General features: G+C 73.2%; 51 protein-coding genes (2 of these 51 cut by a window edge). 19 read left to right on the top strand and 32 right to left on the bottom strand.

Features of this window, described 5'->3' with window-relative positions; translation table 11 throughout:
- The 6 genes from ACIQGQ_RS26155 to ACIQGQ_RS26130 all read right to left on the bottom strand — a co-directional run.
- A protein-coding gene (locus ACIQGQ_RS26155; RefSeq protein ID WP_402399590.1) for a hypothetical protein crosses the window boundary here: on the bottom strand, positions 1 to 375 show its 5' portion. 36 nt of this gene lie to the left of the window's left edge; the window shows 375 of its 411 coding nt (coding positions 1-375); it begins with the start codon at positions 373 to 375; its stop codon lies beyond the left edge, outside the window.
- Entirely contained in the window at positions 372 to 893 is a 522-nt protein-coding gene (locus ACIQGQ_RS26150; RefSeq protein WP_402399588.1) for a hypothetical protein, read from the bottom strand. The genes ACIQGQ_RS26155 and ACIQGQ_RS26150 overlap by 4 nt, the downstream gene beginning before the upstream one ends.
- A 122-nt stretch (positions 894 to 1,015) precedes the next feature.
- A complete protein-coding gene (locus ACIQGQ_RS26145; RefSeq protein ID WP_402399585.1) occupies positions 1,016 to 1,894 on the bottom strand; it encodes a hypothetical protein in 879 nt (292 codons plus the stop codon).
- Between the two features lie 324 nt (positions 1,895 to 2,218).
- Positions 2,219 to 3,409 (bottom strand): acyl-CoA dehydrogenase family protein, encoded by a 1,191-nt coding sequence (locus ACIQGQ_RS26140; RefSeq protein ID WP_402399582.1) that lies wholly within the window; start codon positions 3,407 to 3,409, stop codon positions 2,219 to 2,221.
- 102 nt (positions 3,410 to 3,511) lie between these two features.
- Positions 3,512 to 4,669, bottom strand: a complete 1,158-nt coding sequence (locus ACIQGQ_RS26135) for a methyltransferase (RefSeq protein ID WP_402399579.1) — start codon at positions 4,667 to 4,669, stop codon at positions 3,512 to 3,514.
- 88 nt (positions 4,670 to 4,757) lie between these two features.
- Positions 4,758 to 4,958: a hypothetical protein gene (locus ACIQGQ_RS26130; RefSeq protein ID WP_352278008.1), complete on the bottom strand. Its 201-nt coding sequence runs from the start codon at positions 4,956 to 4,958 to the stop codon at positions 4,758 to 4,760.
- A gap of 256 nt (positions 4,959 to 5,214) precedes the next feature.
- Here ACIQGQ_RS26130 and ACIQGQ_RS26125 point away from each other — a divergent pair, with 256 nt between their 5' ends.
- Entirely contained in the window at positions 5,215 to 6,075 is an 861-nt protein-coding gene (locus ACIQGQ_RS26125; protein ID WP_402399576.1) for an endonuclease I family protein, read from the top strand.
- Positions 6,076 to 6,115: 40 nt separating this feature from the next.
- Here ACIQGQ_RS26125 and glsA read toward each other — a convergent pair whose 3' ends face one another.
- Entirely contained in the window at positions 6,116 to 7,450 is a 1,335-nt protein-coding gene (glsA, locus tag ACIQGQ_RS26120) for a glutaminase A (RefSeq protein WP_402399573.1), read from the bottom strand.
- Between the two features lie 95 nt (positions 7,451 to 7,545).
- Here glsA and ACIQGQ_RS26115 point away from each other — a divergent pair, with 95 nt between their 5' ends.
- Complete coding sequence (locus ACIQGQ_RS26115; protein ID WP_402399570.1) at positions 7,546 to 8,658, top strand: chemotaxis protein; 1,113 nt, start codon at positions 7,546 to 7,548, stop codon at positions 8,656 to 8,658.
- Positions 8,659 to 8,771: 113 nt separating this feature from the next.
- Positions 8,772 to 9,095: a plasmid stabilization protein gene (locus ACIQGQ_RS26110; RefSeq protein WP_402399567.1), complete on the top strand. Its 324-nt coding sequence runs from the start codon at positions 8,772 to 8,774 to the stop codon at positions 9,093 to 9,095.
- A 62-nt stretch (positions 9,096 to 9,157) separates the two neighbouring features.
- Here the strand turns inward: ACIQGQ_RS26110 and ACIQGQ_RS26105 are convergent, their stop codons facing one another.
- The 6 genes from ACIQGQ_RS26105 to ACIQGQ_RS26080 all read right to left on the bottom strand — a co-directional run bounded on the left by ACIQGQ_RS26105 (position 9,158) and on the right by ACIQGQ_RS26080 (position 17,533).
- The gene (locus tag ACIQGQ_RS26105) at positions 9,158 to 11,530 is read right to left on the bottom strand and encodes a phosphoketolase (protein WP_402399565.1); all 2,373 of its coding nucleotides are present in this window, start codon (positions 11,528 to 11,530) and stop codon (positions 9,158 to 9,160) included.
- A 70-nt stretch (positions 11,531 to 11,600) separates the two neighbouring features.
- Positions 11,601 to 13,004, bottom strand: a complete 1,404-nt coding sequence (locus ACIQGQ_RS26100; protein WP_402399562.1) for an NADP-dependent succinic semialdehyde dehydrogenase — start codon at positions 13,002 to 13,004, stop codon at positions 11,601 to 11,603.
- A gap of 111 nt (positions 13,005 to 13,115) precedes the next feature.
- Positions 13,116 to 13,616, bottom strand: coding sequence for an ATP-binding protein (locus tag ACIQGQ_RS26095; protein ID WP_402399559.1), 501 nt, complete (start codon positions 13,614 to 13,616; stop codon positions 13,116 to 13,118).
- Between the two features lie 148 nt (positions 13,617 to 13,764).
- Entirely contained in the window at positions 13,765 to 15,864 is a 2,100-nt protein-coding gene (locus ACIQGQ_RS26090; protein ID WP_402399556.1) for a xanthine dehydrogenase family protein molybdopterin-binding subunit, read from the bottom strand.
- Between the two features lie 34 nt (positions 15,865 to 15,898).
- Positions 15,899 to 16,885, bottom strand: coding sequence for an FAD binding domain-containing protein (locus tag ACIQGQ_RS26085; protein ID WP_402399553.1), 987 nt, complete (start codon positions 16,883 to 16,885; stop codon positions 15,899 to 15,901).
- A 246-nt stretch (positions 16,886 to 17,131) separates the two neighbouring features.
- Positions 17,132 to 17,533, bottom strand: coding sequence for a hypothetical protein (locus tag ACIQGQ_RS26080; protein WP_402399550.1), 402 nt, complete (start codon positions 17,531 to 17,533; stop codon positions 17,132 to 17,134).
- 225 nt (positions 17,534 to 17,758) lie between these two features.
- Here ACIQGQ_RS26080 and ACIQGQ_RS26075 point away from each other — a divergent pair, with 225 nt between their 5' ends.
- The 3 genes from ACIQGQ_RS26075 (at position 17,759) to ACIQGQ_RS26065 (ending at position 19,527) form a co-directional block, all read left to right on the top strand.
- A complete protein-coding gene (locus ACIQGQ_RS26075; protein WP_402399547.1) occupies positions 17,759 to 18,091 on the top strand; it encodes a DUF6479 family protein in 333 nt (110 codons plus the stop codon).
- An 87-nt stretch (positions 18,092 to 18,178) separates the two neighbouring features.
- Positions 18,179 to 19,006 (top strand): VOC family protein, encoded by an 828-nt coding sequence (locus ACIQGQ_RS26070; protein WP_402399544.1) that lies wholly within the window; start codon positions 18,179 to 18,181, stop codon positions 19,004 to 19,006.
- Between the two features lie 131 nt (positions 19,007 to 19,137).
- A complete protein-coding gene (locus ACIQGQ_RS26065; RefSeq protein ID WP_402399541.1) occupies positions 19,138 to 19,527 on the top strand; it encodes a VOC family protein in 390 nt (129 codons plus the stop codon).
- A 119-nt stretch (positions 19,528 to 19,646) separates the two neighbouring features.
- Here the strand turns inward: ACIQGQ_RS26065 and ACIQGQ_RS26060 are convergent, their stop codons facing one another.
- From ACIQGQ_RS26060 to ACIQGQ_RS26045, 4 genes are all read right to left on the bottom strand, one after another.
- Entirely contained in the window at positions 19,647 to 20,138 is a 492-nt protein-coding gene (locus ACIQGQ_RS26060) for a GNAT family N-acetyltransferase (RefSeq protein WP_402399538.1), read from the bottom strand.
- Positions 20,139 to 20,195: 57 nt separating this feature from the next.
- Positions 20,196 to 20,600: a DUF1992 domain-containing protein gene (locus ACIQGQ_RS26055; RefSeq protein WP_402399535.1), complete on the bottom strand. Its 405-nt coding sequence runs from the start codon at positions 20,598 to 20,600 to the stop codon at positions 20,196 to 20,198.
- Between the two features lie 66 nt (positions 20,601 to 20,666).
- Positions 20,667 to 21,611: a hypothetical protein gene (locus ACIQGQ_RS26050; RefSeq protein WP_402399532.1), complete on the bottom strand. Its 945-nt coding sequence runs from the start codon at positions 21,609 to 21,611 to the stop codon at positions 20,667 to 20,669.
- Positions 21,612 to 21,892: 281 nt separating this feature from the next.
- On the bottom strand, positions 21,893 to 22,696 hold the full coding sequence (locus tag ACIQGQ_RS26045; RefSeq protein WP_402399529.1) for a tyrosine-protein phosphatase: 804 nt from the start codon (positions 22,694 to 22,696) through the stop codon (positions 21,893 to 21,895).
- A gap of 496 nt (positions 22,697 to 23,192) precedes the next feature.
- Between ACIQGQ_RS26045 and mutA the strand changes: the two genes are divergently transcribed.
- From mutA to meaB, 3 genes are read left to right on the top strand one after another with little or no spacing between them, the layout of a single operon-like run.
- Entirely contained in the window at positions 23,193 to 25,052 is a 1,860-nt protein-coding gene (gene mutA, locus ACIQGQ_RS26040; protein WP_402399526.1) for a methylmalonyl-CoA mutase small subunit, read from the top strand.
- Positions 25,052 to 27,253 (top strand): methylmalonyl-CoA mutase, encoded by a 2,202-nt coding sequence (scpA, locus tag ACIQGQ_RS26035; RefSeq protein ID WP_402399523.1) that lies wholly within the window; start codon positions 25,052 to 25,054, stop codon positions 27,251 to 27,253. The genes mutA and scpA overlap by 1 nt, the downstream gene beginning before the upstream one ends.
- A gap of 12 nt (positions 27,254 to 27,265) precedes the next feature.
- A complete protein-coding gene (gene meaB, locus ACIQGQ_RS26030; RefSeq protein WP_402399520.1) occupies positions 27,266 to 28,255 on the top strand; it encodes a methylmalonyl Co-A mutase-associated GTPase MeaB in 990 nt (329 codons plus the stop codon).
- Between the two features lie 50 nt (positions 28,256 to 28,305).
- Here the strand turns inward: meaB and ACIQGQ_RS26025 are convergent, their stop codons facing one another.
- Positions 28,306 to 29,196 (bottom strand): GNAT family N-acetyltransferase, encoded by an 891-nt coding sequence (locus ACIQGQ_RS26025; RefSeq protein WP_402399518.1) that lies wholly within the window; start codon positions 29,194 to 29,196, stop codon positions 28,306 to 28,308.
- Between the two features lie 375 nt (positions 29,197 to 29,571).
- Between ACIQGQ_RS26025 and rho the strand changes: the two genes are divergently transcribed.
- The gene (rho, locus tag ACIQGQ_RS26020) at positions 29,572 to 30,714 is read left to right on the top strand and encodes a transcription termination factor Rho (RefSeq protein ID WP_402399515.1); all 1,143 of its coding nucleotides are present in this window, start codon (positions 29,572 to 29,574) and stop codon (positions 30,712 to 30,714) included.
- 106 nt (positions 30,715 to 30,820) lie between these two features.
- Positions 30,821 to 31,807 (top strand): aldo/keto reductase family protein, encoded by a 987-nt coding sequence (locus ACIQGQ_RS26015; protein ID WP_402399513.1) that lies wholly within the window; start codon positions 30,821 to 30,823, stop codon positions 31,805 to 31,807.
- 53 nt (positions 31,808 to 31,860) lie between these two features.
- On the opposite strand, the gene ACIQGQ_RS26010 is transcribed toward ACIQGQ_RS26015, so the two are convergent.
- The 3 genes from ACIQGQ_RS26010 to ACIQGQ_RS26000 form a co-directional block, all read right to left on the bottom strand.
- The gene (locus ACIQGQ_RS26010) at positions 31,861 to 33,222 is read right to left on the bottom strand and encodes an NAD(P)/FAD-dependent oxidoreductase (protein WP_402399510.1); all 1,362 of its coding nucleotides are present in this window, start codon (positions 33,220 to 33,222) and stop codon (positions 31,861 to 31,863) included.
- Positions 33,223 to 33,552: 330 nt separating this feature from the next.
- A complete protein-coding gene (ctaD, locus tag ACIQGQ_RS26005; protein WP_402399507.1) occupies positions 33,553 to 35,283 on the bottom strand; it encodes a cytochrome c oxidase subunit I in 1,731 nt (576 codons plus the stop codon).
- Positions 35,284 to 35,601: 318 nt separating this feature from the next.
- On the bottom strand, positions 35,602 to 37,824 hold the full coding sequence (locus tag ACIQGQ_RS26000) for an NADP-dependent isocitrate dehydrogenase (RefSeq protein WP_402399504.1): 2,223 nt from the start codon (positions 37,822 to 37,824) through the stop codon (positions 35,602 to 35,604).
- Positions 37,825 to 38,055: 231 nt separating this feature from the next.
- Between ACIQGQ_RS26000 and ACIQGQ_RS25995 the strand changes: the two genes are divergently transcribed.
- A complete protein-coding gene (locus ACIQGQ_RS25995; protein ID WP_402399501.1) occupies positions 38,056 to 38,985 on the top strand; it encodes an LLM class F420-dependent oxidoreductase in 930 nt (309 codons plus the stop codon).
- A 22-nt stretch (positions 38,986 to 39,007) separates the two neighbouring features.
- On the opposite strand, the gene ACIQGQ_RS25990 is transcribed toward ACIQGQ_RS25995, so the two are convergent.
- On the bottom strand, positions 39,008 to 40,372 hold the full coding sequence (locus ACIQGQ_RS25990) for an ATP-binding protein (RefSeq protein WP_402399499.1): 1,365 nt from the start codon (positions 40,370 to 40,372) through the stop codon (positions 39,008 to 39,010).
- Positions 40,369 to 41,061, bottom strand: a complete 693-nt coding sequence (locus tag ACIQGQ_RS25985; RefSeq protein ID WP_402399496.1) for a response regulator transcription factor — start codon at positions 41,059 to 41,061, stop codon at positions 40,369 to 40,371. The genes ACIQGQ_RS25990 and ACIQGQ_RS25985 overlap by 4 nt, the downstream gene beginning before the upstream one ends.
- A gap of 78 nt (positions 41,062 to 41,139) precedes the next feature.
- On the opposite strand from ACIQGQ_RS25985, the gene ACIQGQ_RS25980 reads away from it, so the two are divergent.
- From ACIQGQ_RS25980 to ACIQGQ_RS25965, 4 genes are all read left to right on the top strand, one after another.
- Positions 41,140 to 41,694, top strand: a complete 555-nt coding sequence (locus ACIQGQ_RS25980; protein WP_402399494.1) for a hypothetical protein — start codon at positions 41,140 to 41,142, stop codon at positions 41,692 to 41,694.
- A 145-nt stretch (positions 41,695 to 41,839) separates the two neighbouring features.
- Positions 41,840 to 42,832: a dihydroxyacetone kinase subunit DhaK gene (gene dhaK, locus ACIQGQ_RS25975; RefSeq protein ID WP_402399491.1), complete on the top strand. Its 993-nt coding sequence runs from the start codon at positions 41,840 to 41,842 to the stop codon at positions 42,830 to 42,832.
- A gap of 55 nt (positions 42,833 to 42,887) precedes the next feature.
- Positions 42,888 to 43,493: a dihydroxyacetone kinase subunit DhaL gene (gene dhaL / locus ACIQGQ_RS25970; RefSeq protein ID WP_402399488.1), complete on the top strand. Its 606-nt coding sequence runs from the start codon at positions 42,888 to 42,890 to the stop codon at positions 43,491 to 43,493.
- On the top strand, positions 43,490 to 43,900 hold the full coding sequence (locus ACIQGQ_RS25965) for a PTS fructose transporter subunit IIA (RefSeq protein WP_352277953.1): 411 nt from the start codon (positions 43,490 to 43,492) through the stop codon (positions 43,898 to 43,900). The genes dhaL and ACIQGQ_RS25965 overlap by 4 nt, the downstream gene beginning before the upstream one ends.
- 49 nt (positions 43,901 to 43,949) lie before the next feature.
- Here ACIQGQ_RS25965 and ACIQGQ_RS25960 read toward each other — a convergent pair whose 3' ends face one another.
- The gene (locus ACIQGQ_RS25960; protein ID WP_402399485.1) at positions 43,950 to 47,369 is read right to left on the bottom strand and encodes a phosphodiester glycosidase family protein; all 3,420 of its coding nucleotides are present in this window, start codon (positions 47,367 to 47,369) and stop codon (positions 43,950 to 43,952) included.
- A 325-nt stretch (positions 47,370 to 47,694) separates the two neighbouring features.
- Between ACIQGQ_RS25960 and ACIQGQ_RS25955 the strand changes: the two genes are divergently transcribed.
- The gene (locus tag ACIQGQ_RS25955) at positions 47,695 to 48,192 is read left to right on the top strand and encodes an NUDIX domain-containing protein (RefSeq protein ID WP_402399483.1); all 498 of its coding nucleotides are present in this window, start codon (positions 47,695 to 47,697) and stop codon (positions 48,190 to 48,192) included.
- A gap of 21 nt (positions 48,193 to 48,213) precedes the next feature.
- Here ACIQGQ_RS25955 and ACIQGQ_RS25950 read toward each other — a convergent pair whose 3' ends face one another.
- Positions 48,214 to 49,152 (bottom strand): M56 family metallopeptidase, encoded by a 939-nt coding sequence (locus tag ACIQGQ_RS25950; protein ID WP_402399481.1) that lies wholly within the window; start codon positions 49,150 to 49,152, stop codon positions 48,214 to 48,216.
- Positions 49,149 to 49,481 carry a BlaI/MecI/CopY family transcriptional regulator gene (locus tag ACIQGQ_RS25945; protein WP_366298135.1) on the bottom strand — a complete coding sequence of 111 codons (333 nt, stop codon included), beginning with the start codon at positions 49,479 to 49,481 and terminating at the stop codon, positions 49,149 to 49,151. Before ACIQGQ_RS25945 ends, ACIQGQ_RS25950 begins: the two co-directional genes overlap by 4 nt.
- Before the next feature lie 254 nt (positions 49,482 to 49,735).
- Here ACIQGQ_RS25945 and ACIQGQ_RS25940 point away from each other — a divergent pair, with 254 nt between their 5' ends.
- A complete protein-coding gene (locus tag ACIQGQ_RS25940; protein WP_402399478.1) occupies positions 49,736 to 50,410 on the top strand; it encodes a DedA family protein in 675 nt (224 codons plus the stop codon).
- Entirely contained in the window at positions 50,410 to 51,012 is a 603-nt protein-coding gene (locus ACIQGQ_RS25935; protein WP_402399476.1) for a phosphatase PAP2 family protein, read from the top strand. Before ACIQGQ_RS25940 ends, ACIQGQ_RS25935 begins: the two co-directional genes overlap by 1 nt.
- 36 nt (positions 51,013 to 51,048) lie before the next feature.
- Here the strand turns inward: ACIQGQ_RS25935 and ACIQGQ_RS25930 are convergent, their stop codons facing one another.
- The 6 genes from ACIQGQ_RS25930 to ACIQGQ_RS25905 form a co-directional block, all read right to left on the bottom strand.
- Entirely contained in the window at positions 51,049 to 52,089 is a 1,041-nt protein-coding gene (locus ACIQGQ_RS25930) for an NAD(P)-dependent alcohol dehydrogenase (RefSeq protein WP_402399473.1), read from the bottom strand.
- Between the two features lie 59 nt (positions 52,090 to 52,148).
- Positions 52,149 to 52,922 carry an SDR family NAD(P)-dependent oxidoreductase gene (locus ACIQGQ_RS25925; protein WP_402399470.1) on the bottom strand — a complete coding sequence of 258 codons (774 nt, stop codon included), beginning with the start codon at positions 52,920 to 52,922 and terminating at the stop codon, positions 52,149 to 52,151.
- A complete protein-coding gene (locus ACIQGQ_RS25920; RefSeq protein ID WP_402399467.1) occupies positions 52,919 to 53,590 on the bottom strand; it encodes a TetR family transcriptional regulator in 672 nt (223 codons plus the stop codon). Before ACIQGQ_RS25920 ends, ACIQGQ_RS25925 begins: the two co-directional genes overlap by 4 nt.
- 89 nt (positions 53,591 to 53,679) lie before the next feature.
- Positions 53,680 to 54,894: a PP2C family protein-serine/threonine phosphatase gene (locus ACIQGQ_RS25915; RefSeq protein WP_402399464.1), complete on the bottom strand. Its 1,215-nt coding sequence runs from the start codon at positions 54,892 to 54,894 to the stop codon at positions 53,680 to 53,682.
- 178 nt (positions 54,895 to 55,072) lie between these two features.
- Complete coding sequence (locus ACIQGQ_RS25910) at positions 55,073 to 55,822, bottom strand: GNAT family N-acetyltransferase (protein WP_402399461.1); 750 nt, start codon at positions 55,820 to 55,822, stop codon at positions 55,073 to 55,075.
- Positions 55,819 to 56,262, bottom strand: the 3' portion of a protein-coding gene (locus tag ACIQGQ_RS25905; RefSeq protein ID WP_402399458.1) for an NADP-dependent oxidoreductase. The gene runs 477 nt beyond the window's last position; only the last 444 of its 921 coding nucleotides appear in the window; the start codon falls outside the window, past its right edge; it ends in the stop codon at positions 55,819 to 55,821. Before ACIQGQ_RS25905 ends, ACIQGQ_RS25910 begins: the two co-directional genes overlap by 4 nt.

Raw genomic sequence — 56,262 nt, 5'->3', positions numbered from 1 at the left:
CAGCCGTGCCTTGAGGAACTCCATCTCCGCCAAGGTCCCCACCAGGCCGATGCGGCTCAGCTCCCCGGCCAGCTCACGAGCGCGCGACAACGAGACCGCCGAGACCTCCCGAAGGACCTTCAGAGCAGGGACGAGGCCGGGAACCGGGCCGACCAGCCGGAGCCTGACAGGTCCGTGCGCTGCGAGCAGGGCCTCCCGGACATCATCGGGCGCCGGTCCCCGACCGGCGTGTTCGCACATGCAGGTGCCACAGGCCCCGCAGAAGAACTCCGAGTCCCACCACAACTCACCGTTCAGGACGAACTGGTTGACCTCCCGCACCGCCGCGCTGCCGCACTCGCACCGCGCTGCGATCTTCGCCGTTCGCCCAGTCACCCGGACTCCCCCGCATTCCACTCCCGCGGCAGATCCTCGCCGCAGAAGACACAGACGAAGTCCTCCTCCCGCACGATGCTGAGCTCGCGGCAGGAGCGGCAGCGGCGGAAGACCACCTCGTGCGTGAACCCGGGTGGGTGACGGAGCCCGATCCGGTCCAGGGCCCCGGCCACGGCCGGCCAGGAGCCGACGTCCGGGCAGTACCCGGTCGACTGGTTGCTGACCTCCTCGACCGCCCATCGTCCGGACTCCTCACGAAAGCTCATCTCGCCGGCGCTCAGCACCTCTCCGCCGTCTGCGCACACCACGTGCTCACTGCGGCGCGGAGCAAGTCGCAGCACCCCGCCGCCATCGACGACGAACGTGAAGGGCTCGGCCAGCTCGTCCGAGGTCAGCGCGGAGACCCATACGCCGAAGTCCACTGAAGAGCGGATGCGCCGGCCCCCTTGACCCGCCTGGACGAGCTCCTTCAGCTCCGCCGGACCCACATACCGATAACTCCGCCCCCTCGTCCCCACGCACACGAATCCAGCGCCGTCACCGGAAACGATCACCGTGGTGTCCCGCGTACAGCCGGGCCAGGGCCGGGCCAGGCCCCGTGCGATGCCTGGCCAGTCGTCCGTGATCAGCCCTGCCGCGGTCATCCCGCCTGGGACCGAGCCGGGGTGGTCTGCAGACGGGTGGCCTGGGCGTGGTTGCGGGCCCGGAAGGACCGGCGCTCCCCGGCCTCGGCAAGCACCGCGGTTCTGGCTTCCTCTCGGGCGTCGAACACCGCCGGAGAGAAGCGGTCGCTGGCTCTGACGTGCCGTTCCCAGTCGTCCTGCCAGAAATCCACCGTCCAGCCCGGCCACAACTCCGGTACGTGGTAAGCCTGTGGCGAGGAGTAGAGGGACCACCAGCCCAGGTGGCGGCGTTCCGGGTCGAGGTGGATGCCGGAGTTGACGTGCAGGTGGCAGCCTCCGTGCCCGGGGGCGTCCGCCAGGCGGTCGAGCAGGGCGGCGCCCTCGCGGACAGGGTGGTCGAAGGCGTCAGAGGCGACGTGGCAGCGGGTGGTGCCGACCGTGATCACCACACCGCCTGGGTCGGGCCCGGCCAAGTCCTCGTCGCCGGGAGCGAGGAGCGGGGCCGGAGAGAGGTTCGAACCGCGGCAGCGGACGTACTCCGGGTCCAGCCCGACGTACTCACGCAGTTCGGCCGGGCCGTCGTACAGCCAGCGGACCTCCCAGCCCGGCCACGCGGCTCGGATCAGCTCGAACATGGCCGCGCGGTGGCGAAGCTCGGTGCTGGGCCCCTCCCAGGCGAAGAACAGGAGCACCTGCCGGCCGAGGTCGAGCAGTATCCCTCCCTGGGCCATGGTGTCGTCCAGCCACCAGCCGTCTTGACGGAGTCCGGGAAGCATGGCGAGAACCGGCGTCGGCCCTTCCAGAAGGTCGAGGTCGATTCCGACCGCCCAGCCGGTCCGGTACAGCTCATGGGTGCCGTTCTCGCGGACCACGATGACGTTGGCTCTGTCTCCCATCGGATCAGGATGACCGGGCGGGCGGCTGTAGGCCATCCGTTTTCGGCGGCTTCGAGGCTCCGGTGTCCAGAGAGTGACGGCGTGCCGACAGGGTGGGGCCGGGGTCGTGGTCATGCCTCTTGGACTAATTCAGTGATCATGTTTCAACGGCCATGCGGTGGGCGATGCCGACTCCGAATGCGTGATGCCCAGGAGCCGGTCCGCGTGGTCGGCGATGAACCACCTACGACCGAGACCTGGCCCTCCGCGGCTCCGTACACACGATCAGCAGGCAAGAGCCAACATCCCGCTGTTGTGTCGACCGAAAAGCCTCCTCGCAAGGGCTCAGCGGCGAACGCGGGGCATGCCCAGGCCGATCCAGGAGATGATCTCGCGCTGGATCTCGTTGTTGCCGCCGCCGAAGGTGAAGATGACGGCGGAGCGGTAGCCGCGTTCCAGTTCGCCGTGGAGGACGGTGCCCGCCGAGCCCTCCTTGAGGGGGCCCGCCGCGCCGACGATCTCCATCAGCCAGGCGTAGGCGTCGCGGCGGGCCTCGGAGCCGTAGACCTTGACGGCGGATGCGTCCTGGGGGGTGAGGGTGCCGTTCTGGACGGCGGAGACCATCTGCCAGTTGAGGAGCTTCATGGCGTCGAGCCGGGTGTGGGTGCGGGCCAGGAGGGTGCGGACCCAGCCGAGGTCGATCACGCGGCGGCCGTCGTCGAGCAGGGTGTCCGCCGCCCAGCGCTGGACGTCGTGGAGGGCACGGATCGCCATGGTGCCGTGGGCGGCGAGGGTGACGCGTTCGTGGTTGAGCTGGTTGGTGATGAGCCGCCAGCCCTTGTTCTCCTCGCCGACGCGGCGGGAGGCGGGGACGCGGACGTTCTCGTAGTAGCTGGCGGTGGTGTCGTGGGAGGCGAGGGTGTTGATCACGGTGCAGGAGTAGCCCGGGTCCGAGGTCGGGACGAGCAGCATGGTGATGCCCTTGTGCGGGGCCGCGTCCGGGTCGGTGCGGACGGCGAGCCAGACCCAGTCGGCGGTGTCGCCGTTGGTCGTCCAGATCTTCTGCCCGTCGACCGTGTAGTGGCCGGTGGTCTCGTCGCCCTCGCGTACCGCCCGGGTCTTGAGGGCGGCGAGGTCGGTGCCCGCGTCGGGCTCGCTGTAGCCGATCGCGAAATCGATCTCGCCGCTGAGGATCCTGGGCAGGAAGTACGCCTTCTGCTCGTCGGTGCCGTACCGCATGATCGTCGGGCCGACGGTGTTGAGGGCCATCAGCGGCAGCGGGACGTTGGCCTGCGCCGCTTCGTCGAAGAAGATGAACTGCTCCATCGGGGAGAGCCCGCGCCCGCCGTACTCCACCGGCCAGCCGACACCGAGCCAGCCGTCGGTCCCCAGGCGGCGGATCGTCTCCCGGTAGAAGCGCTTCTGGGCCTCGGGGGCGGCGTAGCGCGCATGGGCGTCGTCGGGGACCAGCGCGGCGAAGTACGCGCGCAGTTCGGTGCGCAGCTGCTGCTGTTCGGGCGTGTATTCGAGGTGCACGGCCCCTCCGGGAGTCTCGCGGTGGCGTCGTCCGTGTGCGGCGGCGCACACAGTAGAACGTGTTGCAAGAATCCGGAAGGGCCGGGACAGGGTCCGGTGGGGTCAGCGCTTGACGGCCCGCAGGACGACGAACTTCGGATCCCCGGCAACGGTCGCGCAGTTGCCGAAGATGCGGCGGAGCCGGGTGTGGTAGCCGAGGTGCCGGTTGGCGACGACCCAGAGTTCGCCGCCGGGCCGCAGCGCGGCGCGGGCCCCGCGGAACATGGCGCGGGCCGTGGCGTCGGTGACGGCCTGGTGGGAATGGAACGGCGGGTTGTTGAGGACCAGGTCCACGCTGTCGGGCGCCACGTCGGCCAGTCCGTCACCGACCAGGAACTCGGCCCTGGCGTCCGGTCCGGTGTTGGTCCGGAAGGTCTCCTCGGCGGAGGCGACCGCCTGGTACGACTCGTCGATGAAGGTGACCGTCGCCTCGGGGTTGGCGAGTGCGGCGCAGAGGCCGACGACGCCGTTGCCGCAGCCGAGGTCGACGACCCGCTCGGGACCGCTGCGCGCGGGCAGGTGGCCGAGGAAGAAGCGGGTGCCGATGTCGAGGCGCTCGGCGCAGAAGATCCCGGCGTGGTTGACGACGGTGCGGCCGGAGACGGGGCCGATCCCGCCGGGCAGCTCGTAGCGGTGCGGCCACGGGCTGGGCGTGCGGGCCGCCCCCGGGGCAAGGGTGCTGAAGACGAGCCGGGCCTTCTTGACGGCCAGGGAGGTACGGGTGGGGCCGATGATCCGCTCGAAGAGCCGGAGGGTGGAGGTGTGGATCTCCTTGACCATGCCGGTGCCGATGACGACGGTGTCCGCGTGGAGGGACGGCGCCAGCCGGTGCAGCTGGTCCTCCAGGAGCGCGAGGCTCTTCGGGACGCGCACCAGCAGGACGTCCACGCGTTCCGGCGGGGTGTCCCGGGCCGACAGGAGGCGCACGGCGTCCGCCGCCACGCCGTTGCGGTCCAGGTTCGCCCGGGTCGCGCGCTGCGCCAGGTAGGAGTCGGTGATCTGTACGGGGCGGTGCGCGGCCAGCGCCGTGCTCAGGGCGCCCCAGCGGTCGCCGACCACGGTCACCGCGCCCGACAGGTCCACCGGCTCCGTGCCGTCGGCCCCTTCCAGCCGCCGCAGCAGATACTCGTCGGCGGCATCCCAGGCACGGAACGGGTCGCGCGGGTCCTCGGGGTAGCGGGCGAGGTCGAACCCGGCCCCTGACGTCGTCAAACGGTTCATTGTGCACCCAGGCTAGCCGAGCCGCGGGGAACGCCCACACGCTCCCCGCGGCTCGGACCCGGGGCCGCCGGGCCCCGCCGGCCCCGGTTCAGGGCAGTGTCTTGTCGATCGCCGACCGCCCCTCCCGAGCGAGCCTGCGCTCGGCCCACTGGAGATTCTTCGGGGTGAGGTCCCGCCCGGAGGCGAGCACCAGGTCCTCCGCCGAGGGATCGTCGCTGCCACCGGTGTGCAAGAGGCTGTCGGGAGTCACACCCCGGGATACGGATACGGATTCGGGCTCTTCGCTCATGCCGCCTCCTCGTCCTTTCGGCCATTTTCACTCCGCGTCCGCCCCGCCGCATCCGAGGCCCGCGCCCCACTCCCGACGGCACACCCGAGCCCTCACTTGACCTGCACATGATAGGTACGCAGCGTTCACACCATGGTCACGGTGCGTGTGGAAGGCTCCCGCTACCACGTACCACACAACTGCGCCGCAGCGCCGCCCCCCACCTCGCGACGGTGCCGTGGCGCAGGCCCTTTCAGGACAGGAGAGGACACCCCACATGTCCCGTCGTCTTCCTCGCCACCGGCGCCCGCTGCTGGCGACCCTCGCCGCCTTCGCGGTGCTCGGTGCGACGGCCGCCGCCGCACCGGCCGCGACCCACCCGGCCCCGGCCACCGCCGCCACCGCCGCCACCGCCGCCACCGCCGCCACCGCCTCGTCGTCGCTCCAGGTGCTCGACGACACCTATTACAAGGACGCGCTCGGCAAGAGCGGCGCCCAGCTCAAGAGCGCCCTGCACACGATCATCAGCAGCCAGTCCAAGGTCTCATACAGCCAGGTCTGGGACGCCCTGAAGGACACCGACCAGGACCCGGCCAACAGCTCGAACGTGATCGAGCTCTACACCGGCCGGTCCCTGTCGAAGAGCGCCAACGGCGGCGCGGTCGGCAACTGGAACCGCGAGCACGTCTGGGCCAAGTCCCACGGCGACTTCGGCACCGCCACGGGGCCCGGCACCGACCTCCACCACCTGCGCCCGGAGGACGTCTCCGTCAACTCGATCCGCGGCAACAAGGACTTCGACAACGGCGGCAGCGCGGTCAGCGGCGCCCCGGGCAACTACACCGACAGCGACTCCTTCGAGCCGCGCGACGCGGTCAAGGGCGACGTGGCCCGGATGCTCCTCTACATGGCCGTCCGCTACGAGGGCGGCGACTCCTTCCCCGACCTGGAGCCCAACGACAAGGTCAACAACGGTTCCGCCCCGAACATGGGCCGGCTCTCCGTGCTGAAGACCTGGAGCCAGCAGGACCCGCCGGACGCCTTCGAGAAGCGCCGCAACGACGTCATCTACAACCAGTACCAGCACAACCGGAACCCGTTCATCGACCACCCCGAGTGGGTCACGTCGATCTGGTAGACCGGACACGACGAGCCCGGGCGGCCGCCACCGTCCGGGCTCAGCCCGGCCCGTCGCCCGTGCACCAGGCCAGGGCCCGTGCCCGGGTGGTGAAGCCCCGCGGCACGGCCGGCCCGCCCCGTTCCCCGGGTCCGGGCAGGGCCAGCCGGTCCGCCCGGTCGACGACGGCGGTACGCGCCCCGGCCGCGGCGATCCGGCCGAGCCCGCCGGACAGCATCGTGAAGGCCACCCGGTCGACGCCGGTCACCTCCGTCAGGTCCAGCACGACCGGCTCCGTGCCCCCGGGGCGCGCCTCGTCCAGGGCGTACAGCACGCGTTCGGCCGCCGTGAAGTCCAGGGACCCCTGGGCGGCCACCACGGCGACCCGCTCGCGCGGCACGCCCGCCCCGGCGGCGGGCGGCTCGTCGGGCGTGGCGATCAGGGTGACGGTGCTGCCGGCCAGCGCCGGGTTGTGCATCAGATGGAGCCCGAGCTCCTCGGACAGGGCACCGACCGCGGCCCGGCCGCGGACCGAGGTGCCGGTCGAATCCAGCCGGGGGCTGTAGGTCGCCAGCCCGAACCGTGCGGGGCTCGCCGCGATCAGCCCGCCGGACACCCCGCTCTTCGCGGGCAGCCCGACCCGCAGCAGCCAGTCGCCGGAGCCGTCGTACATGCCGCAGGTCGCCATCACCGCGAGCGTCTGCGCGGCCACCGGCCCCGGAACCACCGCTTCGCCGGTGAGCGGGTTGACTCCCCCGTGCGCCAGCGTCGCGGCCATCGCCGCGAGGTCCGTCGCGGTGGCCCGTACCGCGCACTGCCGGAAGTACGTGTCCACGGCGGCGACCGGGTCGACGGGCAGCGGACCGGTGCTCCGGATCAGATAGGCGAGGGCGCGGTTGCGGTCCCCGGTGGCGGCCTCGGAGGCGTAGACCCGCTCATCCACGTCCAGTTCCCGGCCGGCGAACCGGCTCAGGCAGTCGAGGACCCGCTCGAACCTCGGGGCGTCGGGGGTGTCCGGGATCAGCGCGGTGGTGATGATGGCGCCCGCGTTGACCATGGCGTTGTCGGGCCGCCCGGTGTCCGGCTCCAGACTGATCGCGTTGTACGCCTCGCCGCTGGGCTCGGCGTTGACCCAGCGGCCCACCTCGTCGAGGCCGAGGAGCGACAGGGCGAGCGCGTAGACGAACGGCTTCGACACGGACTGCAGGGTGAACGGGACGGTGGTGTCGCCCGCCCCGTAGCGGTGGCCGTCCATGCTGACCAGGGCCAGCCCGAAGGCGCCCGGATCGCTCCGCGCGAGCTGCGGGATGTACTCGGCGACACTGCCCTCCCCCAGCGGGGCGAACCGCGCGTGCAGTTCACGCAGGGCCTCGGTGACGGCTTCGGCGGCACTCATCTCGCCCATATTAGGTTCAAAAGGTATGAATTGACTCGCCGACGTCAACCGCTTCGCTCGGGAGCGGACACCACCCGAAGCCCTGGGAGAGAACGATGGATACGGACGACCTGACCGCCGAACTGCTGCGGGAACTGCGGACGGCCAAGCCCTATCCGGCCGTGTCCCTGACCCTGCCGACCCACCGGCGCACCCCGGACAACGCCCAGGACGCCGTACGGCTGCGCAACCTGGTCTCCGAGGCGATGAAGCGCCTGGAGGCCGACCCGGCGGTCGGTCGCGAGACACGGACCGCGATCGGGGAGCAGCTCGACCGGGCGGTCGCCGAGGTGGACCCGAGGCGGGCCCTCGACGCCCTGGTGCTGCTCGCCACCCCCGACGAGTACCAGATCTGGCAGCTCCCCCGTACCGCGCCCGAACGGGTGGTGCTGAGCGACAGCTATCTGACCCGCAACCTGGTGGCGGCGAAGGCCCAGGCCCGCCCGTTCTGGGTGGTCACCGTCTCGGCCGACCGCGCCGAGCTGTGGGGCGGCACGGTCGACGCGCTGCACGAGGCGCGCGCCGGCGGGTTCCCGATGACGGCTCCCCCGGTGGAGTCCGATCCGCAGCGCGAGGAGCGGATCGGTGACACGCCGAGCATCTTCAGCAGCCAGGAGACCCGCGCCTTCCTCCGGTCGGTCGACGAGGAGCTGCGGGCGGTGCTGGCCGCCGATCCGCGCCCGGTGTTCCTGGCCGGTTCCGCCCAGGCGCTCGCGGTGCTGGACGAGGTCGGCGAGAGCGCCCGTTCGGCGACGGGCCGGCTGGTCAAGGGGGTGCCGGCCGGGACAGCGCCGGGCGTGCTGCTGGAGGAGTTGCGCCCGGTGCTCGACGAGGCGCGGAAACGGTTCGCCGCGGCGGTCGAGGGCAGGCTCGACGAGGCACGCGGCCGGCGCGCCTTCTCCGGCGGGCTCGACGAGGTGTGGGCCGCGGTGCGGGAGGGCCGTGCCGGGCTGGTCGCGGTGGAGGAGGGCTTCCAGCGGACCGTGCGGGTGACCGACGAGCACCTGACGCCGGTGGGCGAGGACCCCGACCTCACGGACCCCACGGTCCGCGAGGACATCGTGGACGAGCTGGTGGAGCGGGCCCTGGACAGCGGCGGCGAGGTGGTCTTCCTCCCGGACGGTTCGCTCACGGAGCACGGAAGGATCGCGGCGGCCCTGCGCTACTGACCCGTCCCGACGCCGTCCGGGGCCCGCACGCCTGTCGCGTGCGGGCCCCCGGGCGCGCTGGGAGACTGGTGGGGAAGGCGTCCCAGGAGCTCCGGGAGAGGAGTGATCGGACCATGCCCCAAGGATTCGGACCCAGGCGGAACCGGCAGTACGAGCACATCAAGGAGAGCGCGCAGGAGCGCGGCGTCAGCGAGGAACGGGCCGAGGAGATCGCGGCCCGCACGGTCAACAAGGAACGCGCCCGCGCCGGGGAGTCCAGAACCGCGAGCCGCACCTCCGTCGAGGACATGTCCTCGATGCGGCGCGGCGGCCTGCACGCGCACAGCGGGGCGGCCGGACCGACCCGGGACCAGCTCTACGAAGAGGCGAAGAGGAAGAACGTGCACGGCCGTTCGGGCATGACCAAGGCCGAGCTGGCCCGGGCGCTGGGCCGCTGAGCCGCGTCCCGGGCTTCCGGGCTTCCGGGCTTCCGGGCTTCCGGGCTTCCGGGCTTCCGGCGTCAGCCGTTCCACGTCCAGTCGGCCACCTCGGGCAGGTCCGTGCCGTGTTCCCGGATCCAGGCGTGGTGGCGGGTGCGGGCGTCCGCCATCGCCTGGCGCACGGCCACCGCGCGGACACCGAGTCCGGGCACCCGGTCGATCACGTCCATGACCAGCCGGAAGCGGTCCAGGTCGTTGCGGACCACCATGTCGAAGGGGGTCGTGGTGGTGCCCTCCTCCTTGTAGCCCCGTACGTGGAGCTGGCCGTGGCCCGCGCGCCGGTAGGCGAGGCGGTGGATCAGCCAGGGATAGCCGTGATAGGCGAAGATCACGGGGACGTCCCGGGTGAACAGCGCGTCGTACTCGGAGTCCGGCATGCCGTGCGGGTGCTCCTCGCGGGGCAGCAGCCGGGCCATGTCGACCACGTTGACCACCCGGACCGCCAGTTCCGGCAGATGCCTGCGGAGCAGGTCGGCGGCGGCGAGCGTCTCCAGTGTGGGGACGTCCCCGGCGCAGGCGAGGACCACGTCCGGTTCCCGGCTGCCGTCCTCCGTGCCCGCCCAGTGCCACGCGCCGGCCCCGCGGGCGCAGTGCGCGCGGGCCTGGTCGAGGGTGAGCCAGTCGAAGGAGGGCTGTTTGCCGGCCACGATCACGTTGACGTAGTCGCGGCTGCGCAGTGCGTGGTCGGCGACGGAGAGCAGGGTGTTGGCGTCCGGCGGCAGGTAGACCCGTACGACCTCGGGGCTCTTGTTGAGGATGTGGTCGACGAATCCCGGGTCCTGGTGGGAGAAGCCGTTGTGGTCCTGGCGCCAGACGTGCGAGGTCAGCAGGTAGTTCAGTGAGGCGACGGGGCGGCGCCAGGGAAGCCGGCGGGAGGTCCGCAGCCATTTGATGTGCTGGTTGACCATCGAGTCGACGATGTGGGCGAACGCCTCGTAGCAGGAGAAGAGTCCGTGGCGGCCGGTGAGCAGATAGCCCTCCAGCCAGCCCTGGCAGAGGTGTTCGGAGAGCACCTCCATGACCCGCCCGTCGTGGGCGAGGTGCTCGTCGGTGGGCAGGAGGCGTTCCTGCCAGGCCTTGGCGGTGGCGCCGTAGAGGGCGTCGAGCCGGTTGGAGGCGGTCTCGTCGGGGCCGACGACGCGGAAGTCGCGGCGTTCGGCGGTGGCGGCCATGACGGCCTCCAGCAGCCCGCCGAGCACCCGGGTCGGCTCGTGCAGCACGGTCCCGGGCTTGTCGACCTCGACCGCGTATCCGTCGAGCGGCGGGACGGGCAGGTCGCGCAGGAGCAGGCCGCCGTTGGCGTACGGGGTCGAGCCGAGCCGGGCGTCGCCCTCGGGCACGCAGGCGAGCACCTGCGGGCGGGGCCGCCCTTCGGAGTCGAAGAGCTCCTCGGGGCGGTAGGAGCGCATCCACTCCTCCAGCTGGCGCAGGTGGGCCGGGTTGTCCCGGACCCCGGGCAGCGGGACCTGGTGGGCGCGCCAGGTGCCCTCGACGGGCACCCCGTCGACCTCGGCCGGGCCGGTCCAGCCCTTGGGGGTGCGCAGCACGATCATCGGCCAGTGCGGGCGGCCGGTCCCGCCGCCGGTGCGGGCGGCGCCCTGGATCTCCCGGACGCGGTCGACGGCGCGGTCCATCGCGGCGGCCATCGCCCGGTGGACGCTGAACGGGTCGTCGCCGCCGACGTAGAGCGGGTCGTGCCCGTAGCCGCGCAGCAGGGCGTCCAGTTCGGTCTCGGGGAGGCGGGCGAGGACCGTCGGGTTGGCGATCTTGTAGCCGTTGAGGTGGAGGACGGGGAGAACGGCTCCGTCGTGGACCGGGTCGAGGAACTTGTTGGAGTGCCAGGAGGCGGCGAGCGGTCCGGTCTCGGCCTCGCCGTCGCCGATGACGCAGGTGACGAGCAGATCGGGGTGGTCGAAGGCGGCCCCGTAGGCGTGGGTGAGGGCGTAGCCGAGTTCGCCGCCCTCGTGGATGGAGCCGGGGGTCTCGGGCGCCACGTGGCTGGGTACCCCGCCGGGGAAGGAGAACTGCTTGAAGAGCCGCCCCATCCCCTCGGCGTTCCGGGGGACGTCGGGGTAGGTCCGCGAGTAGCTGCCCTCCAGCCAGGAGTTGGCGAGGACGGCGGGTCCGCCGTGGCCGGGGCCCCAGACGCACAGGCCCTTCACGCCCCGGGACCTGATGACGCGGTTGAGGTGGGTGTGGACGAGGTTGAGCCCGGGTGAGGTGCCCCAGTGGCCGAGCAGCCTCGGTTTGACGTCCGTCCGCACCAGGGGCCGGGTCAGGAGCGGGTTGGCCATCAGGTAGATCTGGCCGACGGCGAGGTAGTTGGCGGCGCGCCAGTGGGCGTCGAGTGCCGCGATCTCCTCGTCGGTCGGGCCGGACGGGGCGTTGCTCATGGGGACTCCCAGGGCCTCTCGTCGAGGCGAAGGCTGAGGCTGAGGCTGAGGCGAAAGCTGGGGCGGAGGCTCAGGGGCCGTACCAGACCGTGGTCGTGTTGCAGAAGGCCCGGATGCCCTGGGCGGCGAGTTCGCGGCCGTAGCCGGAGCGTTTGACCCCGCCGAAGGGCAGGGCGGGGTGGGAGGCTGTCATGCCGTTGAAGAAGATCCCGCCGGCCTCCAGGTCGCGTACGCAGCGGCGGGCCTCCTCCGGGTCCCGGGTCCATACGTTGGAGCTGAGACCGAAGGGGCTGTCGTTGGCGAGGGCGACGGCTTCCGCCAGCCCGTCGACGCGGTAGAGCGAGGCGACGGGGCCGAAGGTCTCCTCGTGGTGGATCCGCATGGCGGGGGTGATCCCGGCGAGGACGGTGGGGGCGTAGAACCAGCCGTGCTCCAGCTCCGGGACGAGGCCCTCGGGCCGGCCTCCCCCGCACAGCACGTCGGCGCCCCGGCGCACCGCGTCGTCCACCAGTTCCGCGAGGTCGGTGCGGCCCTGTTCGGTGGCGAGCGGGCCGACGTCGGTGGACTCCAGCATCGGGTCGCCGACCGTCAGGTCCTTCATGCCGACGGTGAACCGCTCGGCGAACTCGTCGTACACGTCGGTGTGCACGATGAACCGTTTGGCGGCGATGCAGGACTGCCCGTTGTTCTGCACCCGCGCGGTCACGGCGGTACGGGCGGCCCGGGCGACGTCCGCCGAGGGCATGACGAGGTACGGGTCGCTGCCGCCCAGTTCGAGGACGGTGGGTTTCACCTCGTCCCCGGCGATCGACGCGACGGAGCGGCCGGCCGGTTCGCTGCCGGTCAGGGTGGCCGCGGCGATCCTGGGGTCGCGCAGGACCGCCTCGACCGCCGCCGAGCCCACCAGCAGCGACTGGAAGCAGCCCGCCGGGTATCCGGCCCGGCGGAACAGTCCCTCCAGGTACATCGCCGTCTGGGGCACGTTGGAGGCGTGCTTGAGCAGTCCGACGTTGCCGGCCATCAGCGCCGGGGCGGCGAAGCGCACGACCTGCCAGAGCGGGAAGTTCCACGGCATCACGGCGAGCACGGCGCCGAGCGGCCGGTAGTGGACGTGGGCCCGGGAGGCCCCGGAGTCGCGTACGTCCTCGGCGGAGGGCTGCTCGTCGGCGAGGAGTTCCTCCGCGTGGGCGGCGTACCAGCGCATGGCCCTGGCGCACTTGGCGGCTTCCGCGCGGGCCGCCCTGACGGGTTTGCCCATCTCGGTGGTCATGGTGCGCGCGATGTCCCGCCGGTCCTCGTCGAGCAGCGCGGCGGCCTGGTGGAGCAGGCGGGCCCGTTCGGTGAAGCCGGTGGTCCGGTACGCGGCGAACGCGGTGCGGGCGGTGGCGAGCCGCTGCTCGATGCCCGCCGCGTCCAGCGCTTCGAACGTCCTGAGGGTTTCGCCGTTCGCGGGGTTGACCGTCGCGATGGGCATGGCCGTGCCTCCTTGACTCGGTTCTTCGGCCGTGCCCCGCCGTGCGCCGTGCCGCACACGCGGGCCGCCGGGCGGACATCCGGCCGGCGGTCCCGTCGGGCCCGTCCCGGATCAGACGAGAGCGGGGTCGAACACCGCCACGGGTTCGGCGGGGGCGGGGGCCGTCGTCGGCGGGCTGCGGAACTCGCTGCCGTCGGGCAGCGGGGAGAGCGGCACCCGGTCGATGCCGCGCGGCTCCTCGGCGTACCGGGTGAACCAGACGACCTTGCCCTCGTCGGTGCGGCAGGTGCCCCAGCTGTCACTGAGCGCCATCACACGGCTGAGTCCGCCGCCGCCGGTGCCCAGCAGCCGCGGCATCCCGGCCCCCTCGTCGGCGACGGAGACCGTGAGGTGCCGCCCGGACCAGCGGAGTTCGACGGTGCACGTGTGGCCGTCGCCGACATGGCGGTGGACGTTGGTCAGCAGCTCCGCCATGCCCCGGCAGACCGGCCGGACGTGGAGTTCGAGATCCCAGTGGCGGAGGTGTGCGGCGACTATGCGCTGCAACTGGGACACCCGGTCCGCCGAGATCTGGAGTTCGACCAGGAAGTGCCGGTCGAGTGGAACGGTCATCGTCGAGGCTCCTCACATCGAGGCCCACTGGCATTCGCCCCGTTGAACAACGACCCCCGAACACGAAGAGTGAGCGGATATCTCTTCTGGGTCACTCCACAGCGTGGCCCGCCGCTCCCGGTCCCGCAACAGGGGGCGGCCGCCCGGGTCAGAGCAGGTACGGCAGGAGGGTGTCGGGGGTGATCGGGAGGTCGCGCACCCGTACGGCGGTGGCGTGCCGCACCGCGTTGGCGACCGCCGCCGCGGCGCCGACGATGCCGATCTCCCCGATGCCCTTGCTGCCCATCGGGTTGAGGTGCGGGTCGTCCTCGTCGATCCAGTGTGCCTCGATCCGGGGCACATCGGCACAGGCCGGTACGTGGTACGAGGCGAGGTCGCGCTCGGTGAAGTCGCCGAAGACCGGGTCCATGGTGCTCGCCTCGGTCAGCGCCATCCCCACGCCCATGGTCATGCCGCCGATGAACTGGGAGCGCGCGGTACGGGGGTTGAGGATGCGGCCGGCGGCGAAGACGCCGAGCATCCGGTGCAGCCGCACCTCCCCGGTCCGGGCGTGCACGGCGACCTCGGCGAAGTGCGCGCCGAACGCGTGGCGCGCGTACGGGGATTCCCGGCCGGTCTCCTCCCGGGTGTCGGTGGTGACGGTGAGCCCGTCGGCGGGGAGCGGGCCGGTGTGCTCGCGCAGCCGGTGCCGCAGCAGGACGCACGCCTTGTGCACGGCCCACCCCCAGGAGGCGGTGCCGGTCGAGCCGCCGGCCACCGGGGCGTCGGGGAGTCCGCTGCTGCCGATCTCGGTCCGGACGTTGTCCAGAGGGGTGGCCAGGGCGTCGGCCGCGATCTGGGCGAGCACGGTACGGGCACCGGTTCCGATGTCGGTGGCGTCGACCCCGACCCGGTACGAGCCGTCGGGGGCCGCGTGCGCGAAGGCACCGGAGGAGGTGATGTAGACGGGGTAGGTGGCGGCGGCGACGCCGGTGCCGACGAGGTGCTCCCCCTCCTCGCGGGCGGCGGGGCTCGGGTCGCGGCCGTACCAGCCGAAGCGGGCGGCTCCGGTCTCCAGACAGGCCGTCAGGGAGCGGCTGCTGAACGGGCGGCCGGAGTCCGGTTCGTGTGCCGGGTCGTTCTGGACGCGCAGCTCGACCGGGTCCATGCCGAGGGCGGAGGCGAGTTCGTCCATGGCGGATTCGAGGGCGTACATACCGGGGGTCTCGCCCGGGGCACGCATCCAGGAGGGGCTCGGAACGTCCAGGGCGACGACCTGGTGGGCGGTGCGTCCTGCGGCGGAGCCGTACATCACCCGGGCGGGGACGGCCGCCTGTTCGACGAATTCCTTGAGGGTGGAGGTGTGGGTGACGATCTCGTGGTCGACGACGGTGAGGGTGCCGTCGAGTTCGGCGCCGAGCCGGACGCGCTGGACGGTGGGGGCGCGGTGGCCGACCAGGGCGGCCATCTGGCGCCGGGACAGCACGACCTTGACCGGGTGCCCGGTGCGGAGGGCGGCCATGACGGCGAGGACGCACTGCGGGCGCGGGGTGCCCTTGCAGCCGAAGCCGCCGCCGACGTGCTCGGAGCGCACGGTGATCCGTCCGGGCGGGATGCCGAACGCCGCGGCGAGGCTGTCGCGGACCCGGGTGGCTCCCTGGCTGGAGTCGTGGACGGTGAGGTGCCCGTCACCGTCCCGCCACGCCGTGGTGGCGTGCGGCTCCATGGGGTGGTTGTGCAGCGCGCCGAGGGTGTAGGTGGAGTCGACCAGTACGGGGGCGGCGGCGAGGGCCCGGACCGTGTCGCCGCGTTCACGGACGGCGGGGTAGTCGCCGTTGACCGTGTCGGGGGTGTACAGGCCGGGGTGGTCCGGGGTCAGCCGGACGTCGTGCCGCTCGGCCTCGTACGCGACGTGCAGCGCCTCCACGCCCGCGTCGGCCGCCTCCGGTGTCTCGGCCACCACCAGCGCGACCGGCCAGCCCCGGTGCGGGACCCGGTCGTCCTGGAGCACGGCGAGGATCGGGTCGTCGGGCTGCTTCAGCCGGGGCGCGTCGTGGTGGGTGAGGACGGTGCGCACGCCGGGCAGGGCCAGGGCGTCGGCCGCGTCGACGGCCAGGACGCGGCCGCGGGCGACGGCGGCCGGGACGATCCGCCCGTACAGACAGCCCGGCGGGGTGTGCTCGGCGGCGTAGCGGGCGGCGCCGGTGACCTTGTCCCGGCCCTCGCGGCGGACGGCGGGGGTGCCCAGGGGCGGCGGGGCCTGGCTCATGGCGGTTCCTCCCGGCGGGTCGGCGTTGCTGCGGTCAGCGGGCGGCGGCGAGTTCGGCGAGGGCGCCGACGGCCAGATTGCGGGCGAGGGGCACCTTGAACGCGTTGTCCCGCAGAGGCCGGGCCGCGGCGAGTTCGGCGTCCACCGCGCGCTCGAAGGCCTCGTCGGTGGCCGGTGCGCCGTGGAGCAGCTCCTCGGCGGTCCGGGCCCGCCAGGGCCGGTGGGCGAGGCCGCCGAAGGCCAGCGCGGCGTACGTGATCCGGCCGTCGCGGACGGTGAGCACGGCGGCGACGGACGCGAGGGCGAAGGCGAAGGAGGCCCGGTCGCGGGCCTTGCGGTAGAGGGAGGCGGAGCCGTCGGGGGGCGGTGCCAGCACCACCTCGGTGATCAGCTCCCCGGGCCGGATCCCGGTGTCCCGGTCCGGAGTGTCCCCGGGCAGCCGGTGGAATCCGGTGACGGGCACGGTGCGCGCCCCGTCCGGTCCGGTCAGGTGGACCGTGGCGTCGAGGGCGCAGAGCGCCACGGCCAGGTCGGAGGGGTGGGTGGCGACGCACTGCGCGGAGTGGCCGAGCACGGCGAGGTCGCGCAGGCGGCTGTCGCGGGCGGGGCAGCCCGTACCGGGTTCCCGCTTGTTGCACGGCTTGGAGGTGTCCTGGAAGTACGGGCAGCGGGTGCGCTGGAGCAGGTTGCCGCCGGTCGTGGCGGCGTTGCGGAGCTGCCCGGAGGCGCCGGACAGCAGTGCCCGGGAGAGGGCGGGGTAGCGGGTGCGTACGGCTGGGTGGGCGGCCAGGTCGCTGTTGCGTACCGTCGCGCCGATCCGCAGACCGCCGTCCGGGGTGTCGGCCACGTGGTCCAGCGGCAGCCGGGTGATGTCGATCAGCAGCCCGGGCGCGGCGGCGCCGAGCTTCATCAGGTCGACGAGCTGGGTGCCGCCGCCGAGGAAGGCCGCGTCGGGGCGGGCGGCGCTCTCCCGGACGGCTTCCTCCACGGACCGGGCACGGAGGTAGGAGAAGGGTTTCACGGCGCCACTCCCCCGGCCGCACCGGCGGGCGTCCCGCCGGCCGGACGGATCCGGCCGGTGCGGTCGCCCGTTGTCCGCGGCCGTCGCGCACCGTCGTCCTGTCGGCAGAAGGGGTCCACGCACTCGCACCTTTCCGAGGTGGCCTTTTGCCCGTTTTCTACCAGACGGCCGCGGCGCCTCCCGGGCATTGCTCCACCCCCGGGCGGCGAACGGAGAAAGCCGTCGCCCCGTGGCGCCCGACCCCGCTCAGGAGCCGGCCGCGCGCTCCGCCAGACGGAGCCGCACCTCTTCCTCCTGGTCGCCGGAGACCGTTCCGACGACCGTCACGTCGAAGGCGTGCGCCAGGCTGCGGCGCAGCCGCTCCACCGCCCAGTAGCCGCCCTGCACATCGACGCTGACCGGGGCGCCGAGCGCGACCGGCCCGGACACCACCCGCTCCTCGGTGACGTCGACGGTCACGACCCACGCGGTCGGGCGTCGGCCCGCGAGGTCCTGGGGCACGTCGACCGAGGCGCGGTCGGTGGTGAACGCGGCCCGCAGCACGTCGAAGACCGTCCGCGCGTCGGCCGAGCCGCACCCGCTGACGACGACGGACACCTCACGGCCGTACCCGCTCCGCGCCGCTTCCTGTTCCTCGGTGGCGTTCACGGCGCCTCCTTCCGCTCGCCGCACCGCCGCCCACGGCGATCCGGGTATGCCTCCAGCCTCTCCCCTGGCCCCGGCGACGGCGACAGGAGACCGGGGCCGGAACGCGGCCACCCGCTGCCGCCCGCTCCCGCCCAGTGGCGAAACACACCATGAGACATATCAACTTAAAACATGAATTCATGTGATTTTTTGAGTGCGGGCGCCAGCTCGGGGTATCCGGCACATATGGACATTTCGAACGCAGACCTGAGCCCGCTGGCCTTCGTGCTCGCCGACGACCGGGGTGCGAGCGGTTCGGTGCTGGGCATCGTCGGCGTACTGCTGGTGGCCGTCCTGATCGGCGCGGTCTGGCTGGGGCGGCGGCGCCGGGCCCAGGAGCTGCCGCCGCCCAGACCCGACGAGCAGCCACCCCGGCCGGACCACCGCAGCCACGTGGAGGAACGCAACGTGCACGGTGACGACCACTTCCCGCCCGACCGCCGGGGCCTCTCGCCCTACGAGCTCGGCGACCACGGCAACGAGCCCATCCCCCGCGAGCCCGACGAACGGCGCGACTAGCCGATTTCCGGGCCGCACACCGACCGACAAGACCAGGGGCTCTCGCCCGCGCCACGCCGGGCGCACGACCGTGGAGACAGGACCACCATGACCGCAGGTCCCTCGGGGAGGACGCCGGCACCGGCGCCGCTGACCGGATCCGCCGCACCCTGCTGGGTCAACCTCATGACCCGTGAACTGGACTCGGCACAGGCCTTCTACGGCAGGGTGCTGGGGTGGACGTTCCGGAAGGGCGGGCTGGGCCCGGGGTTCGCGGTGGCGCTCCGGGACGGCGTGCCGGTCGCCGGGATCGGCGCGATGGCGGCCACGCACCGGGTGGCCGTGGCCTGGACGCCCTACTTCGCGGTGGCCGACGCCGACGCGACGGCCGCCCGCATCCGCGAGCGCAGCGGGACCGTAGCCGTGGGCCCGATGGCGCTCGGCAAGGGGCGCGGGGCGCTGGTGGCGGACCGGGACGGGGCGGTGTTCGGCATCTGGCAGCGGCCCGTGCCCGCGACCGCTCCGCGCGCGCCGGACGGCCACTCGCACGCCCGGCTGCGACTGCTCACCCGCAACGCCTTCGACGCGGCGATCTTCTACGGGGAGGTGCTCGGCTGGGCGAGCGGGCGTCCGGGGTGCTGCGAGGTGTCGTACGAGAAGGACGAGGTCGTCGTCGACTGCGACGGGCACCGCCTCGCCCGGATCAGCTCCGGCGCGGTGGAGGCGGCCCCCGACCCGCTGGTCCGCCCGCACTGGCAGGTGCACTTTCCGGTCGACGACGTGGCGGCCGCGGTGGCGGCCGCGCGGGAGAACGGCGGCCGGCTCGCGGAACGGCCCCCGGCGGCCCGGGGCGGCGAGGCGACGCTGCTGGATCCGGACGGCGGCCTCTTCACGGTCATCGGCGCCCCGGGCTCCGGAGCGGAGAATTCCGCCTGACTGGATCTTTTCGCACACCCTCGACGGCCAGTTCGAATTGATCTAGGGTTTTATGTACGGCATCGCGCGTCGGTCACCGGCTGGGTGAGGCGTGGAGGTGCCCGTGAGTGCCTACTTGGAGGCATTCCACCGTGTCAGTTTCGTTGAACCACACCATCATCCACTCCCGGGACAACCGGGAGTCCGCCGAATTCCTCGCAGGCGTTCTGGGCCTGGAGATCGGCAAGGAGTGGGGCCCCTTCATCCCCCTCGAAACCGCGAACGGGGTCACTCTCGACTTCGCCAGCATCCCGGAGTCCTCGATCACCCCGCAGCACTACGCCTTCCTCGTCTCGGAGGCCGAGTTCGACACGGCGTTCACGAGGATCGAGGAGCTCGGGATCACGTACTACGCGGATCCGCACCGGAAGCATCCGGGCGAGATCAACCACAACGACGGCGGCCGGGGCGTGTACTTCCTCGATCCCTCCGGTCACGCGATGGAGATCATCACGCGTCCGTACGGCGGCTTTCCCGAGTAACGCCGCCCGCCGACCGGGGCGGACCCTGATACCGACCGGGCCGGCCGGAACCCTCGAGGGTTCCGGCCGGCCCCGCGCCGTGCGGTACGGGACGGCCGATCCGGGTCCGGTACCCCGATTCAGCCGATCGGCAGCAGCAGCTCCGGCCGGTCCCACATCACGACGGGCGGATCGGCCGCCAGGGTCCCGGTCCGCCGGGCCCCCACACTGCGGTAGAAGCCCTCGGCAGGCGGATGCGAGACCACGCGGACGCCGGTCACCCCGGCGCGCCCCGCCTCCTCGCGGAGATGGCCGATGAGCAGCCGCCCGATGCCGAGCCCCTGGGCCTCGTCGGCGACGAACATGAGGTCGAGCTCCGGCGGTTCCAGGACCAGCGCGTAGAAGCCGAGCACCCCGGTGGCACCGGGCCGCTCGGCCACGAAGACCCGGTGCGCCTCGATGTAGTCGGGGCCCACCCGGTACCCGGCGACCATGGCGGCGTACCGCCCCTCGTAGGCGCCGGACCTCCGGACCAGCCGGGTGAGCGCCTTCGCGTCCCGCGCCGTGGCCCGCCTGATGTCCACGGCCCCCGCCCGCGCCCCGCCACCCTGTCGCGTAATGCCCGATTTCATGAGGCGAGTATTACGCAGTCGAGATACGGACACGTGACCGGGGCCGGTTCCCCGCGCCTACGCGTCCTTGCGGGCCTCGTGCCATTCGGCGACCACGGCGTCCACGTCGAACGGCTTGCGGTTCAGCGGCGGCCCGGGCGGCGGCCGGAGGAGGGTCGCCCGGATCTTCTCGTTGATGTCGGCGAGCATGCTCCGCACCTCGCGCTCCGTCCGCACCCCGGGCAGCGCCGCGAGCAGGTCCTCCGCCTCCTTGCGCAGGGCCAGGGTCGGCGGCAGCACCGACACGCCCTCGCGCTGGAGCTTCTGCTTGATCCACCAGTTCTCGTCGTAGGGCGCCTCAAGGCTTTCGAGCGGCTTGCCGAACCCGGGCAACTTCGCGAAGTCGCCCCGCTGTTCGGATTCCCGGACCTGCTTGTCCACCCATGATTCGAAGCTCATGCCCGCGGGTTTGCGTTCGGTCACCGTGCACCCCTTCCGAAGATTCGGATCCAGCCCCTTCAGCCTACCGAGGGGCCGGACGGGGCCCGGTCAGTGGGCGTGTCCGGCAGGCGTCCCCGCGCTGTTCCCCCCGTGTTCCCCGCCGTCCCGCTCCGAGGGTGCCACCCGGACGGTGAAGGCCGCCGTGCGCACCTCGCCCCCGTGCTTGAAGTCCAGGAAGAGCCGGTAGGTGCCCGCACTGGGCGCTGTCGCGGTGAAGGAGACCACCGGGCCCGGACCCCCTTCGTTCGGGTGAACGTGCAGATAGGCGAGGTCGCCCGAGCGCAGCGCGACCAGGTGCCCGAACGCGCCGAGGTAGGGCTCCAGATCGGTGACGGGGCGGCCGTTCCGGCTGATCGAGGGCTTCAGCTCGCCGGCCTGCCCGGCACGGAGTCCGCCCTCCAGCACGACCCGGTAGCCGTCGACCTCGGCGACCGCGGCGGGGGCCGGGAGGGCGGCCGGGCGGTAGGCGCCGGAGACGGCGAGGTCGGCCCCCAGAGTGAGGTTCCCGGCCTTCTTCGCCGCGGGGGTGAAGTCGGCGAACACCCGGTAGCCACCCGCTTCGGGCAGCTCCACGGGGGTCGACCAGGTGCCGTCGGCCGCGCGGACGGGGTGCAGGTGCCGGTACTGGGTGAGGTCGGTCGAGGCGAGGATCAGATGCAGTTCCTTGCCGTGTTCCCGCTGGTAGGCGGTGACCTTGCGCCCGGTGTCGTCCTTGACCGCGAAGCGGATCTCGCCCCGGGTCCCGGCCCGGAGCGTCGGCGTCTCCAGGGCCAGGGCGTAGCCGTTCTCGGAGACCTGGAGCCCGCCGGGCACGTGGTCCGCCGTCTGCGGCGCCGCTCCCTCCTCCTCATCCCCGCCGTGGCCGCCGTGCTGGGCCGCGGGGCGCCCCTCGGCGGCGACCAGCGGGTCGACCCCCCTGCCCACCCCGTACGCGGTGCCGAAGGTCGCGGCGAGCGCGGCGGCGAAGGCGGTGATCTTCAGTGCGTTGTTCATGACAGTTCCCTCCATCGGCCCGACCGGGAGGCAACGCCCCCCGACGCACCACAAGATACCCCCTGGGGGTATCAAGTCAACCCCGGCCCCCCTTCCGCCCGGCCCGAGAGCGAGGGCCAGGGGTGCCTGATGAACGAGTGCGGGTGGAGGAGCGGGGTGCGGTGCGTGCGGTCGCAAGGCGCCGGAGCGTCCGCGGACGGGGGCTCCCCTGCTCGAACGGAGTTGAGAGCTCGGGGACGTGCCCGGCCCCCGCGACGCCGCAGGCCTGCGTCAGCCACCCCCTACGGCCGGGCGGGCACCACCAGGGCCGCCCGCAGCCGCTCCAGCACGGCCTCCGGGATGCGCAGGCCGTCGCGTACGTACCCGTCGAGCCCGCCCCACCGTTCGTCCATCGCGTCCAGCGCCGTGTCCAGGTAGCGGGGCCGCACCTCGGTGACGGCGGACGCGATCCGCGGGTCGCCGCCCGCGTCGAGGAAGCCCCGGACCCGGTCCGCGAAGGCGTCCCGCACCACCGGGTTGACGGCGAGGAACTCGGCGCGCACCGTCTCGCGGGACGCCCCGAGGATCATCAGCAGCACGGCGGCCCCCCAGCCGGTGCGGTCCTTGCCCGCGGTGCAGTGGAAGAGCACCGGATGGGCACTCTCGTCGGCGACCGTCTCGACGAAGGCCCGGTACGCGGCCGACGCCCCCGGCGAGAGCACCATCTGCCGGTAGGTGTCGGCGAACAGCCCCTCCGCCCGCCCGCCGCCGAGCAGTTGCTCGGCCTCGACGGGGTCGGCGAGCAGCGCGCGCAGCCGGGCGGGCGGGACCCCCGGGTTGCCCCCGAACACGTCGGCGACGAAGAGTCTCGCTCCGGGCGGCAACCGGTCGGGGGACGCCGCCCGCTCGTCGGCGGTCCGCAGGTCGACGACGGTACGGATGCCGAGCGCGGCCACCTGCGAGTCCTGCTCCGCGTCGAGCCCGCTGAGCTGCCCGGACCGCAGAACGGCACCCGCCCGGACCCGGCGGTCCGGACCGAGAGCGATACCCCCCAGGTCACGCAGATTGAGGACGGTGGATGCCGGAACGGCTCTGGCGGTCTGCACGTCGCACTTCCCCTTCGGTTTTCCGGCGGGTATCCGCATTCATTCGATCCGATCTTCACAAACGTCGCACGAGGTCGGAAGAACGACAAAGTAAAACGCCGGTCTGCGGCCATCGGGGGCACATACAGGAGACCGGGAAAAGTGAAAGCGGAACCACTCGCCGAGCGTTCGCGCTCCGCCGCGGGCGGGAACCACTCCCCTGGCGGTTCCGCTACCGGAATTCACCGGAGGGAGAAATCCACCCTGCGGACGGACCGGCAAGAGCTTTTCCGGAATTCCCGCACCCGGTGTCCGCCACCGCGACCGACCGGCCCGGGTGCCGTTCCTTCCCCGTATCCGCGCGAAGGCCGCCCGTACCGTCCCGGCCGGGTGCCCGCCGCCCGTCCCCGCGGGGTCCGTAGGCCACGGTGGGTGAAGGATCAAGCGCACTCCGGAGAGGGCAAAGTCACAGGAGGAACCCGGGCTGGCCCCAAGCGCCCTGCCCTAGCATCTGGGCATGACGGTCCTGCCTGCCGACGGGCTTTCGTTGGCCGCCGAATTCCCCGCTCCCGCCCATGAGCAATGGCAACGCCTTGTCGAAGGCGTACTGCGTAAATCGGGCAAGGAAGCCGAGGGTCCGGCCGCCGAGGAAGCACTGTCCACCACGGTGGAGGACGGGCTCATCACCCGTCCCCTCTACACCTCGCGCGACAGCGCGCCCGATGCCGGATACCCGGGCTTCGCCCCCTTCACCCGCGGCAGCAAGGCCGCGGGCAACGCGGCGGGCGGCTGGGACGTACGGCAGCGGCACGCCCTTCCGGACGTCGGCCGCCTCAACGAGGCCGTTCTCGCCGACCTGGAGAACGGCGTCACCTCGCTGTGGCTGACGCTCGGCGGCGGTGCCGGTGTCCCGGTGTCCGCGCTGGCGGCGGCGTTGGACGGGGTCTATCTCGACCTGGCCCCCGTGGTGCTCGACGCCGGTGACGAGACCGACGCGGCGGCCGCGGAGCTGCTGCGGATCTGCGCGGAGCGCGGTGTCGACGCGCCGGACGTACGCGGCAATCTGGGCGCGGACCCGCTGGGACGGGCCGCCCGCACCGGCGCGGAGCCCGACCACACCGTCGCGGTCCACTGGGCGCAGCGGTGCGCGCGGGAGTTCCCCGGGCTGCGCGCGCTGACCGTCGACGCGCTGCCGTACCACGAGGCGGGCGGTTCGGCCGCGGAGGAGCTGGGCGCCTCGCTGGCGACCGGGGTCGCCCTGCTGCGGACGCTGACGGACGCCGGGATGCCGGTCGAGGAGGCCTGCGGGCAGCTGGAGTTCCGGTACGCGGCCACCGCCGACCAGTTCCTGACCATCGCCAAGCTGCGGGCCGCCCGGCGGCTCTGGTCGCGGGTGGCGGAGGTGTGCGGGGCGCCGGGGGCCGGTGCCCAGCGCCAGCACGCGGTGACGTCGTCGGTGATGATGACCCGGCGCGATCCCTGGGTGAACATGCTGCGCACGACGCTGGCCTGTCTGGGGGCGGGGGTCGGCGGCGCCGACTCCGTCACCGTGCTGCCCTTCGACCACGCCCTGGGCCTGCCGGACGCGTTCGCCCGCCGGATCGCCCGCAACACCTCGACGATCCTGCTGGAGGAGTCGCATCTGGCCCGGGTGATCGACCCGGCGGGCGGTTCCTGGTACGTGGAGCGGCTCACCACCGAACTGGCCGAGGCCGCGTGGGCGTTCTTCCAGGAGATCGAGCGGTCCGGCGGCCAGGCCGCCGCCCTGCGCTCGGGCATGATCGGGGACCGTCTCGCGGCCACCTGGGCGGCGCGCAGCAAGGATCTGGCCCGCCGAAAGGAACCGGTCACCGGGGTCAGCGAGTTCCCGCTGCTGTCGGAGCGTCCGGTGGAGCGCGATCCCGCGCCCCTGGCGGCGGACGGGCCCGGCGGTCTGCCCCGGGTGCGGCGGGACGAGGCGTTCGAGTCGCTGCGTGCCCGGTCGGACGCGCATCTCGCGGCGACCGGTCAGCGGCCGAGGGTGTTCCTCGCCGCGCTGGGCCCCGCCGCCGCGCACACCGCGCGGGCCTCCTTCGCCGCCAACCTCTTCCAGGCGGGCGGCATCGAGCCGGTCCACGAGCCGGTCACGGTGGACGCGGCGACGGCCGCCGACGCCTTCCGGGCCAGCGGGGCCACCGTGGCGTGCCTCTGCTCCAGCGACGCGCTCTACGCCGAGCAGGCCGCGGCGGTCGCCGGGGAGCTGGGCGCGGCGGGGGCCCGCCGGGTCTTCCTGGCCGGCCGGCCCGGTGAGTACGCCGGTGTCGACGAGTACGTCTTCGCGGGCTCCGATGTGGTGGCCGTGCTCTCCTCCCTTCTCGACCGTATGGATGTGGCGTAATGCGTATCCCCGACTTCTCCGGCATCGAGCTCGGCGCGGGCGGTGCCGCCGAGGTCTCCGAGGACCGGTGGCGCACTTCGGTGAAGGAGTCCACCGGCGGTTCCGACAGCGATCTGCTGTGGGAGACCCCGGAAGGCATCGCGGTCAAGCCGCTGTACACCGGGCGCGACCTGGAAGGGCTCGACTTCCTCGGCACGTACCCGGGCATCGCCCCGTACCTGCGGGGCCCCTATCCGACGATGTACGTCAACCAGCCCTGGACGATCCGGCAGTACGCCGGGTTCTCCACGGCCGAGGAGTCGAACGCCTTCTACCGCCGCAACCTCGCGGCCGGGCAGAAGGGCCTCTCCGTCGCCTTCGACCTGCCCACCCACCGGGGCTACGACAGCGACCACCCCCGGGTGACGGGCGACGTCGGCATGGCGGGCGTGGCGATCGACTCGATCTACGACATGCGGCAGCTCTTCGACGGTATCCCGCTGGACCGGATGTCGGTGTCGATGACGATGAACGGCGCGGTCCTCCCGGTGCTGGCGCTGTACATCGTGGCGGCGGAGGAGCAGGGCGTCGGGCCCGAGAAGCTGGCCGGAACCATTCAGAACGACATTCTGAAGGAGTTCATGGTCCGCAACACCTATATCTATCCGCCGAAGCCGTCGATGCGGATCATCTCGGACATCTTCGCGTTCACCTCGCAGAAGATGCCGCGCTACAACTCGATCTCCATTTCCGGCTACCACATCCAGGAGGCCGGTGCGACGGCCGATCTGGAGCTGGCTTACACCCTGGCCGACGGGGTGGAGTATCTGCGGGCGGGCCGGGACGCGGGGCTCGACGTGGACGCCTTCGCGCCGCGGCTGTCGTTCTTCTGGGCGATCGGCATGAACTTCTTCATGGAGATCGCGAAGTTGCGGGCCGCCCGGCTCCTGTGGGCCAAGCTGGTCAAGGAGTTCGGTCCGAAGAACACCAAGTCGCTTTCGCTGCGCACCCATTCGCAGACCTCGGGCTGGTCCCTGACGGCGCAGGACGTGTTCAACAACGTCACCCGGACCTGTGTGGAGGCGATGGCCGCCACCCAGGGGCACACCCAGTCGCTGCACACCAACGCGCTGGACGAGGCGCTCGCCCTGCCGACCGACTTCTCCGCCCGGATCGCCCGCAACACCCAGCTGCTCCTCCAGCAGGAGTCGGGCACCTGCCGGACGATCGACCCGTGGGGCGGCAGCGCGTACGTGGAGAAGCTGACGTACGACCTGGCGCGCCGGGCCTGGAAGCACATCGAGGAGGTCGAGGCGGCGGGCGGCATGGCGCAGGCCATCGACGCGGGCATCCCCAAGCTCCGGGTGGAGGAGGCCGCGGCCCGTACCCAGGCGCGGATCGACTCCGGACGCCAGCCGGTCATCGGGGTGAACAAGTACCGGGTGGAGAGCGACGAGCAGATCGAGGTGCTCAAGGTCGACAACTCCTCGGTGCGCGCCCAGCAGATCGAGAAGCTGCGCCGACTGCGCGCGGAGCGCGACGAGTCGGCCTGCCGGGCCGCGCTCCACGCGCTCACGGCGGCGGCGGAGCGGGGGCCCGGCCAGGGGCTGGAGGGCAACCTGCTGGCGCTCGCGGTCGACGCGGCACGCGCGAAGGCGACCGTGGGCGAGATCTCCGACGCCCTGGAGAAGGTGTACGGACGGCACGCCGGCCAGATCCGTACGATCTCCGGTGTGTACCGCAACGAGGCAGGTGAATCCCCTTCCGTGGACCGGACCCGGGCGCTGGTGGACAGGTTCGAGGAGGCCGAGGGGCGCCGTCCGCGCATCCTGGTCGCCAAGATGGGGCAGGACGGGCACGACCGGGGCCAGAAGGTGATCTCGACGGCCTTCGCCGACCTGGGCTTCGACGTCGACGTCGGCCCGCTGTTCCAGACCCCGGCCGAGGTGGCGCGGCAGGCGGTGGAGGCGGACGTGCACGTCGTGGGCGTCTCCTCGCTGGCCGCCGGGCACCTCACGCTGGTGCCGGCGCTCCGTGAGGAGCTGGCGGCCGAGGGGCGCGAGGACATCATGATCGTGGTGGGCGGGGTGATCCCGCCGCAGGACGTCGAGGCGCTGCACGAGGCGGGGGCGACGGCGGTGTTCCCGCCGGGCACGGTCATCCCGGACGCCGCGTACGACCTGGTGGCGCGGCTCGGTGCCGCGCTCGGCCACGAGCTGTGAGCGGCTGACCGGATGCCGCCCACCATCGACATCGACAGTTACGCGAAGGGGGTGCTCGACGGGAAGCGGGCGTACATCGCGCGCGCCATCACCCTCGTCGAGTCCCTCCGCCCCGACCACCGCGAGCTGGCCCAGCGGCTGCTGCGCGAGCTGCTGCCGTACTCCGGAAACGCCCGGCGGATCGGCATCAGCGGGGTACCGGGGGTGGGGAAGTCCACCTTCATCGACGCCCTGGGGACGATGCTCACCGGACTCGGGCACCGGGTCGCGGTGCTGGCCGTCGACCCGTCCTCCAGCCGTACCGGCGGTTCCATCCTGGGCGACAAGACCAGGATGGAACGGCTGGCGGTGGACCCGGCGGCGTTCGTCCGCCCGTCCCCGACCGCCGGGACGCTCGGCGGGGTGGCGAAGGCGACCCGGGAGTCCATCGTGGTGATGGAGGCCGCGGGGTACGACGTGGTGCTGGTGGAGACGGTCGGCGTCGGGCAGTCGGAGACGGCGGTGGCCAACATGGTCGACACGTTTCTGCTGCTGACGCTGGCCCGGACCGGCGATCAGCTCCAGGGCATCAAGAAGGGCGTCCTGGAGCTGGCGGACGCGATCGCGGTGAACAAGGCGGACGGCCCGCACGAGCGCGACGCCCGCGCCGCCGCCCGTGAACTGGCGGGCGCGCTGCGGCTGATGCACCCCGCGGACGCGGCGTGGACCCCGCCGGTGCTGACGTGCAGCGCCCGCGAGTCGACCGGTCTGGACACCCTGTGGGAGCGGCTGGAGCAGCATCGGGCGCAGCTGGAGGCGAGCGGCCGGCTGGCCGCCAAGCGCCGGGACCAGCAGGTCGACTGGACCTGGACGATGGTCCGCGACGAGCTGCTGGAGAGCCTGCGCGCCCATCCGGAGGTGCGCTCCCTGACCCCTGGCCTCGAACAGCGGGTGCGTGACGGCGAGTTGACGCCGACGGCGGCGGCCGAGCACATCCTGGCCGTCTTCCGGGGCACCGTCTGATCCGCGCGGTGGGCCCGGTGGCCGGGGTTCTCCCCCGGCCACCGGGCCGCCTACCGTTGCGGGAGGTCGAGCTGGTACTCCACCGACCGGTGGGTCGGCCGGTAGCCGAGTGCGTCGTTGACGCGCCGCATGGGGGTGTTGCCGTCGGCGGTGTCCGTCAGCAGCCCTTCCAGGGCGGGGTGGTCCTCCCGGGCCCGGAGGACGGACCGGGCCTTCATCCACCGGGCGAGGCCGTGCCCCCGGTGCTCGGGGAGGACCCCGGTTCCGTAGTGCTGGGCGTCGCCCGTTCCGTCGCCCGGGACGACCAGTTCCGTGAAGCCCACGATCGTGGAGCCGGCCGTGTCGACCGCCGCGACCGTGTGGAGCAGATCGCCGCGTGCCGCGACGGCCGCCGCGGCGGAGCGGACGCGGTCCACGTCCCAGACGACCGTGCCGAAGTCGGTGTCGCCCATGGGCATGTCGTCCATGGCCCGGCGGGACCGGGCGAACGTTTCCGCGAGCCCGTCCGGGACGGTGCCGTGCCAGGAGACCAGCCGGTAGCCGGGGCGCGGCTGCCCGGCCGTCCGGCGCAGGGCCTCGATGTCGGCGTCCGCCAGCGCGAGGCGCGCGTAGATCAGGGTCAGCACCGCGCGCGCCCCTCTGGCCCGCAGGAAGTGGTCGCCCGGGGAGTCGGCGCGGGCCTGGGCGAGGACGCTGCGCCGGCCCGCCCCGCGGGCGGCGGCGACGGCGGCATCGAGGAGCCGTGAGCCGACGCCCGCGCGCCGCTCCGCCGGATGCACCTGGATGTCGAGCTCGGCGAGGTGGTCCTGGCCCTCGCGGGTGAGGACGCGGAGGAACGCCGAACCGAGCGGGGTTCCCGAGGAATCCGCGGCGAGCCAGGCCAGGCGGCGGCCGCCCGGGGACGGGGCCGGGTCGGTCAGTGCGGTGACGCGTAGCGACAAGTTGGCTCCCTGGGCGCCGGGGCGCCGGTCGGCGATGCGGAGGGGCGGACGGCCCGGAGCACCCCATCACCCGGTGAACGTCTCGGCAACCGGATATCGGGGCCCCGGTCCCGTATCCGCCGCCCGAGAGCCGTGGTACCGTGCGAGCAGCACTTGTGTACGCCTCTGTCGGAGGCGCCGGTGCCGATTCATCTCTTCGAAGCCGCCGCACCGTCTCCTTTCCGGTCGGTGATCCGGCTTTCTCCCTGTCATTTCGCCCGGTCCGGACCGGTTTCCGTTTGTCCGGGTGTTTCCCGCCCGCCGTGCGGGGCGTGTTCCTTCCGCCCGCGTCGGCCGGCCTCCTCGTTCGCCCTGTCCGCGAAAGGACCCTCCACCATGACCAGCACGATCGAACTCCCCCTCCCGGTCACCGGGCCGGTGACCGGGGAAGCCACGGGCCTCCTCGACCTCACGCCCCGGGGACACGGCACCCTGCGCGTGCGCGACGGACTCCCCTCCCCCGATGACGTCGTGGTCCCCGACGCCCTGATCCGCCGCCACGGACTGCGTCGGGGCGACGCCGTCGCGGGGCGCTGCGACCAGCCCCGCACCCTGTCCACCGTGGAGCGGGTCAACGGCCTTCCCCCGCGGGCCCTGCACGGCCGTCCGCACTTCCGCGACCTCACCCCGCTGCACCCGGAGCGGCGGCTCCGGCTGGAGACACCGTCCGGCGGCACCGCGATGCGCCTGGTCGATCTGGTCGCGCCGATCGGCAAGGGGCAGCGCGGGCTCGTCGTCGCGCCACCCCGGACCGGCAAGACGGTGCTGCTCCAGCAGATCGCGGCCGCCGTCGCCGCCAACCATCCCGAGTGCCACCTCATGGTGGTGCTGGTCGACGAACGCCCCGAGGAGGTCACCGACATGCGCCGGTCGGTACGGGGCGAGGTGTTCTCCTCGACGTTCGACCGGCCCGCGAAGGAGCACATCGCCCTGGCCGAGCTCGCGGTGGCCCGCGCCGAGCGGCTGGTCGAGCAGGGCCGGGACGTCGTCGTCCTGCTCGACTCCCTCACCCGGCTCTGCCGGGCCCACAACACCGCCTGCGCGGCGGGCGGGCGCACCCTCAGCGGGGGCGTCGACGCGTCCGCCCTGCTCGGCCCGAAGCGGCTCTTCGGGGCCGCGCGGCTCACCGAGGAGGGCGGCTCGCTGACCATCCTGGCCACCGCGCTGGTGGAGACCGGTTCCCGCGCCGACGAGTACTTCTTCGAGGAACTCAAGGGCACCGGGAACATGGAGCTGCGCCTCGACCGGCAACTCGCCTCCCGGCGCGTCCATCCGGCCGTGGACATCCCGGCGTCCGGCACCCGGCGCGAGGAACTCCTCGTACCGGCCGGGGAGTTGCGGACCGTCCGGGCCCTGCGGCGTGCGCTGCACGGGAGGGATCCGCAGAACGCCGTGGAGACACTGCTCGACCGGCTCCGCCGCACCCCCGACAACGCGGCCTTCCTCCGCGCCGTCCACCGCACCGTTCCCGGGGCGTGAGCCCCGGGCCTGCCCTCCGGGCAGACGACGCCACTTTCGAAACACGCCCTAGCATGGCCGGGCCACCGCACGACTCGTGCCCCACGCGTACAGGGAGAGCAGCCACATGGAGTTCCGTCGACTCGGGCGCAGCGGCCTGACCATCAGTGAGATCGCCTACGGGAACTGGCTCACGCACGGTTCCCAGGTCGAGGAGGAAACGGCCGTCTCCTGCATCCGGGCCGCGCTCGACGCCGGGATCACCACCTTCGACACCGCGGACGTGTACGCCGGGACCCGCGCCGAGGCGGTGCTGGGGCGGGCGCTGGAGGGCGAGCGCCGCGAAGGTCTGGAGGTGTTCACCAAGGTCTACTTCCCGACCGGTACCGGGCACAACGACCGGGGGCTCGGCCGCAAGCACATCATGGAGTCCGTCGACAACTCGCTGCGCCGCCTCCGGACCGACTACGTGGACCTCTACCAGGCGCACCGCTACGACCACTCGACGCCGCTGGAGGAGACGATGGAGGCGTTCGCCGACGTCGTCCGGTCCGGCAAGGCGCTGTACATCGGGGTGTCGGAGTGGACCGCCGAGCAGTTGCGGGCCGGGCACGCCCTGGCGCGGGAGCTGCGGGTGCCGCTGATCTCCAACCAGCCGCAGTACTCGGCGCTGTGGCGGGTGATCGAGAGCGAGGTGGTGCCCGCCTCCGAGGAGCTGGGCATCGGCCAGATCGTCTGGTCGCCCATCGCTCAGGGCGTGCTGACGGGCAAGTACCTGCCCGGGGCGCCGCTGCCGGCCGGTACGCGGGCCACGGACGACAAGGGCGGGGCCGGCATGGTGGCCGACTGGCTGCGCGAGGAGGTGCTGGAGCGGGTGCAGCGGCTGCGGCCGCTGGCCGACGCCGCCGGGCTCAGCATGGCGCAGCTCGCGGTCGCCTGGGTGCTGCAGAACCCGAACGTCTCGGCCGCGATCATCGGTGCCTCCCGCCCCGAGCAGGTGACGGAGAACATCGGCGCGGCCGGGGTGCGCCTCGACGCGGAGCTGCTGAAGGAGATCGACGCCGTTCTGGACCCGGTGGTCGAGCGGGACCCGGCGCACACGGCCAACGGCTGATCCTGGCGCGCCCGGTCCCGCGCCGTACCGTGCGGGACCGGGCGCCGCGCGGGTCAGGCGCGGGTGTGGAGCGCGGCGGTGTGCTCGCGGACCTGCGCGGGGGTGAGGTAGGAGTCGGTGTACTCGAAGTCGCGCAGGGTGGCCGGTTTGCGGGACTGGAAGCCGGTGCGGACGAAGTCGTCGCCCGCGACCGCGTTGAGCACCCAGTTGGTCATGACCCTCGCCTTGGCGACGTTGGTGCGCAGCGCCGACCAGTGGTAGCCGCGGGCGACGGCCTGGGCGAGGACGCCGTGCATCTCGACGCCGAGCGGCTTGGAGACCGCGTCCTTGCCGCCGAGGTCCACGACGAGCCCGAGGTCCTTGTGGACGTACGGCCGCATCGGCTGGTGGCGGAGGGTGGCGATGAGGTTCTCGGCGAGTCTGCGGCCCTGGCGCATGGCGTGCTGCGCGGTGGGCGGGCAGACGGCTCCGTCGCCCTTGCTCAGGTCCGGGACGGCCGCGCAGTCGCCGAGGGCGAAGACCCCGTCGAAGCCGGGCAGGCTCATCTCGGAGGTGACGGCCAGCCGGCCGCGTACCGTCTCCGCGTCGAACGTGTTGACCAGGGGGCTCGCGGCGACGCCCGCCGTCCAGATCAGGGTCCGGCAGGGCAGCACCCGGCCGTCGGTGAAGGTGACCTGCTCCGCACCGGCCTCGGCGATCGAGACGCCGAGCGACACCTCGATGCCCCGGGCCCGCAGCATCTCCATGGCGCTCCGGCCCAGTTTGTCACCGAGTTCGGGCATCAGCTTCGGGGCGATGTCGATGAGGTGCCACTTGATGAGCCTCGGGTCGAGCCGGGGGTACTGCTGGAGCGCGTTGGTGGTGAGGCGTTGCAGGCAGGCCGCGGTCTCGGTGCCCGCGTAGCCGCCGCCGACCACCACGAACTGGAGCCGGGAGGCCCGCTCGGCCTCGTCGTCGCTGGCGTCCGCGAGGTCGAGCTGGGCGATCACGTGGTCGCGTACGTAGGCGGCCTCGGCCAGGGTCTTCATGCCCCGCGCGTGCTCCAGCAGGCCGGGGATGTCGAAGGTGCGGGTGACGCTTCCGGCGCTGAGCACGATGTAGTCGTAGCGCTCGTAGACGATCTCGTCGGTGATCTTGCGGATGACGCAGACCTTCGCCGCGGGGTCCACCCCGATGGCTCCGCCGGGGATGATCCGGGTGCGGTGCCTGCGGCTGCGGCGCAGTGAGACGGCGACCGACTGCGGGGTGAGCACACCCGCCGCGACCTGCGGCAGCAGCGGGAGGTAGAGCTGGTACGAGAACGGGGCGACGAGGGCGATGTCCGCCTCTCCCGGGGCGAGGCGGCGCTCCAGGCGGCGTACGCACTCCACTCCGGCGAATCCGGCGCCGACAACGAGGATCCTGGGTCGTGCCACGGTGTTCGTCCCTTCTCGGGCCTGTACGGTCGTCCGTTCGCCTGCCCCTCCCCCAGGGCGTGCTTCGAAAGTCCCGTCTGCCCGGAGGCGCCCGGCGCGCACGCTCGCCGCCTTGCCGGGGTCGTCCCGATACATCCAGCATCGGAGCGACATTCCGCCTTGCGATCGCACGCACCGGACACCCCCGGGCCTGCCCTCCGGGCAGACGACGCCACTTTCGAAACACGCCCTCGCACGCGCCCGTCCTCACTCATCCTGACGAACCCGTGCGGACTTCGCCTGCTGGGGACGGCGGACGGACGACGCGGACGGAGGGAGCCGCGCCGGGGCTCAGGCCCGCCCGCTCCCGGAGTCGCCGGGGGTCCCGGTGGGCGGGCGGTTGCGGGATTCGTCGAGGGCCCGGACGCCGGGGTGGTGCAGGTCGAAGGCGGGCGACTCGGAGCGGATCCTCGGCAGGGTGGTGAAGTTGTGGCGCGGCGGCGGGCAGGAGGTCGCCCACTCCAGTGACCGGCCGTAGCCCCACGGGTCGTCGGTCCGGACCCGCTCGCCGTATCTGGCGGTCTTCCAGACGTTGTACAGGAACGGCAGGACCGACAGGCCGAGCAGGAACGAGGAGATGGTGGAGACCGTGTTCAGCGCGGTGAAGCCGTCCGCGGCGAGGTAGTCGGCGTAGCGGCGCGGCATGCCCTCCGCGCCCAGCCAGTGCTGCACGAGAAAGGTGCCGTGGAAGCCGGTGAACAGCGTCCAGAACGTCATCTTCCCGAGCCGTTCGTCGAGCATCTTGCCGGTGAACTTCGGCCACCAGAAATGGAATCCGGAGAACATCGCGAACACCACGGTGCCGAAGACGACGTAGTGGAAGTGGGCGACCACGAAGTAGGAGTCCGAGACGTGGAAGTCCATCGGCGGCGAGGCCAGGATCACCCCGGTCAGGCCGCCGAAGAGGAAGGTGACCAGGAAGCCGATCGACCAGAGCATCGGGGTCTCGAAGGAGAGCGAGCCGCCCCACATGGTGCCGATCCAGTTGAAGAACTTCACCCCGGTCGGCACCGCGATGAGGAAGGTCATGAAGGAGAAGAACGGCAGCAGTACCGCGCCGGTGACGAACATGTGGTGGGCCCAGACGGTCGCGGAGAGTCCGGCGATGGCGATCGTCGCGCCGACGAGGCCGATGTAGCCGAAGACCGGTTTCCGGCTGAAGACCGGGATGACCTCGCTGACGATGCCGAAGAACGGCAGGGCGATGATGTAGACCTCCGGGTGGCCGAAGAACCAGAAGAGGTGCTGCCAGAGCAGCGCGCCGCCGTTGGCGGGGTCGAAGACGTGGGCGCCGAACTTGCGGTCCGCCTCCAGCACCAGCAGGGCCGCCGCGAGGACCGGGAAGGCCAGCAGGACGAGCACCGCGGTCAGCAGGACGTTCCAGACGAAGATCGGCATCCGGAACATGGTCATGCCCGGGGCGCGCAGGCAGATGATCGTGGTGATGAAGTTGACCGAGCCGAGGATCGTGCCGAAGCCGGAGAACGCCAGGCCCATGATCCACATGTCGCTGCCGATGCCGGGCGAGCGGACCGCGTCGGTCAGCGGCGAGTAGGCGAACCAGCCGAAGTCGGCCGCGCCCTGCGGGGTGAGGAAGCCCGCGACGACGATGAGCGAGCCGAAGAGGTAGAGCCAGTACGCGAACGCGTTCAGCCTCGGGAACGCGACGTCGGGCGCACCGATCTGAAGCGGCATGATCCAGTTGGTGAATCCGGCGAACAGCGGTGTCGCGAACATCAGCAGCATGATCGTGCCGTGGATGGTGAACGCCTGGTTGAACTGTTCGGCCGACAGGATCTGCAGCCCCGGGCGGGCCAGCTCGGCCCGCATGACCAGGGCCAGTACCCCGCCGACGAGGAAGAAGGCGAAGGAGGTGACGAGGTAGAGGCTGCCGATGGTCTTGTGGTCGGTGGTGGTCAGCCAGGCGACGACGGCGTTCCCGGGTTCCTTGGCGCGGACGGGCAGCTCGTTCGCGTACGCCGCGCTGTCCTCGGCCGCACCTGTTGTGCCCGTCGTCGTCACCGGGGCGCTCCTTCGGTCGTCGCTCGCGGCCGGCCGTGGGGCGCCTCCGCCGCCGCGACGGCCGGCGGGCTCCTCCCGCGCGCGTCACGCCGGATTGCAGATGAAGCAAATCAGCCGCGGGGCGGCCGGACGGGTTCCACCCGGCCGCCGCCGCGCGACATTCACCCGACAGGGGGCGGCCCCGGGCCGGGAACGGCCGGAACACCGGCTCCACACTCGAACGGAGATATGGAACCGCCCCGGCCGGGCGTGATGCCGGCCGGGGCGGAGGGGCGGGGCGCCCGGGCGCGCCCACCCGAGGTGTTTCCGGGCGCTTCGTCAGCCGATGGAGGCGATGGCCTCGACGAAGGTCGCCGACGGGCGCATGACGGCGGCGGCCTTCGCCGGGTCGGGCTGGTAGTAGCCACCGATCTCGGCGGGCGAGCCCTGCACCGCGATCAGCTCGTCGACGATGGTCCGCTCCTGCTCGCCCAGCGTCTTGGCGAGCGCGGCGAACGACTGCGCGAGCTGCGGGTCCTCGGTCTGGCGCGCCAGCTCCTGGGCCCAGTACAGGGCCAGGTAGAAGTGGCTGCCGCGGTTGTCGATCCCGCCCAGCTTGCGGCTCGGCGACTTGTCCTCGTTGAGGAAGGTGCCGGTCGCGCGGTCGAGCGTGTCGGCGAGGACCTTGGCACGCGCGTTGCCCGTGGTCGCCGCGAGGTGCTCGAAGCTGGCCGCGAGGGCGAAGAACTCGCCCAGGCTGTCCCAGCGCAGGTAGTTCTCCTTGACGAGCTGCTGGACGTGCTTGGGCGCGGAGCCGCCGGCGCCCGTCTCGAAGAGACCGCCGCCGTTCATGAGCGGGACGACCGAGAGCATCTTCGCGCTCGTGCCCAGCTCCAGGATCGGGAACAGGTCGGTCAGGTAGTCGCGGAGCACGTTGCCGGTGACGGAGATGGTGTCCTCACCGCGGCGGATGCGCTCCAGCGAGAAGGCGGTGGCCTTCACCGGCGACATGATCTCGATCTGCAGACCGTCGGTGTCGTGGTCGGCGAGGTACGTCCTGACCTTGGCGATCAGCTGCGCGTCGTGGGCGCGGTCCTCGTCGAGCCAGAACACGGCCGGGGCGCCGGTGGCGCGGGCCCGGGTGACGGCGAGCTTCACCCAGTCCTGGATCGGCAGGTCCTTGGCCTGGCACATGCGGAAGATGTCGCCGGCGCCGACGGCCTGCTCCAGCACGACGTCGCCGTTGCCGTCGAGGACCCGCACCGTACCGGTGGCGGGGATCTCGAAGGTCTTGTCGTGGCTGCCGTACTCCTCGGCCTTCTGCGCCATCAGGCCGACGTTCGGGACCGAGCCCATGGTCGACGGGTCGAAGGCGCCGTGGGCGCGGCAGTCGTCGAGGACGACCTGGTAGACGCCCGCGTAGCTGCTGTCCGGCAGCACGGCGAGGGTGTCGGCCTCCTGGCCGTCCGGGCCCCACATGTGGCCGGAGGTGCGGATCATGGCCGGCATGGAGGCGTCGACGATGACGTCGCTCGGGACGTGCAGGTTGGTGATGCCCTTGTCCGAGTCGACCATGGCGAGCGCGGGGCCCTCGGCCAGCTCGGCCTCGAAGGACGCCTTGATCTCGGCACCGACGTGCGGGATGCCGTCCAGGCCCTTGAGGATGGCGCCGAGGCCGTCGTTCGGGGAGAGGCCGGCAGCGACGAGCACATCGCCGTACTTCGCAAAGGTGTTCGGGAAGAAGGCGCGGACCACGTGGCCGAAGATGATCGGGTCGGAGACCTTCATCATGGTGGCCTTGAGGTGGACCGAGAAGAGCACGCCCTCGGCCTTGGCGCGGGCGACCTGCGCGGTCAGGAACTCGCGCAGCGCGGCGACGCGCATGACCGCGGCGTCGACGACCTCGCCCGCCAGGACCGGGACCGACTCGCGCAGCACGGTGGTGGTGCCGTCGTCACCCGCGAGCTCGATGCGCAGCGAACCGGCCTCGCCGATCACCGCGGACTTCTCGGTGGAGCGGAAGTCGTCGACGCCCATGGTGGCGACGTTCGTCTTCGAGTCGGCGGACCACTTGCCCATGCGGTGCGGGTGCGCCTTGGCGTAGTTCTTGACCGAGGCGGGGGCGCGGCGGTCGGAGTTGCCCTCGCGCAGCACGGGGTTGACGGCGCTGCCCTTGACCTTGTCGTAGCGCGCGCGGACGTCCTTGTCCTCGTCGGTCTGCGGGTCGTCCGGGTAGTCCGGAAGCGCGTAGCCCTGCGCCTGGAGCTCGGCGATGGCCGCCTTCAGCTGCGGGATCGAGGCGGAGATGTTGGGCAGCTTGATGATGTTGGCCTCGGGGCGCTTGGCCAGCTCACCGAGCTCGGCGAGCGCGTCGTCGATGCGCTGGCCCTCCTCCAGGCGCTCCGGGAAGCCCGCGATGATGCGCCCGGCCAGCGAGATGTCACGGCTCTCGACATTGACCCCCGCCGTCGAGGCGTAGGCCTGGACGACCGGCAGGAACGAATACGTCGCCAGGGCCGGGGCCTCGTCGGTGTGTGTGTAGATGATGGTCGAGTCAGTCACCCTGTGCTCCGCTCCACGTCTGCGACATTGCTTGACATCAAGATATCTCGTGACCGCCGCGGTCTCGACAGGGCCCCGCCTTCGCCCACGGCGAACCGCCCCTTCGGCGCCGTACGGCACACCCCGGCGGGCCCGTCCGCCCCGGCCCGCGGCGCCCGGGCCCGCCCTCCCGGCGGTCAACGGGCGGGTGGCATACGGTGGTTGCCGACCGCCTTCAGAAGGAGTGCGCACATGCCTGTCTCGCTGGGCCTCGGTCTTCCGCAGATGAAGCAGTACGACATCGGCCGCGACGTGGCCGAGGTGGCCCGCGCCGCGGAGGACATCGGCTACGAGAGCCTCTGGGTCTTCGAGCGGATCATCTTCCCCGAGCCCGCCACACAGGGCCTGTACAACGTTCCGGGCCTGCCCTGGCCCGACCAGTACCGCAGCGTCGCCGACCCGCTGATCACCCTGGCGCTGGCCGCCGGGGCGACGAGCCGGGCCCGGCTCGGCACCAGCGTCCTGGTCGCCCCGCTGCACGTGCCCTTCCAGCTGGCCCGGTCGCTCGCCTCCCTCGACGCCGCGAGCGGCGGCCGGGTGGTCGCGGGTCTCGGTACGGGCTGGTCCCTGGACGAGTACGCGGCCGCCTCGGTCGCCCCGTTCGAGAAGCGGGGCGCGGTCCTGGACGAGCTGCTCGACGTGTGCGCCGCCGTCTGGGGCCCGGACCCGGTCTCGTACACCGGGACGCTCACCACCATCGCCCCCTCCGAGGTCGGCCCGAAGCCGGCGCGTCCCGTCCCGGTGTACCTGCCGGCGAACAGCCCCCGGGCCACCCGCCGCCTGGTCGACCGGGCGGACGGCTGGCTGCCCGTCGCCATGGGCGCCGACCGGCTCACCGAGCAGTGGGACCGGATCCGGGAGCTGGCGGCCGAACGGGGCCGGGAGCGGCCGCTCGGCGTCTGCGTACGGGCCAACGCCCGGTACAGCGCCGCACCGGTGACGGGGGCGGACCGCGCGCCCTTCCACGGCGACGTGGCGCAGATCGTGGCGGACCTGGCGGCCCATGCCGCCACCGGCGTCCCGGAGATCCTGCTGGACCTCCAGGGCACGACGCGCGACGCCTCGGAGCTGATCGACGTGGCCGCCGAGGTGTACCGGGCGGCGCGCGCGGCCGGCGTCTGAGAGCCCGCCCCGGCCCGGGGCGTCAGCGGCGGCGCCCCGCGCCGCGACGGCGGCGCCCCGGTTCGGGGCGGCTGCCGTCCAGCTGGATCCAGATGCGGATCTCGGTCCCGCCGAGGACGGACCGGCCGACGCGGACATCGCCGCCGGTGGCCTCCGCCATCCGCCGGACGATGTCGAGCCCGAGCCCGGTCGAACCGGTGCGGCCGTCGCCGTTGCCCCGGGCGAGGGCCGCGGCCGGGTCCGGGATGCCGGGGCCCGCGTCGGAGACCAGCACGATCACCACGTCACCGCCGTTGTGCACGTCCACCGAGAAGGCGGTGCCCTCCGGGGTGTGCCGGAAGACGTTGCCCAGCAGGGCGTCGAGCGCGGCCACCAGGTCGGCCCGGGCCACCGGGATGAGTACGGGGCGGTCGATGCCCGCGACGCTCACCGGGCGCCCCTCGTCCTCCGCGAGCGCGGACCAGAAGTCCATCCGCTCGCGGATCACCTCGGCCGCGTCGCAGCCAGCCCCGGGGACCGGCGCGCCGGTGCGCGGCCTGGCCTCGCGGGCGGTGCGGATGATCGTGTCGACCTCGCGCTCCAGCTGCTCGACGGCGGCCCTGGTGTGCTCGGCGGCGGGCCCCTCCCCCAGCGAGGCGGCGTTGAGCCGGAGCACCGTCAGGGGCGTGCGCAGCCGGTGCGAGAGGTCCGCGGCGAGTTCCCGTTCGTTGGCGAGCAGCCGTACCACCTGGTCGGCCATGGAGTTGAAGGCGACCGCGGCCTGCTTCAGCTCGGTGGGCCCGTCCTCGGGCACCCGCACGCCGAGCCTGCCCTCACCCAGTTCGAGCGCGGCGTCCGCGAGCTGCTCCGCCGGCTGGATCAGCCGTACGCCGAGCCGGTCGGCCACCGCGACCGCGCCGACGACCAGCGCGACACCGACCCCGGCCAGCATGATCCAGGCGGTGGTCACCCCGTCGGTGACATCGGCGTCGGAGACGAACACCTCGACGATCGAGGTCTCGGCGGAGTTCAGCGCGATGGGCGCCAGCAGCGCCGATCCGCCCGGTACGTCCGAAATACCGGAACGGCCCAGCCGCCGGACGGCCTCGATCTCGTCGCGGGAGGCCCGGCCGTGGCCGAGCTCGACCTCGGGCCGGTCGCCGTGGGACGGGATGTGCAGGGCCATCCGCCCGGCCGCCCCGGCGTCGGTGGAGAGCATGGCCCGGCTCAGCTGGGTCCGGTCGGTGGTGATGGAGAGCGTGGGCCCGATGGCGGCCGCCTGCCGCTCGGCGTTCGAGAACGCCCGGTCCGACGCCATCTCCCTGACGACCAGTCCGAGCGGCACCGCGAAGGCGACCACCACCATCACGGTGACCGCGAGGCAGACCCTGACCAGAGCCCATCTCACCGAGGGGGCTCCAGCTTCACGCCCACGCCCCGGAAGGTACGCAGATAGCGCGGCGACGCCGCGGACTCGCCCAACTTCCGCCGCAGCCACGACAGATGGACGTCGATCGTCTGGTCGTCGCCGTACGGCTGCTGCCACACCTGGGCCAGCAGCTCCTTGCGCGAGACGACGACCCCGGGCCGGCCCGCGAGAAAGGCGAGCAGGTCGAACTCACGGCGGGTCAGATCGAGCGCGGCACCGTCCAGCGCCGCCTGCCGGCGGAGCGGGTCGATCGTGAGCCCGCCCACCTGGATCACCTGGGAGACCGGAGCACCACCGGTGTCGGCGGCGCGGGCGCGCCGCAGGATCGCGGCGACGCGCGCCGAGAGGTGCTCGACGGAGAACGGCTTGATCAGGTAGTCGTCGGCGCCGTCGTTGAGCAGCCGCACGATCTCGGTCTCGTCGTCCCGGGCGGTGGCGATGATCACCGGTACGTCGGTGATGCCCCGCAGCATCTTCAGCGCCTTGGCCCCGTCCAGATCGGGGAGTCCGAGGTCGAGAATGACCACGTCGAAACGGAACTGGGAGACCTCGCGCAGTGCTTCGAGGGCGGTTCCGACGCTCCGTACGACATGGGACGCCTCGGTCAGATGCCTGATGAGGGCTGATCGCACGAAACGGTCGTCCTCGACGACGAGCACACTAGCCATGGAAAAATTGTATGGCGTTCAACGAACTGCTCCCCGCGTCGGGTGCCGGCCCGCGCACATGATGCAATAGGGCCCACGATGCGACGAGCACTGGTACACAGCATAGCCTGGGTGCTCTCCACGGGAGCCGCTGTCACGCTGTCCTGGTGGGGAGTTCACACCGCGATGACGGGCACCGCGTACGACCCTCCCCGCGCCGTCCCCATCGCGGAGGCCGAGCGCGCCTCGAACAACCTGCCCGAGCCCGGGAAGACCCCTTCGCAGCGCCCCGGGAAGTCCCCGGAACCCACCCGCTCCGAGCCCGGCGGGGTGCGGCGGGACGGCTCCGCCGGGAGCCCGTGGCCCGATGCCGCCCGCACCCCCACCCGGCCGCCCTCGCCGGACCCGAGCCGCACCGCACCCGGCGGGTCCGCGAACGTCAAGGGCTACACCGTCGACGGCGGACGGGTCGTCTTCGACATCAAGCGGGCCTCGGCCGAGCTGGTCTCGGCGACCCCGGAATCCGGCTGGCAGATGCAGGTCTGGAAGACGGCCCAGTGGATCCGGGTGACGTTCACTCAGGGCGACCGTGAGATCTCCGTCTTCTGCACCTGGTACCAGCACGCGCCGCTCGTCGAGATCGAGGGGCAGTAGCCCGGCCCGCCGGACACCCTTCCGGCCGCCTCCGGCACAACACGGCGCCGACTCAGTAGAGTCGGCGGCGACTCGGCGAGTCCGCCCGGTCGGTGCGCGCCTCCTGTCCGAGGAGCGGGCCCTCCCCTCTCGTCAGGAGACCCCGTTGAGCATGCTGATCAACACCCCTGAGACCGTGGTCGCGGACGCGCTGCGCGGTATGGCCTCCGCCCATCCGGAGCTGGCCGTGGACGTCGAGAACCGCACGGTGGTGCGCCGTGACGCGCCCGTGCCGGGGAAGGTGGCGCTGGTCTCCGGCGGCGGTTCCGGGCACGAGCCCCTGCACGCCGGGTTCGTCGGGCCCGGGATGCTGTCGGCCGCCTGCCCCGGCGAAGTGTTCACCTCGCCCGTGCCGGACCAGATGGTGCGGGCCGCCTCGGCGGTCGACGGCGGCGCGGGCGTGCTGTTCGTCGTCAAGAACTACACGGGCGACGTGCTGAACTTCGAGATGGCCGCGGAGCTCGCCGAGGAGGACGGCGTACGGGTCGAGCAGGTGCTGGTCGACGACGACGTGGCGGTGACGGACAGCCTCTTCACCGCGGGGCGGCGGGGTACCGGCGCCACGCTCTTCGTCGAGAAGATCGCCGGAGCGGCGGCCGAGGAGGGCGCCCCGCTGGACCGGGTGGCGGCCGTCGCCCGGCAGGTCAACGCGTCGTCGCGGAGCTTCGGGGTGGCGCTGGGCGCGGTCACCACCCCGGCCAAGGGCTCCCCCACCTTCGACCTGCCGCCGGACGAGCTGGAGCTGGGCATCGGCATCCACGGCGAGCCCGGCCGGGAGCGGCGGCCGATGATGACCTCGCGGGAGATCGCCGATGCCGCGGTGGGCGCGGTCCTGGACGACCTGCGGCCCACCGGGCCGGTGCTCGTCCTCGTCAACGGCATGGGCGCGACGCCGCTGCTGGAGCTGTACGGGTTCGGCGCGGAGGTGGCGCGGGTGCTGTCCGGGCGGGGTGTGGCGGTGGCCCGTACGCTCGTGGGGAACTATGTGACCTCGCTCGACATGGCGGGCTGTTCGGTGACGCTCTGCCAGGTGGACGAGGAACTGCTGCGGCTCTGGGACGCGCCGGTGGAGACACCCGCGTTGCGCTGGGGCCGTTGATCCGCCCGGGCCCCGCCCGTCCCGCCCCGTTCTGCTGGAGCGACAAGGAGATCATGTGCTCGACGCCGACTTCTTCCACCGCTGGATGACCGCGTCCGCCGCCCTGGTGGACCGTGAGGCGGACCGTCTCACCGACCTCGACGCCGCCATCGGGGACGCCGATCACGGCAGCAACATGCGGCGCGGCTTCGCCGCGGTGACCAAGGTCCTGGCCGAGGAAGGACCGGGGACCCCCGGGGCGGTGCTGACGCTGGCCGGGCGGCAGCTGATCTCGACCGTCGGCGGTGCCTCCGGCCCGCTGTACGGGACACTGCTGCGGCGCACCGGCAAGGCCCTGGGCGACGCCCCCGCCGTGTCGGAGGGGGAGCTGGCCGGGGCGCTGGCCGAAGGCGTCGCCGCGGTGGCGCAGCTCGGCGGGGCGAAGGCCGGGGACAAGACGATGCTGGACGCGCTGCTGCCGGCCGTCGAGGCGCTCGGCACCTCGTTCGGCGCGGCCCGGGAGGCGGCGGACGCGGGGGCGCTGGCCACGGTGCCTCTGCTCGCCCGCAAGGGCCGGGCGAGCTATCTGGGCGAGCGCAGTGTCGGGCACCAGGACCCCGGGGCCACCTCGGCGGCGCTGCTGATCACCGCACTGGCCGAAACGGCCGGGGGTGCGGCATGAGCGCCGGCGGCGGGGTCGGGATCGTGCTGGTCTCGCACAGCGGTCCGGTGGCCGAGTCCGTGGCGGAGCTGGCCAGGGGGCTGGCGGCGGGCGGTGCCACGGCTCCGGTGGCCGCCGCGGGCGGGCTGCCCGGCGGCGGGCTGGGAACGAGCGCGGAGCTGATCGCCGGGGCCGCCCGGTCGGTGGACTCCGGCGCGGGTGTGGCGCTCCTGGTCGACCTGGGCAGCGCGGTGCTCACGGTGAAGTCGATGCTGGCCGAGGGCGACGAACTGCCGGACGGTTCCCGGCTGGTGGACGCGCCGTTCGTGGAGGGCGCGGTGGCCGCGGTGGTCACCGCGTCGGCGGGCGGCGACATCGAGGCGGTGGCGGCCGCCGCCTCGGAGGCGTACGCGTACCGCAAGCTGTAGCCGGGCGGGCTGCCCGCACCGGGGTGCGGGCAGCCCGGGTCCCATGGCGTCAGGCGGCGTTCGCGGCGGCGGCCGCGACGATCCTGATCCGTACCCGTTCGGTCGTGCCGTTCACCGTCACGGCGAGGGTGACGGTGCCCGGCCGGAGCGCGGTGAGGGTTCCGGTGGCCGGGTCGAGGACGGCCGTGCGGTGGGGCCCCGGTCGTTTCGCGTCCCCGATGAGGACGTTCGGGGATCCGGTCCAGTCCGCCGCCAGCGGGAAGCCGACCGGGACCTCGCGGCTGCCCTGGGTGACGGTCGCGGTGACCTTCGTACGGCTTCCGGCGCGGAGCACCGGCGGTGCGTCGATCCGTACCGCGTCGACGTGCGCGCGGGTCTGGACGGAGACCCAGTCGGGTCCGCCCTGCCACGGCCGCTGCCGTGCCGCGGCCTGTTCGCCCGGTCCTACGCGGTCGGCGCCCACCAGCGACCAGCCGGTGAAGCCGCCGTCGGCGGCGGGTCCGGCCGGCGCCTTGCCGGAGTTCCCGTTGACCAGATAGGGGACTCCGTCGACGTGCGAGGCGTTGAAGACCCCCACGTGGCCGCCGATGAAGGCCGCGCCCTTGCCCGTGGTGCGGCGGAAGTCGGCGAGCCACTGCTCGATCAGGGCGGCCTCCTTGCGGTCGCCGAGCTGGCTGCCCTTCTGCACGGTCGGGTCGCGCGGCGGGACGTGCTGGATCAGCATCAGCGAGTCGACGCCGCGGTCCTCGGCCGCCGCGTCCAGCTGGGCGCGGAGCTGCCGGATCTGGGCGAAGCCGCCGCCGCGCAGGCTGAGGCTGGAGGTGTCGAGGGTGACGAAGCGGGTGCCCTTGTGGTCGAAGGTGCGCTGGGCGGGTCCGAACTCCTGGACGAAGTTGTCGATCCGGCCGCCCATCACCTCGTGGTTGCCGGGCACGTAGTACCAGGGCAGCGCGTCCCCCAGCTCCTCGTCGAGGATCCGGTGGGCGAAGGCCAGATCGGCGGGCGAGCCCTCGTCGACGAAGTCCCCGGCGATCACCAGGAAGTCCGGGGCGGCCGCCCTGATCTCTCGCAGGGTGCGCCGGGCCTGGGCGACGAGGGCGCTGTCCGGTTCGCGGGCGACGAACTGGGCGTCGGACATCACGGCGAACTTCCAGTCCCGGCGGCCGGTCACGGCGGCCGGGTCGATCAGCGGATCGGCGGGGGCGGCCTGTTCGGGCAGCTCGACGGTGGGCGGCACCTGGGCGGTGAGTTCGTCGATGACGATCCCGCCGGTGTACTGCTTGGCGGCCGCGGTCTCCGCGAGGTAGAAGCGGGAGACGGAGAGCGGCATGGCGGTGCCCGGCGGCACGTCGAAGGTGACCTGCCGCCAGCCGGTCCAGGTGACGTACGGGCCGCGCAGCAGCTGGTCGGAGCCGGCCGCGTCCTTGAGGTGCAGGGTCGGCCAGGCGCCGTTGCCGTCGCCCTTGATCCACAGCTTGAACGACTGGGGCTGGCCGGGCACGGCGACCGGCCGGGGCGGGGCGGCGTAGGCGGCGCGGGTGGCGGTGGAGAGGGTGAAGTCGTAGTCGAGCTTCAGACCGGTGCCGGTGCGGCCGTCGGGGGTGGCGGTCAGCGAGCCTTCGGCCCGTGCCTGGCTGAACTTCCAGGACGCGGCGTCGTCGAAGGAGGAGACGGCCTGCTCGGTGAGGCCGACGCTGACGGCGAGGACGGTGGTGGTGCCCGCGACGGTGGCGGTGACCAGCCCGGCGCCGGAGCCGGTGCGCGAGGCGACGGTGAACGAGCCCTGCCCGTCGTCGCGGATGTCGAAGAGCGCGCGGTCGTAGTCGAGCGTGACGTCGCGCGGCTCGACGGGGGCGCTGGTGCCGTGGGCGTCGAGCCCGACGATGCCGAAGGTGCCGGTGGCTTTGCCGTCGGCGAGGCCGACCCGCTGGGTGGTGGGCTGGATGGCGGCCAGTTCGTCGAGGACGGTGAGGGTGGCGGTGCCGCGGGCCGGTCCGTGCTGGGCGCGTACCTCGGTGGTGCCGCCGGCGCGTGCGGTGAAGAGCCCGTGGCCGTCGACCGTGCCGACGGAGCCGCGGGTGGTGTTCCAGCGCGGGGCGCCCTGGGCGGGGCCGTACGTCTCGTCGTAGCCGGTCGCGGTGAGGCGCCGGGTGAGGCCGGGGAAGACCCGGTCGGGGTGGCCGCCCTTGACGGGGTCGGTGCCCGGTGCGGTGGCGGCGGGGGTGCGGGGCTGGACCCAGTAGCCCTTGAGCCGTCCGCTGCCGTCGGGGGCGGTGAGGGCGAGGCCGTTGGGGACGGTGCGCTCGCTGCCGTCGGACGGGCTGTTCTCCACCTGGAGCGCGTCGCTGCCGGGGGCGCGGGCGACCAGGGTCGAGGAGCCGCCGCCGTCCAGGTTGAGCGCGCTGTACGAGCCGGCCCGGCGCATCATCAGGCCGAGTTCGGTGAGGGTGACGCCGCCGCTGTCGGCCTGGCGACCGTCGACGGTGATGATCTGCATCGCCCGGCCGTCCTTGGAGAAGCCGACGGCGGTGCGGGGCGCGGCGGTGTTGTTGCCCTCGCCCTCGTGGTTCTGGGCGACGCCGTCGACGACCAGGAGTTCCCGGCCGCCGACGGCGGTGCGCGGCACGGCGCCGGAGTCGGTGCGGGCCCGGTAGGCCAGGGACACCGGGTCGCCGGGCCGGAGCGCGGCAATCGCGGCGGCGGAGGCCTCCCGGCCGATCAGGAAGGTGGTCCCGTCCGGGACGGGGCCCGATCCGGGCGCGTCCGCCACGGAGACGACCCTGCCGTCCCGGACCGCCGCCTCGGCGACCGGCTTCGCGGCGTCCACGGTGAGGGCGCGGTCGGCGCTCCCCCAGGCGGAGGTGTACGCGCCGATGGAGCCGGACGGCACGTTCGCGGCGTTGTACGCGGTCAGCGGCCGGCGGCCGGAGGGCAGGGTGAGCGTCCCCTCGAAGTACAGGTCGAGGATGCGGCCCGCGCTGTCCGGGCCGATGCCGACGGCCCGGTTGATCCCGGGGGCGGGCGACTGGACGGGGACCCCGTCCTTGACGCCGATGCCTTCCGGGGCCCCGGTCTGGTTGATGTCGAAGAAGTCGGCGTTGATCGCGGCGACGGTCCGGCGGCCGGAACCGGCGTCGTGCCGGGCGGCGAGTTCGGAGACGGTGTGCCGTTCGGAGACCTTGCCGGAGGAGAGGTAGTCGGCGCGCACTCCGCCGCCGGCGAGATCGACCGAGAGCTGGTCGACCCGCAGCCACTTGTCGGATTCGAGCCGGTCGTAGGAGTCGAGCCGGATCCCGGGGGCGAGGGGGCGGGAGGCCCGCGCGGTCTCGATTCCGTCGCCGTCCGCGACCGCCCGGGGCGACGCGCTCCTGGCGTTGCTCGCCGGGGGCGGGGCGACGGGGCGGAGGATCTCTGCGGCCGTGCCGGGACGCGGGTCGGGGTTCGGGTCCGCGAGCGCGGGCTGGATCATGCCGAGTGTCAGGGCGGACGCCGTCGCGAGGAGCACCAGCGGGCGGGCCGCGGTCCTGGGCCGTCTCGCCGCCCTCCCACGCGGTCCGTTCGTCGTACCGACTGTGCCAAGGCCCACAAGTCCTCCTGGATTCCCGATGGTTGCGCGGCCCGGTGCGGGCGGCGGGCGTGTCCGGCGGACAGCATGGCCGGGGCCGGGGCGGCGCACCAGGGGGCATCGGGAACCTCACGGCGAACAGGCGGCGTCGGCCCGATGGCGTGGATGATCAAGGAGAGGGGGTGTCGCCGGCACTGGTGCGTTGGGGCCGGGGCGCAGAATTGACGGCATGCCATCACCGGAGCGCACCACGCGCAGCGCGGGTCTTCTGCTGTTCCGCCGTACGGGCGGGACCGGTTTCGAGGTGCTCGTCGGGCACATGGGCGGCCCGTTCTGGGCACGCCGGGAGCAGGCGGCGTGGTCGGTCCCCAAGGGGGAGTACGGCCCCGACGAGGAGCCGGCCGCGGCGGCCCGCCGCGAGTTCGGGGAGGAGTTCGGGCACCCGGTGCCGGAGGGTCAGTGGATCGCGTTGGGCGAGAGCCGTCAGTCCGGCGGGAAGACCGTGACGGTGTGGGCGCTGGAGGCCGATGTCGACGCCGCCTCGGCGGTCCCCGGGACGTTCACCATGGAGTGGCCGAGGGGGTCGGGGGTGGAGCGGGAGTTCCCGGAGGTCGACCGGTTCGCCTGGTGCACGCCCGAGGAGGCGGCCGGGCGGCTCGTGGCCGGGCAGCGGGTCTTCCTCGACCGGCTGCGGGAGCGTCTGGCGGCGGGGCCGGCCGCGACCTGACCGGGGCCCGGCCCCGCCGGGTCAGCGGTGGCCGGCCTGGGCGGCCTCGATGCTGCTGTGCAGGTCGTTCGTCGCGTCGAGCGCGGCGGCGCCGGAGACGACCAGGCAGGCGAGCAGTACGGCGGCCGCGGCCCGCCCCGTGCGGCGCCGTGCGGGGGCGCGGCCGAGCAGGGCGGCGACCCGGCGCGGTACGGGGCCGGCCGCGGCGGCGAGCGCGGCCCTCGGGCGGGTCGGCGCGGCGCTCCCGGAGGTGCGGGCGGCGAGCGCGGCCCGGCCGATGGCGCGGGCGGCGATCCGCCGGTCCCCGACGGCCGACGCCGCGGCCTCGTCGGCGCAGCGCTCCAGGGCGTACCGCATGGGGGCGCGCAGGGAGCGCAGCGCGGGGTGGCAGAGCGCGGCCGCCTCGGCGACGACGGTGAAGAGGTGGTGGCGGCCGGTGAGGTGGGCGCGTTCGTGGGCGAGCAGCGCCTCGCGTTCGGCGGGGTCGAGGGCGTGGAGCATTCCGGTCGTGACGACGATCCGGCCGGGGGTTCCAGGGCGTCCGGGGAGGGCGTAGGCGTCGGGGCGGCTGTCGGGCAGCACGGTCAGTTCGCCGTCCGCCGGCCCCTCGGCCGGTGCGGCGGTTCCCAGCTCCGCCCAGTGGCGGCGGACGGTGCGGGCGACGGCGGCGGCGCAGCCGAGCAGCAGGGCCAGCGCGGCCGCCGCCAGGGGGACGGCGACGGCCGGGGTGGCCCCGGCCAGCGGCCGGACCAGCTCGCCGAGGGCGGAGACGACGGAGAAGCGGGTCGCACCGGGCACCACGAGCAGTACCAGGGCGAGGAGGCCGGACAGGGCGAGGCCGATGCCGGTCGCGGTGAGCAGCAGCACGGCGCGGGCGGGGGCCAGCGCGTCGGCGAGGCGGCGGGCCGCGGGCACCGCCAGGAACGGCATCAGCAGCGGGATCCAGACGGCGTAGATCATGGGGCCTCCCCGTCGAGCAGTTCCCGGAGCAGTCGCTCGTCCTCGTCGGTGAGCTGCGAGACGAACCGGGCCAGGACGGTGCCCCGGTCCTCGCGCTTGCGCAGTTCGCTGTGCATCCGGCGGGCGGTCAGTCCGGGCTCGTCCTCGGTGGGGGTGTAGGCGAACCCTCGGCCGGCGCGGCTGCGGGCGACGGTGCCCTTCTCGTACAGGCGGGACAGGATCGTGGTGACGGTGGTGCGGGCGAGGGAGGGGCCGATCGCGCTCTGGACCTGGCCGGGGGTGAGGGGGGTTCCGGCCGCCCACAGGGCCGTGAGGATCGTGGACTCCAGCTCGCCGGAAGGGCGGCGCTCCGGTGCGGCGCCGGGGCTCTCGGCGGCCGGGCCGGGGGTGCCCGGGGCGGGCCGGGAAGGCGGTTCGCGGTCCGGGCCGGGGCCTGTTTCCCCGTTCGGTATCCCCTTCGCCTGGGACATGGGAACTCTCCTCCCCCATCGGGCGTCTACAGTGATGTAGACCGTCTACGCCACTGTAGTCAGTCCGGGCGTCCCGTCGGCCGCCCGCTCACCATTATGGGAGACCCACCACCGTGTCCGGATTCTCACTGGCCTCCGTGCCGCTGGCGGTGAACCCGCTGGACGCGGGTTCGCTGCTCGCGGCGTTCGGCGCGCTCGGCATCGCCGTCGTGCTGTTCGCCGAGACGGGGCTGCTCGTCGGCTTCTTCCTGCCCGGCGACTCCCTGCTCTTCACCGCGGGCCTGCTCTGCGTGCCGGGCGCCCACGGCCCGGTGCACCTGTCGCTGCCGCAGGTCCTGGCCGCCGCCGTGGCCGGCGCGCTGCTCGGCGCCCAGACGGGGTACTGGATCGGCGGGCGGGGCGGCCGGGCCCTGCTCACCCGCAGCCGCTCCCGGCGGCTGCACGAGGGCGCCGCCCGCGCCGAGGAGCTGCTGGGCAGATACGGGCACGCGCGGGCGATCGTGCTGGCCCGCTTCGTCCCCGTGGTGCGTACGGTGCTCAATCCGCTGGCCGGGGCGCTCAACGTGCCGGCCGGAGTGTTCACGCTCTGGCAGGCGGCCGGCGGGGTGGTCTGGACGGTCGGGCTGGTCCTGGCGGGTTACGCCCTGGGCTCCTCGGTGCCGAACGTCGACCGCTACCTGCTGCCGATCGTCGCCCTCGTGGTCGTGGTCTCCCTGATCCCGCTCGCCGTCGAACTGCTCCGGTCCCGCAGCCGCCGCGCCGCCGGGGCGGAAGGAGAGAACAGCTGATGCGCCTCGCCTCCACCGCCGCCTCGTTCGACGGCGGCCTGTACACCTGGGTCACGGAGCTGGCACAGCGCTCCCCCGCCGCCCTGGACGCCTCCGTCCGCCTCTGGTCGGACTACGGGCTCGTCCTGTTCGCCCTGCTGATGCTGGTGTCCTGGTGGCGCTCGCGCTCCGGCGACCCCGCGCGGACCGCCATGGCGCTGAGCGCCCCGCTGGTCGTGGTGGCCGCCTTCCTCGCCAACGAGCTGGTCAAGTCGGCCTTCCACGAGCAGCGCCCCTGCCGGACCCTCCAGGTCGTGACGGTGGAGGCCTGCCCGCCACTGAACGACTGGTCCTTCCCCAGCAACCACACCGCGATCGCGGTGGCCGCGGCGACGGCGATCTGGCTGGCCGACCGCAGACTCGGCGCGGTCGCGGTGACCGCCGCCGCGCTGATGGGCGCGTCCCGGGTGTGGGTCGGCGCGCACTACCCGCACGACGTGCTGGCCGCGCTGGTGACCGGGGTGGCCGTCGCCTGGCCGCTGACGGTCGCGGCGAGGCGCTGCGCCCCGGCGGTGCTCCGGCTGCGCGGCACCGCGCTGCGGCCGCTGGTCGCCACGCGGTGAGCCGGGGCCCGTGCGGACGGGCCCCGGCCGGCCGGGTCAGCCGTGGGGAAGGATGACCGCGCGACCGTTGATCTTCCCGTGGTGCAGCCGCTCGTACGCCAGCGGCGCCTCGTCCAGGGTGTACGTCTCCACGTGCACCCTGACCGCCCCGGCACGGGCGAGGTCGAGCACCTCGGCGAGCTCGGCGCGCGACCCCCAGTACGGGGAGGTCACCGTCGTGTTGTACGGCAGGGAGCCGAAGCCGACCGGCAGCGCGCCGCCGCCGATGCCGACGATCGTGACGTCGGAGTCGATCGCGGCCGCCGCCCCGGCGGTGGCGACGGTGGGCGGTGCCCCGACGAAGTCGAGGACGGCCTGGGCGCCGGTCCCGCCGGTGAGCTCCCGGATCCTCGCCGCCGCGCCCCCGTCGGACAGGACGGTCTCATGGGCCCCGACCTCGCGGGCCAGGGCCAGCTTCTCCTCGGAGACGTCGAGGGCGACGACCCGTACGGCTGTCATGGCCCGCAGCAGCTGGATCGCGACGTGGCCCAGCCCGCCCGTGCCGATGACCACGGCGGTGGCGCCGGGAACCAGCTTGGGCAGCGAGCGCTTGATCGCGTGGTACGGGGTCAGGCCCGCGTCGGTGAGCGGCACGGCCTGCACCGGGTCGAGCCCGCCGAGCGGCACGAGGTGGCGCGGGTCGTCGACGATCATGTACTCGGCCATGGCACCGGGGGCGCCCAGTCCGGGCGGGGCGATGCCGAGCTCCTTGGCCCGCAGGCAGTAGTTCTCCTTGCCCTCGGCACACTTGACGCAGGTGCCGCAGCCCCAGGGGCCGTACACCGCGACGGCGTCGCCCACCGCGAGCCCGCTCACCCCGTCGCCGAGCGCGGCGACGGTGCCCACGCCCTCGTGGCCGAGGGTGAGCGGCAGCGGGAACGGGATCTGCTCCGCGGGCCAGCTCATCACGGCGATGTCGGAGTGGCAGACACCCGCGGCGGTGACCTTCAGCAGCACCTGGCCGGGGCCGGGCTCCGGATCGGGCACGGTGACGACCTCGGGCGCCGCGCCCACGGTGCGGTACTGGACGGCCTTCATGGGGTTCTCCTCACGTTCGTACTCTGCTCGCCTTCACCCCCGTTGCCCCCGTTGCCCGGTCAGGCGGCGGAGTAGCCGCCGTCCACCAGGTGGTAGCTGCCGTGGACGAAGGAGGCGCGGTCGGAGAGCAGGAAGGCGGCCAGTTCGGCGACCTCCTCCGCCGTGCCGAGGCGTCCGGCCGGGTGGAGCGATATCAGGTGCTCGCGGGCCGCACTGTCGGTGTTCCGGAGCAGCGGGGTGTCGATGAAGCCGGGGCCCACGGCGTTGATCCGGACGTTGCGCGCCGCGTATTCGAGGGCCGCCGTCTTGGTCAGGCCGACCACGCCGTGCTTGGCGGCGACGTACGCCGGCGATCCGGCGAAGCCGTTGGTGCCGAGGATCGACGACATGTTCACGATGGCGCCGCCGCCCGCATCGACGATGGCGGGGAGTTCGTGGCGCATCGAGTAGAAGACGCCGCTGAGGTTGGTGGCGACGACCCGGTCCCAGTCCTTGACGTCGTAGGCGCCGGTGGGGTTGCTGGGCCCGGCGATGCCCGCGTTGTTGACGGCGAGGTGCAGGGCGCCGAAGGTGTCGACGGCGAACCGTACGCCCGCTTCGACCGAGGCGGGGTCGGTGACGTCCAGGGCCACGGCGGCGGCCTCGGCCCCGGCGCCCGCCAGCTCGGCGGCGGCCTCGCGGGCACCGGCCTCGTCGTAGTCGGCGACGACGACGGCGGCGCCGCCGGCGGCCAGCCTGCGGGCCAGCGCCAGGCCGATGCCGGAGGCACCGCCGGTGACGAGGGCGGTCCGGCCGATGAACTCCTGGTCGGCGGGGGTGGGGGTGGTGCTCATCGGTCTCTGCTTTCTTCGGTGGTGCGGTGTGCTGCCCGCCCGCCGGGAGGCCGCGTGAGCAGCTCCCCGGCCAGGGCGTCGAATGCCTGCCCGATCAGTCGGGGCAGGTCGTCCGGCCGGTCGGCGCGGGCCCAGGCCGCCTGGGCCGCGAGGAGCGCCCCGGCCCCCGCGGCGACCGCGACGGCGGGGCGGAGGTCGTCCCGGGCGTCGACGCCGAGCCGGTCCGCGAGGATGGCGACCGAGTCCTCCTGCGCGTCCACCCGGATGTGGTGGAACGCCGCGTAGAGGGTCGGCTCCCGCTCGGCGAGGACGACCAGCTCGAAGATCCGCTCACGCCGGTGCCAGGCCGGGACGCCGGAGTCCTCCAGCCAGTCCTCCACGGCCCTTCGGTAGGCGGTGAGCGGGGGCTCGTCGGCCGGGCGGGCCCGCAGGGCGTCGTTGATCCGGTCGCCGTCGCCCCGGATCGAGTCCAGGACCGCGGCCTCCTTGCTCGTGAAGTACCGGCTGAAGGTGCGCCGGTCGACGTCCGCGCGTTCCGCGATCTCCTCGACCGTCACATTCCTCAGGCCCCGGTCGAGCACCAGCTCGAAGGCGGCCTGCGCCAGCGTGTCCCGGGTCCGGCGGGCCTTGCGGCCCCGCCGCTCCGGGCTCTTCCGTTCCGGATTCATACATGCACCGTACACCCAAAAAATGTCCCACCGCGACATGAGTCCCGGCGGGACATTCAATGGGGGCGGCGCGCCGCTCCGGGCCGGTCCTACCGGCCGCCGAACGCCTCGGCGGACCGGCGGGCTCCGTACCCGGCCGCACCGCCGCGGGCGGGGTCGCCGGCCACCGCCCGGCGCAGGGCGAGTGCGGCGATGTCGTCGCGCCGTACACCTCCGGAGAAGGAGTCCAGGTCGGCGTCGAGGGCCGTCAGCACGTCGTACGGGGCCCGCTCCGCCCAGCGGCCCAGGCGGGCGTCGAGCGGGTAGAAGGCGCCGGAGGCGTCACGGGCCTCGGTGACCCCGTCGGTGCAGAGCAGCAGCGTGGCGCCGGGCGGGAAGTCCAGCCGCTCGGCGACCCTGCCCTCGTGGCTGAGCTCCGCCATGCCCAGCGGCACGGAGGTGTGACGCAGCGGTACGGCCGCGGCCACGCCCCCGTGCAGCAGCCGGGGCGGCAGATGGCCGCAGTTGACGGCCTCGACCCGGTCGCCCCCGTCGAAGCCGAGCACCAGGGCGGTGACGAAGCGTTCGGTCTCCCCGGTCTGGGCGGAGAACATGTTGTGCCGGGCGACCGCGTCCTCCAGGGCGTCGACCACGCCCGTCAGGGTGGGCTCGCGGATGGCCGCCTCCCGGAAGGCCCCGAGCACGGCGAAACCGGCCCCGATCGCGGCGACCCCCTTGCCCTGGACGTCCCCGATGATCACCCGGGTCCCGTAGGGCGACTGGACGACCTCGTAGATGTCGCCGCCGACCAGGCGGTCCTCCTCGATCGGGGTGTAGATGCCGTGGGCCAGGACCTGGTCGGTCAGGATGGGCAGCGGGCGCAGGATCTGGCGCTGGAGGGCGACGGCGGCGGAGCGCAGCCGGGCGATCTGGGTGGCGTGCCGGATGCGCAGGACGCTGGCGCCGATGCCCAGGCAGCAGGCCAGCACGGTGAAGGCGATGCCGGTGAGGACGTCCCCGCGGGAGCCGCCGGTCGACAGGTGCGATCCGGTGACGACGAGCATGATCAGGAGGGATACGACGGCGGTCTGCCGGATCGTCCCGAAGACCGAGACGAGGGCGGGGACCACCACCAGCAGCGGCACCAGGCGGAGCTCACCGCCGGTCTGGACGTCCACCAGGACGAGCACGGCCGTCAGCAGGGACAGGACGCCGAACAGCACACGGTTGCGGACCCGTGGCGCGCGTACGGCCTCCTCCCCCGCGTCCGCTCCCGGGAGCACCGCTCCGGGTACGGAGAACAGGCGTCGAAGCCCGATCCTCACGGCCGACTCCTCCCGGGACCCGCCGGCCCGGTGCCGGCACTCCTTACCAGTGCACCCGGCATCCGGGCGCGGCACACGAGTCGTAGGGCCTTCCGGTCCGCGCCGAAGGTCCCGAGAACCGGTCCGCCCGGCCGTGCGGGGTGTCCGGCGGAGGCCGGCCGGACACCCCGGGCCGGGGTCAGCGCACGGCCGCGGCGGGGCGGTCGCCGTCGGGGGCCGACGGGCCGGTGGCCGGCCGGTCCGGGGCCAGCGCCCCGAGGAAGGACGTACGGCGGCGGAGCGCGAACCCCATGGACTCGTAGAGCCGGACGGCGTTGGTGTTGGCGGCGGCCGCGTGCAGGAACGGCGTGTCGCCGCGCTCCTTGATCGCGTGGGAGACGGCACGCACCAGTCCGGTGCCCAGGCCCTGCCCGCGCACGGACTCGTCGGTGCAGACGGCGCTGATCTCGGACCAGCCCGGCAGGACCATCCGCTCGCCCGCCATGGCGACGAGCACCCCCTCGCGCCGCACCCCGAGGTAGGTGCCGAGCTCGACGGTGCGGGGCAGGAACGGGCCCGGCCGGGTCCGTTCGACCAGGGCGAGCATCTCCGGTACGTCGGCGGGGCCGAGCCGCGCGGCGCCCGGGAAGGGTTCGGTGGCGACCCCGGCGTCGACGAGCTGGACGCCGTCGATGTCGAAGACGACCTCCCAGTCGTCCGGCGGCGGCTCGCGGAAGGCGGTGATGCTGATGCCTCCGCCGGGCCCGACCAGGGCCGCCGCGTCCGCCCAGTCCCGGGCCTCCGGCTCGTCCGGGAGGGCGACCCACGGGGCCACGTCCACCGGGTAGCGCAGGATCCGGCCACGGCGCTCGGCGAACCGGGCGTGCGGCCCGGTCAGCGCGGCGCGGACCGGGTTGTCCAGCGGATGCGTGCCGTCCGGCGTCCTCACCCGGTCACCTCGATCACGGTCTTGCCGCGTGCGTGGCCCTGCTCCACGGCGCGCAGCGCGTCGCCCGCCGCGGTGAGCGGGTAGGTCCGGTCGACATGGGTCCGCAGCACGCCGTCCTCGGTGAGCCGTGCCAGCGCTTGGAGGACCGCCGCGTCGCGGGCCCGCCGGACGGCCGCGCCGCCGAGCTCCACCACGAGCTGCTTGTCCCCGATGCCGATCAGGGCGGCCGGGTCGTCGAGCAGCGCGGCCGCGGCCCTCAGGGTGTCGCCGCCGACCAGGTCGACGACCGCGTCCACCCCTTCGGGGGCCGCCGCCCGCACCCGCTCGGCGAGCCCGGGGCCGGACGCGACGTGCACCGCGCCGAGCGATTCGACGAACTCCTTCTTGGCCGGGCCCGCGACGCCGACCACCCGGACGCCCCGGTGCCGGGCGAGCTGGAT

Source organism: Streptomyces sp. NPDC092952 (assembly GCF_044754785.1).
Taxonomy (GTDB): domain Bacteria; phylum Actinomycetota; class Actinomycetes; order Streptomycetales; family Streptomycetaceae; genus Streptomyces.
The sequence above is the reverse complement of the archived record's forward strand: the minus strand, read 5'-3'. Positions and strand labels throughout refer to the sequence as shown.

Bases quoted from the DNA above. Each gene is read 5' to 3' on its own strand.
- ACIQGQ_RS26145 (WP_402399585.1), bottom strand. From the start codon at position 1,894: ATGGGAGACAGAGCCAACGTCATCGTGGTCCGCGAGAACGGCACCCAT.
- ACIQGQ_RS26135 (WP_402399579.1), bottom strand. From the start codon at position 4,669: ATGAACCGTTTGACGACGTCAGGGGCCGGGTTCGACCTCGCCCGCTAC.
- ACIQGQ_RS26130 (WP_352278008.1), bottom strand. From the start codon at position 4,958: ATGAGCGAAGAGCCCGAATCCGTATCCGTATCCCGGGGTGTGACTCCC.
- ACIQGQ_RS26125 (WP_402399576.1), top strand. From the start codon at position 5,215: ATGTCCCGTCGTCTTCCTCGCCACCGGCGCCCGCTGCTGGCGACCCTC.
- glsA (WP_402399573.1), bottom strand. From the start codon at position 7,450: ATGAGTGCCGCCGAAGCCGTCACCGAGGCCCTGCGTGAACTGCACGCG.
- ACIQGQ_RS26115 (WP_402399570.1), top strand. From the start codon at position 7,546: ATGGATACGGACGACCTGACCGCCGAACTGCTGCGGGAACTGCGGACG.
- ACIQGQ_RS26110 (WP_402399567.1), top strand. From the start codon at position 8,772: ATGCCCCAAGGATTCGGACCCAGGCGGAACCGGCAGTACGAGCACATC.
- ACIQGQ_RS26105 (WP_402399565.1), bottom strand. From the start codon at position 11,530: ATGAGCAACGCCCCGTCCGGCCCGACCGACGAGGAGATCGCGGCACTC.
- ACIQGQ_RS26100 (WP_402399562.1), bottom strand. From the start codon at position 13,004: ATGCCCATCGCGACGGTCAACCCCGCGAACGGCGAAACCCTCAGGACG.
- ACIQGQ_RS26095 (WP_402399559.1), bottom strand. From the start codon at position 13,616: ATGACCGTTCCACTCGACCGGCACTTCCTGGTCGAACTCCAGATCTCG.
- ACIQGQ_RS26090 (WP_402399556.1), bottom strand. From the start codon at position 15,864: ATGAGCCAGGCCCCGCCGCCCCTGGGCACCCCCGCCGTCCGCCGCGAG.
- ACIQGQ_RS26075 (WP_402399547.1), top strand. From the start codon at position 17,759: ATGGACATTTCGAACGCAGACCTGAGCCCGCTGGCCTTCGTGCTCGCC.
- ACIQGQ_RS26070 (WP_402399544.1), top strand. From the start codon at position 18,179: ATGACCGCAGGTCCCTCGGGGAGGACGCCGGCACCGGCGCCGCTGACC.
- ACIQGQ_RS26060 (WP_402399538.1), bottom strand. From the start codon at position 20,138: ATGAAATCGGGCATTACGCGACAGGGTGGCGGGGCGCGGGCGGGGGCC.
- ACIQGQ_RS26050 (WP_402399532.1), bottom strand. From the start codon at position 21,611: ATGAACAACGCACTGAAGATCACCGCCTTCGCCGCCGCGCTCGCCGCG.
- mutA (WP_402399526.1), top strand. From the start codon at position 23,193: ATGACGGTCCTGCCTGCCGACGGGCTTTCGTTGGCCGCCGAATTCCCC.
- scpA (WP_402399523.1), top strand. From the start codon at position 25,052: ATGCGTATCCCCGACTTCTCCGGCATCGAGCTCGGCGCGGGCGGTGCC.
- meaB (WP_402399520.1), top strand. From the start codon at position 27,266: ATGCCGCCCACCATCGACATCGACAGTTACGCGAAGGGGGTGCTCGAC.
- rho (WP_402399515.1), top strand. From the start codon at position 29,572: ATGACCAGCACGATCGAACTCCCCCTCCCGGTCACCGGGCCGGTGACC.
- ACIQGQ_RS26015 (WP_402399513.1), top strand. From the start codon at position 30,821: ATGGAGTTCCGTCGACTCGGGCGCAGCGGCCTGACCATCAGTGAGATC.
- ACIQGQ_RS25995 (WP_402399501.1), top strand. From the start codon at position 38,056: ATGCCTGTCTCGCTGGGCCTCGGTCTTCCGCAGATGAAGCAGTACGAC.
- ACIQGQ_RS25985 (WP_402399496.1), bottom strand. From the start codon at position 41,061: ATGGCTAGTGTGCTCGTCGTCGAGGACGACCGTTTCGTGCGATCAGCC.
- ACIQGQ_RS25980 (WP_402399494.1), top strand. From the start codon at position 41,140: ATGCGACGAGCACTGGTACACAGCATAGCCTGGGTGCTCTCCACGGGA.
- ACIQGQ_RS25965 (WP_352277953.1), top strand. From the start codon at position 43,490: ATGAGCGCCGGCGGCGGGGTCGGGATCGTGCTGGTCTCGCACAGCGGT.
- ACIQGQ_RS25960 (WP_402399485.1), bottom strand. From the start codon at position 47,369: ATGATCCAGCCCGCGCTCGCGGACCCGAACCCCGACCCGCGTCCCGGC.
- ACIQGQ_RS25955 (WP_402399483.1), top strand. From the start codon at position 47,695: ATGCCATCACCGGAGCGCACCACGCGCAGCGCGGGTCTTCTGCTGTTC.
- ACIQGQ_RS25950 (WP_402399481.1), bottom strand. From the start codon at position 49,152: ATGATCTACGCCGTCTGGATCCCGCTGCTGATGCCGTTCCTGGCGGTG.
- ACIQGQ_RS25935 (WP_402399476.1), top strand. From the start codon at position 50,410: ATGCGCCTCGCCTCCACCGCCGCCTCGTTCGACGGCGGCCTGTACACC.
- ACIQGQ_RS25930 (WP_402399473.1), bottom strand. From the start codon at position 52,089: ATGAAGGCCGTCCAGTACCGCACCGTGGGCGCGGCGCCCGAGGTCGTC.
- ACIQGQ_RS25925 (WP_402399470.1), bottom strand. From the start codon at position 52,922: ATGAGCACCACCCCCACCCCCGCCGACCAGGAGTTCATCGGCCGGACC.
- ACIQGQ_RS25920 (WP_402399467.1), bottom strand. From the start codon at position 53,590: ATGAATCCGGAACGGAAGAGCCCGGAGCGGCGGGGCCGCAAGGCCCGC.